This is a genomic window from Blastococcus sp. SYSU D00669, from assembly GCF_054050715.1.
The window spans coordinates 1-42,400 of record NZ_JBJGZV010000045.1; the positions used below are offsets into that span (position 1 = coordinate 1).

Annotated in this window: 44 protein-coding genes and 1 riboswitch; of the genes, 23 read left to right on the top strand and 21 right to left on the bottom strand. The window is 75.5% G+C overall.

The window, feature by feature from the left end; translation table 11 throughout:
• Positions 1-114 precede the first annotated feature (114 nt).
• The 3 genes from ACI8AF_RS23370 to ACI8AF_RS23380 are packed head-to-tail and all read right to left on the bottom strand — an operon-like array spanning position 115 to position 1,584.
• Positions 115-624 (bottom strand): DUF1269 domain-containing protein, encoded by a 510-nt coding sequence (locus ACI8AF_RS23370; RefSeq protein ID WP_456542160.1) that lies wholly within the window; start codon positions 622-624, stop codon positions 115-117.
• Positions 625-670: 46 nt separating this feature from the next.
• Positions 671-955: an SHOCT domain-containing protein gene (locus ACI8AF_RS23375; protein WP_456542161.1), complete on the bottom strand. Its 285-nt coding sequence runs from the start codon at positions 953-955 to the stop codon at positions 671-673.
• Between the two features lie 53 nt (positions 956-1,008).
• On the bottom strand, positions 1,009-1,584 hold the full coding sequence (locus tag ACI8AF_RS23380) for an HdeD family acid-resistance protein (protein WP_456542162.1): 576 nt from the start codon (positions 1,582-1,584) through the stop codon (positions 1,009-1,011).
• A 114-nt stretch (positions 1,585-1,698) separates the two neighbouring features.
• Here ACI8AF_RS23380 and ACI8AF_RS23385 point away from each other — a divergent pair, with 114 nt between their 5' ends.
• Genes ACI8AF_RS23385 through ACI8AF_RS23395 form a run of 3 tightly spaced genes read left to right on the top strand, consistent with a single transcriptional unit; the run spans position 1,699 to position 4,183 of the window.
• Positions 1,699-2,199, top strand: coding sequence for a hypothetical protein (locus ACI8AF_RS23385; RefSeq protein ID WP_456542163.1), 501 nt, complete (start codon positions 1,699-1,701; stop codon positions 2,197-2,199).
• A 2-nt stretch (positions 2,200-2,201) separates the two neighbouring features.
• The gene (locus ACI8AF_RS23390; RefSeq protein WP_456542202.1) at positions 2,202-3,626 is read left to right on the top strand and encodes a DUF2252 domain-containing protein; all 1,425 of its coding nucleotides are present in this window, start codon (positions 2,202-2,204) and stop codon (positions 3,624-3,626) included.
• A 20-nt stretch (positions 3,627-3,646) separates the two neighbouring features.
• On the top strand, positions 3,647-4,183 hold the full coding sequence (locus ACI8AF_RS23395; protein WP_456542164.1) for a potassium channel family protein: 537 nt from the start codon (positions 3,647-3,649) through the stop codon (positions 4,181-4,183).
• A 4-nt stretch (positions 4,184-4,187) separates the two neighbouring features.
• Here the strand turns inward: ACI8AF_RS23395 and ACI8AF_RS23400 are convergent, their stop codons facing one another.
• Positions 4,188-5,696, bottom strand: a complete 1,509-nt coding sequence (locus tag ACI8AF_RS23400) for an SHOCT domain-containing protein (protein WP_456542165.1) — start codon at positions 5,694-5,696, stop codon at positions 4,188-4,190.
• An 86-nt stretch (positions 5,697-5,782) separates the two neighbouring features.
• Between ACI8AF_RS23400 and ACI8AF_RS23405 the strand changes: the two genes are divergently transcribed.
• The 3 genes from ACI8AF_RS23405 to ACI8AF_RS23415 all read left to right on the top strand — a co-directional run bounded on the left by ACI8AF_RS23405 (position 5,783) and on the right by ACI8AF_RS23415 (position 9,532).
• Positions 5,783-7,630 (top strand): glycoside hydrolase family 15 protein, encoded by a 1,848-nt coding sequence (locus ACI8AF_RS23405; protein WP_456542166.1) that lies wholly within the window; start codon positions 5,783-5,785, stop codon positions 7,628-7,630.
• Positions 7,631-7,719: 89 nt separating this feature from the next.
• Positions 7,720-8,082: a carboxymuconolactone decarboxylase family protein gene (locus ACI8AF_RS23410; protein WP_456542167.1), complete on the top strand. Its 363-nt coding sequence runs from the start codon at positions 7,720-7,722 to the stop codon at positions 8,080-8,082.
• 43 nt (positions 8,083-8,125) lie between these two features.
• Positions 8,126-9,532 (top strand): MFS transporter, encoded by a 1,407-nt coding sequence (locus tag ACI8AF_RS23415; protein ID WP_456542168.1) that lies wholly within the window; start codon positions 8,126-8,128, stop codon positions 9,530-9,532.
• A gap of 224 nt (positions 9,533-9,756) precedes the next feature.
• On the opposite strand, the gene ACI8AF_RS23420 is transcribed toward ACI8AF_RS23415, so the two are convergent.
• Positions 9,757-9,987 carry a hypothetical protein gene (locus tag ACI8AF_RS23420; protein ID WP_456542169.1) on the bottom strand — a complete coding sequence of 77 codons (231 nt, stop codon included), beginning with the start codon at positions 9,985-9,987 and terminating at the stop codon, positions 9,757-9,759.
• A 136-nt stretch (positions 9,988-10,123) separates the two neighbouring features.
• Here ACI8AF_RS23420 and ACI8AF_RS23425 point away from each other — a divergent pair, with 136 nt between their 5' ends.
• Positions 10,124-10,498 (top strand): hypothetical protein, encoded by a 375-nt coding sequence (locus ACI8AF_RS23425; protein WP_456542170.1) that lies wholly within the window; start codon positions 10,124-10,126, stop codon positions 10,496-10,498.
• A 5-nt stretch (positions 10,499-10,503) separates the two neighbouring features.
• Positions 10,504-11,118 (top strand): Rv1733c family protein, encoded by a 615-nt coding sequence (locus ACI8AF_RS23430; RefSeq protein WP_456542171.1) that lies wholly within the window; start codon positions 10,504-10,506, stop codon positions 11,116-11,118.
• Between the two features lie 4 nt (positions 11,119-11,122).
• Here the strand turns inward: ACI8AF_RS23430 and ACI8AF_RS23435 are convergent, their stop codons facing one another.
• The 4 genes from ACI8AF_RS23435 to ACI8AF_RS23450 form a co-directional block, all read right to left on the bottom strand.
• Positions 11,123-11,617, bottom strand: coding sequence for a DUF6325 family protein (locus ACI8AF_RS23435; protein WP_456542172.1), 495 nt, complete (start codon positions 11,615-11,617; stop codon positions 11,123-11,125).
• A 149-nt stretch (positions 11,618-11,766) separates the two neighbouring features.
• The gene (locus ACI8AF_RS23440; RefSeq protein WP_456542173.1) at positions 11,767-12,213 is read right to left on the bottom strand and encodes a DUF7144 family membrane protein; all 447 of its coding nucleotides are present in this window, start codon (positions 12,211-12,213) and stop codon (positions 11,767-11,769) included.
• On the bottom strand, positions 12,213-12,599 hold the full coding sequence (locus ACI8AF_RS23445) for a hypothetical protein (RefSeq protein ID WP_456542174.1): 387 nt from the start codon (positions 12,597-12,599) through the stop codon (positions 12,213-12,215). Before ACI8AF_RS23445 ends, ACI8AF_RS23440 begins: the two co-directional genes overlap by 1 nt.
• 100 nt (positions 12,600-12,699) lie before the next feature.
• Complete coding sequence (locus tag ACI8AF_RS23450; protein WP_456542175.1) at positions 12,700-15,366, bottom strand: LuxR C-terminal-related transcriptional regulator; 2,667 nt, start codon at positions 15,364-15,366, stop codon at positions 12,700-12,702.
• A 281-nt stretch (positions 15,367-15,647) separates the two neighbouring features.
• Here ACI8AF_RS23450 and ACI8AF_RS23455 point away from each other — a divergent pair, with 281 nt between their 5' ends.
• From ACI8AF_RS23455 to ACI8AF_RS23495, 9 genes are all read left to right on the top strand, one after another.
• A complete protein-coding gene (locus tag ACI8AF_RS23455; RefSeq protein WP_456542176.1) occupies positions 15,648-16,562 on the top strand; it encodes a hypothetical protein in 915 nt (304 codons plus the stop codon).
• On the top strand, positions 16,549-17,058 hold the full coding sequence (locus tag ACI8AF_RS23460; protein WP_456542177.1) for an RDD family protein: 510 nt from the start codon (positions 16,549-16,551) through the stop codon (positions 17,056-17,058). The genes ACI8AF_RS23455 and ACI8AF_RS23460 overlap by 14 nt, the downstream gene beginning before the upstream one ends.
• An 83-nt stretch (positions 17,059-17,141) precedes the next feature.
• Positions 17,142-17,336 carry a hypothetical protein gene (locus ACI8AF_RS23465; protein WP_456542178.1) on the top strand — a complete coding sequence of 65 codons (195 nt, stop codon included), beginning with the start codon at positions 17,142-17,144 and terminating at the stop codon, positions 17,334-17,336.
• A 15-nt stretch (positions 17,337-17,351) separates the two neighbouring features.
• Positions 17,352-17,987, top strand: a complete 636-nt coding sequence (locus ACI8AF_RS23470) for a hypothetical protein (protein ID WP_456542179.1) — start codon at positions 17,352-17,354, stop codon at positions 17,985-17,987.
• A gap of 26 nt (positions 17,988-18,013) precedes the next feature.
• A riboswitch (guanidine-I (ykkC/yxkD leader) is annotated at positions 18,014-18,128 on the top strand.
• Positions 18,129-18,185: 57 nt separating this feature from the next.
• Positions 18,186-18,893 carry a DUF1989 domain-containing protein gene (locus tag ACI8AF_RS23475; protein WP_456542180.1) on the top strand — a complete coding sequence of 236 codons (708 nt, stop codon included), beginning with the start codon at positions 18,186-18,188 and terminating at the stop codon, positions 18,891-18,893.
• Positions 18,890-19,537, top strand: a complete 648-nt coding sequence (locus tag ACI8AF_RS23480; protein WP_456542181.1) for an urea amidolyase associated protein UAAP2 — start codon at positions 18,890-18,892, stop codon at positions 19,535-19,537. Before ACI8AF_RS23475 ends, ACI8AF_RS23480 begins: the two co-directional genes overlap by 4 nt.
• The gene (locus ACI8AF_RS23485; protein WP_456542182.1) at positions 19,534-21,537 is read left to right on the top strand and encodes a 5-oxoprolinase/urea amidolyase family protein; all 2,004 of its coding nucleotides are present in this window, start codon (positions 19,534-19,536) and stop codon (positions 21,535-21,537) included. The genes ACI8AF_RS23480 and ACI8AF_RS23485 overlap by 4 nt, the downstream gene beginning before the upstream one ends.
• Complete coding sequence (gene atzF / locus ACI8AF_RS23490; RefSeq protein WP_456542183.1) at positions 21,534-23,195, top strand: allophanate hydrolase; 1,662 nt, start codon at positions 21,534-21,536, stop codon at positions 23,193-23,195. The genes ACI8AF_RS23485 and atzF overlap by 4 nt, the downstream gene beginning before the upstream one ends.
• A gap of 71 nt (positions 23,196-23,266) precedes the next feature.
• Positions 23,267-23,497 (top strand): hypothetical protein, encoded by a 231-nt coding sequence (locus ACI8AF_RS23495; protein ID WP_456542184.1) that lies wholly within the window; start codon positions 23,267-23,269, stop codon positions 23,495-23,497.
• Between the two features lie 110 nt (positions 23,498-23,607).
• Here the strand turns inward: ACI8AF_RS23495 and ACI8AF_RS23500 are convergent, their stop codons facing one another.
• The 8 genes from ACI8AF_RS23500 to ACI8AF_RS23535 form a co-directional block, all read right to left on the bottom strand.
• Positions 23,608-24,627 carry a LacI family DNA-binding transcriptional regulator gene (locus ACI8AF_RS23500; RefSeq protein WP_456542185.1) on the bottom strand — a complete coding sequence of 340 codons (1,020 nt, stop codon included), beginning with the start codon at positions 24,625-24,627 and terminating at the stop codon, positions 23,608-23,610.
• A gap of 16 nt (positions 24,628-24,643) precedes the next feature.
• Positions 24,644-26,002: a GH1 family beta-glucosidase gene (locus ACI8AF_RS23505; protein ID WP_456542186.1), complete on the bottom strand. Its 1,359-nt coding sequence runs from the start codon at positions 26,000-26,002 to the stop codon at positions 24,644-24,646.
• Between the two features lie 73 nt (positions 26,003-26,075).
• Positions 26,076-26,339 carry a twin-arginine translocase TatA/TatE family subunit gene (locus ACI8AF_RS23510; protein ID WP_456542187.1) on the bottom strand — a complete coding sequence of 88 codons (264 nt, stop codon included), beginning with the start codon at positions 26,337-26,339 and terminating at the stop codon, positions 26,076-26,078.
• Positions 26,340-26,351: 12 nt separating this feature from the next.
• Positions 26,352-27,251 (bottom strand): twin-arginine translocase subunit TatC, encoded by a 900-nt coding sequence (gene tatC / locus ACI8AF_RS23515; protein WP_456542188.1) that lies wholly within the window; start codon positions 27,249-27,251, stop codon positions 26,352-26,354.
• Between the two features lie 22 nt (positions 27,252-27,273).
• Positions 27,274-27,483: a twin-arginine translocase TatA/TatE family subunit gene (locus ACI8AF_RS23520; RefSeq protein WP_456542189.1), complete on the bottom strand. Its 210-nt coding sequence runs from the start codon at positions 27,481-27,483 to the stop codon at positions 27,274-27,276.
• Between the two features lie 9 nt (positions 27,484-27,492).
• The gene (locus ACI8AF_RS23525) at positions 27,493-28,398 is read right to left on the bottom strand and encodes a carbohydrate ABC transporter permease (protein ID WP_456542190.1); all 906 of its coding nucleotides are present in this window, start codon (positions 28,396-28,398) and stop codon (positions 27,493-27,495) included.
• A 2-nt stretch (positions 28,399-28,400) separates the two neighbouring features.
• Entirely contained in the window at positions 28,401-29,342 is a 942-nt protein-coding gene (locus tag ACI8AF_RS23530; RefSeq protein ID WP_456542191.1) for a carbohydrate ABC transporter permease, read from the bottom strand.
• Positions 29,339-30,667, bottom strand: coding sequence for an extracellular solute-binding protein (locus ACI8AF_RS23535; protein WP_456542192.1), 1,329 nt, complete (start codon positions 30,665-30,667; stop codon positions 29,339-29,341). The genes ACI8AF_RS23530 and ACI8AF_RS23535 overlap by 4 nt, the downstream gene beginning before the upstream one ends.
• 323 nt (positions 30,668-30,990) lie before the next feature.
• Between ACI8AF_RS23535 and ACI8AF_RS23540 the strand changes: the two genes are divergently transcribed.
• From ACI8AF_RS23540 to ACI8AF_RS23550, 3 genes are read left to right on the top strand one after another with little or no spacing between them, the layout of a single operon-like run.
• Positions 30,991-33,393: a glycoside hydrolase family 3 N-terminal domain-containing protein gene (locus ACI8AF_RS23540; protein WP_456542193.1), complete on the top strand. Its 2,403-nt coding sequence runs from the start codon at positions 30,991-30,993 to the stop codon at positions 33,391-33,393.
• A complete protein-coding gene (locus ACI8AF_RS23545) occupies positions 33,384-34,463 on the top strand; it encodes a substrate-binding domain-containing protein (RefSeq protein WP_456542194.1) in 1,080 nt (359 codons plus the stop codon). The genes ACI8AF_RS23540 and ACI8AF_RS23545 overlap by 10 nt, the downstream gene beginning before the upstream one ends.
• Entirely contained in the window at positions 34,460-34,801 is a 342-nt protein-coding gene (locus ACI8AF_RS23550) for a hypothetical protein (RefSeq protein WP_456542195.1), read from the top strand. Before ACI8AF_RS23545 ends, ACI8AF_RS23550 begins: the two co-directional genes overlap by 4 nt.
• A gap of 73 nt (positions 34,802-34,874) precedes the next feature.
• On the opposite strand, the gene ACI8AF_RS23555 is transcribed toward ACI8AF_RS23550, so the two are convergent.
• Positions 34,875-36,023: an MFS transporter gene (locus ACI8AF_RS23555; RefSeq protein WP_456542196.1), complete on the bottom strand. Its 1,149-nt coding sequence runs from the start codon at positions 36,021-36,023 to the stop codon at positions 34,875-34,877.
• A gap of 22 nt (positions 36,024-36,045) precedes the next feature.
• Here ACI8AF_RS23555 and ACI8AF_RS23560 point away from each other — a divergent pair, with 22 nt between their 5' ends.
• Positions 36,046-36,567: a DUF488 domain-containing protein gene (locus ACI8AF_RS23560; RefSeq protein WP_456542197.1), complete on the top strand. Its 522-nt coding sequence runs from the start codon at positions 36,046-36,048 to the stop codon at positions 36,565-36,567.
• Positions 36,568-36,652: 85 nt separating this feature from the next.
• Here the strand turns inward: ACI8AF_RS23560 and pruA are convergent, their stop codons facing one another.
• Positions 36,653-38,278 carry an L-glutamate gamma-semialdehyde dehydrogenase gene (gene pruA, locus ACI8AF_RS23565; RefSeq protein WP_456542198.1) on the bottom strand — a complete coding sequence of 542 codons (1,626 nt, stop codon included), beginning with the start codon at positions 38,276-38,278 and terminating at the stop codon, positions 36,653-36,655.
• A gap of 7 nt (positions 38,279-38,285) precedes the next feature.
• Positions 38,286-39,209, bottom strand: coding sequence for a proline dehydrogenase family protein (locus ACI8AF_RS23570; protein WP_456542199.1), 924 nt, complete (start codon positions 39,207-39,209; stop codon positions 38,286-38,288).
• 110 nt (positions 39,210-39,319) lie between these two features.
• Between ACI8AF_RS23570 and ACI8AF_RS23575 the strand changes: the two genes are divergently transcribed.
• Positions 39,320-39,916, top strand: coding sequence for a biliverdin-producing heme oxygenase (locus ACI8AF_RS23575; RefSeq protein ID WP_456542200.1), 597 nt, complete (start codon positions 39,320-39,322; stop codon positions 39,914-39,916).
• Positions 39,913-42,267 (top strand): SpoIIE family protein phosphatase, encoded by a 2,355-nt coding sequence (locus ACI8AF_RS23580; protein WP_456542201.1) that lies wholly within the window; start codon positions 39,913-39,915, stop codon positions 42,265-42,267. Before ACI8AF_RS23575 ends, ACI8AF_RS23580 begins: the two co-directional genes overlap by 4 nt.
• Position 42,268: 1 nt before the next feature.
• Here the strand turns inward: ACI8AF_RS23580 and ACI8AF_RS23585 are convergent.
• Positions 42,269-42,400 (bottom strand): integrase core domain-containing protein (locus ACI8AF_RS23585; RefSeq protein WP_456542203.1); only part of this gene is annotated, 132 nt, incomplete at its 5' end.

Sequence of the window (42,400 nt, forward strand, 5' to 3'; positions counted from 1 at the left end):
CCCCCCCCCCCCCCCCCCCCCCCCCCCCCCCCCCCCCCCCCCCCCCCCCCCCCCCCCCCCCCCCCCCCCCCCCCCCCCCCCCCCCCCCCCCCCCCCCCCCCCGCGGGTGTGCGGTCAGCCCGCGGAAGCGGTGGCCGGCTCCTCGGAGAACGCCTCGCGCAGCTTGTCCTCCTGCTCCCGGCTGAGGTTGCTCTCGACCAGCACCATGTGCTGGCCCTCGAAGGCCTCCTTGACCCGGTCGACGACCGCGCCGGAGGACAGCAGGAAAAGCGCCGACGTGCCCGGCTGGATCTCGTCGCGGACCCGCTTGATGAACGAGTCGTCGATGCCGACGTCGGTCAGGCTGCCGGTCAGCGCCCCGATGCCGGCGCCGATCGCCATGCCCAGCAGCGGGATGAAGAAGATCAACCCGAACAGGAACCCCCAGAACGCGCCGCCGAGCGCACCGGCGCCGGCCAGGCCCGTCAGCTGCTTGGTCTTGGGCTTGCGCGCACCCTCCGGGTAGGTGACCAGCGCCGCGTCGTGGATCTGGATCAGCTCCTGCCGCTGCAGTTCCTTCAGCGTCATCTCGGCGATCTCGGCGCCGTTGGCGGTCGGGAACTTCCAGACGGTCATGGTGGCCATGGACTTCTCCTCGGGTGTGCTCGGCCGGGCCGGGTGGCCCGGGGTCTCAGGAGTTGAGGATCTGGCTCTTCTGCAGCTCGAACTCCGCGTCGTCGAGGACCCCCGAGTCGTGGAGCTGCCCCAGCTCGCGCAGCTGGGCGAGCTTGGTGTCGGTGTCGGTGCGCGCCGGCGCCGGCGCCGGCTCGGCGTAGGCCGGCTCGGGCTGGGCGTACCGGCGGGCGTCCTGCTCGGCCCACCGGTTGGCCTGCCGGCGGCGGACGCGGCCGGAGACGGCGCTGGCCGTCCCGGCGACGACGGCCGTGCGGGCCATCCCGCGGAGCAGTCCGGGCATGTGCGGTCCCTGGGGTTCGGGCCGGTCCCGGCGGACCGGCGGAGGACGTGCGGTCAGCCCGCCGTCGACGCGCCCTGGCGGGGCCCGGGGTGCGCGAAGGCGGCGACGAGGAGCAGCAGGCCGAAGACGGCGATCTGGGCGCCGAGGACCAGCGAGAGCACCAGGACGGTCGCCTCCGGCCAGGCGACGGCGACGACGCCGAGGAGGAGGTTGACCGCCCCGGCGAGGGCGAGCCAGACCCAGCTGCGCGTCTCGTGCCGGACGGCCAGGGCCGTGCCGATCCGCACCGCCCCGTGCAGGATCAGCGAGACACCGGTGATCACGGCCAGCGCGAAGAGCGTGATGCCGGGCCAGAACGCGGCCACCAGGCCGCCGACGACCAGCACCGCTCCCAGGACCAGCGAGGAGACGCGCCGGCCGTCGTCCCAGCCGACCGCGATCTCCAGCAGCCCGCCGACGACGAAGGACAGCCCGACCAGCAGGGCGAGCGTGCGCGCCGCGGCCGTCGGGGAGAAGAGCAGGACGACGCCGAAGACCAGCGCCGCCAGGCCCAGCAGCCCGACCACGACGCGCACGCCCGTGTGCCGGGTCGGCGCGCCCGCGGCGGGGTCGGAGACGTTCGCAGTCATGGGGGTCCTCTCGCGGGAGGGGCTTCCGCGACCGAGACTCGCCGCCCGGCCGACCGGCGACCTCATCCCCTGCGGATGACGCGTCGGGCGGGCCGTGCCGACACGGTCAGTGGCATGAGCCGGCCGCGTCCGCTGCGCATCGCCACCACCCCCACCGCGCTCGCCCTCGTGCTCCTCGGCCCGGCCGCCTGCTCGTCGGGTTCCGACGACGGCGGCTCGGCGGGGGGCACGACGACGTCGTCCTCGGCCGCGTCGTCCTCGGGCTCGGCCTCCGCGTCGTCCTCGTCGTCCGCCGACGTCTGCGCCGCCGCCGACTCGCTGCGGTCCTCCCTCGCGGCCCTCGGCGACGTGCAGGTCGTGCAGAACGGGCTCAGCTCGGTGCAGTCGGCGTGGACGACGGTCGAGGACAGCTGGACGGACCTGAAGGGCGCCCTCGGGGACGAGTTCACCTCCGACGTCGACGCCGTCCAGTCCGATGCCGACGCCGTGCAGTCGGCGATCTCCGCCGCCGGTTCGGACCCGTCGGCCGAGTCGCTCGGTGCCGTGGCCACCGCCATCAGCACCTTCCTCCAGGAGGCCGACGCTCTCGTGGACGAGGTGGGCTCGACGTGCTGACCATGACCCCGGGCATCCCCGCACCGCGCACCGCCCCCGGCGCCCGCCCGACCCCGGCGGAACGGCACGCCGCGGGCAAGGCCCTGCGCGGCGCCGTCCCGCTCGAGGCGCACAGCGCGACCGGGCGCACGGCGGGGCGCGACGCGCTCGCGCTGCTCGAGGAGCAGGCCGCCGACCGGCTGCCCGAACTCGGGCCGATCCGCTACGGCCGGATGCTGCAGACGCCCTTCGCCTACTACCGCGGTGCCGCCCGGGTGATGGCCGCCGACCTCGCCGGTGCGCCGCGGTCGGGGCTGACGGTGCAGATGTGCGGTGACGCGCACGTGTCGAACTTCGGCCTCTTCGGCTCCCCCGAGCGCCGGCTGGTCTTCGACGCCAACGACTTCGACGAGACGCTGCCCGGCCCGTTCGAGCACGACGTCAAGCGGCTGGTCGCCAGCCTGGTGGTCGCCGCCCGGCAGGAGGGCCTGGGGAAGAAGCAGCGGCGGGCGATCGCCACGGCGGCCGGCGCGCGCTACCGCACCGCGATGGCCGAGTTCGCCGCGGCGCGGGAGATCGACGTCTGGTACTCGCGGATCGACGCCGACGAGCTCTTCGGCCAGCTGTCCGCGGAGCTGGACCCCGGTCCCCGCAAGCGGCTGGCGCGGGCGCTGGCCAAGGCCCGCACCCGCGACACCCTGCAGGCGTTCGGCAAGCTCACCGAGGTCGTCGACGGCCGGACGCGGATCCGCCCCGACCCACCGCTGGTCGTGCCGCTGCGCGACCTGGTCGCCCCCGCCGAGTTCGAGCGCTTCGCCGAGTCGTTCCAGGACCTGGTCCGGCAGTACCGCGGGTCGCTGCAGGCCGACCGGCGCACCCTGCTCGAGCGGTACTCCTTCGTCGACATGGCCCGCAAGGTCGTCGGCGTGGGCAGCGTCGGGACCCGCTGCTGGATCATCCTGCTCGTCGGCCGGGACGCCGACGACCCGCTCCTGCTGCAGGTCAAGGAGGCCAACCGCTCGGTGCACGCGGAGTTCGTGGGCCGCAGCCGGTACGCCAACCAGGGGCAGCGCGTGGTGGCCGGCCAGCGCCTCATGCAGCAGGCCAGCGACATCTTCCTGGGCTGGCAGCGGTCGACCGGCATCGACGGGGTCGAGCGCGACTTCTACGTCCGGCAGCTGCGGGACTGGAAGGGGTCGATCGAGATCGAGGAGCTGCGCCCGGAGGGGCTCCAGACCTACGGGGAGCTGTGCGGCTGGTGCCTGGCGCGGGCGCACGCCCGCTCCGGTGACCGGATCGCGATCGCCGGGTACCTCGGCAGCTCGCCGGCGTTCGAGCGCGCGGTGGCGGAGTTCGGCGAGGCCTACGCCGACGTCAACGACGGCGACCACCGCCAGCTCGCCGACGCGGCCGCCGCGGGCCGGGTGCAGGCCCGGTCCGACCTCTGAGGCCGCCCGGGCGGCCGACCGTGGACGGACCGGCACGGCACCAGCTGCTCCTCGGCCTCGGCCGGGCGGGGCTCACCGTCGCCGTGCTCCTCGCGCTCTACGCCGTCCTGCCGCTCGACCGCCCGTTCACCGCCGGGACCCTCGCGGTGCTGGTCGGGGGCGTGGTCGTCCTCGGCCTCCTGGTCGGCTGGCAGGCGCGGGCGATCCTCCGGTCGCAGCACCCGGCGCTGCGCGCGGTGGAGGCGACGGCGCTGTCGCTGCCGCTGTTCCTCCTCCTGTTCGCCGCCGCGTACGTGGTGCTCGACGGCACCGACCCGGACGCCTTCACCGAGCCGCTGGACCGGGTCGACGCCCTCTACTTCGTGGTCACCGTCTTCGCGACGGTCGGCTTCGGGGACATCGCTCCGGTCAGCCAGGTGGCACGGGTGCTCACGACCCTGCAGATGGTCGGCGACCTGCTGCTCATCGGCCTGGTCCTCAAGGTGTTCGTCGCCGCCGTGGACCGCAGCCGCCGGCGGGCCGCCGAGCGCGCCGCCTCGCCCGACCCCTCGCGCTGAACCCTCACACCCCCAGCAGGCGGGCCTTCTCGCGCCCGAACTCCTCGTCGGTCAGGACGCCGGCGTCGCGGGCCGCGCCGAGCCGGACGAGCAGCTCCAGCCGGCCGTTGAGGGTCGAGATCGCCTCCGGGGTGAGCGCGGCCGGCACCAGGGGCTCCGGTTGCGGCGCCGGCTGCCGGGCGCCGACCGCCGCGCCGACCAGCACGCCGTTGGCGGCCGGGCGGGGCACCGGCACCACCGGCGGCGGCCCGGCCGGCTGCGCGGGCCCGGCCGGCGCCGGCTCGGCCGCGCGACCGACCAGCCACGCGAGTGCACCGAGGTAGAGGGCGAGCAGCGCCGCGATCCAGACGAGCACCGACAGGGTGGGAGCGGGCCAGAACAGCAGGACGACGGCGCCGACGACGATGCCGAGCCACCGCGCCTGCTCCTCGTGGTCGCGGGCGTAGCCGCCCAGGCGCTCGGTCCGCGCGGGGAGCTCCAGCCCGGCGGTGAAGGCCGTCGTCCACGCGGCGACACGGCGCGTCCACGGCTCGTCGGCGACCGAGGCCGCGGTGCCGGGCTCGGCGCCCTCGGCGGCCGCCTGCGCCAGCCGGCGCTCCTCCCGGCGGCGCTGCAGCTGCACGCGCGCCGCCGCGCTGCCGCGCCGGATGCCGGCGACGATCCCGAGCCGGCCCCACACCAGGGTCAGCACGAACACGAGCAGGACGGCGCCGAGCAGCCAGAGGGTCCACGACCGCAGGCTCCCGGCGAACACGTCGTAGACGGCCCCGACGGCGTCGCGGTTCTCCGGCCGCGCGGCGACGACCACCCGCCCGCGCGCCACGCGCAGGGTGACGAGCAGGAGCAGCAGCAGGACGGTCGTCGTGACCGCCCAGGCGCGCAGCGTGCCGCGCCGGTGCCGGGAGACCCACAGGGCGGCGGCGAGGGTGACCAGCGCGAGCAGCCCGAGCCACCACCAGACCGACTCCAGCAGGTCGATCGCGTCGTACACCTGCGGGGCGTCCTCGGGGGTCAGCAGCGTCACCCCGACGTCGTCGGGCAGCAGGTCGAGGATCTGGCCGGCGATGCCGTCGCGCAGGCCGTCGGGCACCCGGTCCTTGGCCTGGCCGAGGGTGAACCGGACCGGCTCGCCGTTCACCAGCTGCGTCTGCGCCGAGGTCAGCGCGGCCTCGGTGAGCGGGCGGAACGGGTCCTCGGCGAGCAGCCGCCGCACGCCGGCCGACACCAGCGAGCGGATGCCCTCCTCGACGGTGGGCTCGAACCGCTGCAGCCGCTCGGGCAGCGCCGCGACGGCGTCGTCGATGGCGTCCTGCACGTCCTGGTTGCCCATCACGGTCGTGGTCACCTGCTCGGTGATCCGGGCCTCGACGGCCGGCAGGTCGATCGTCGTCTCCACGTTCGCGACGAAGACCTGCGTGTCGACCACGTTCCGGCGCGTCCACAGGGACGTGCTCGCCAGCAGCACGGCGAGCGCGCTCACCAGGACGAGCACCCCGACTCCGAATCGGCGCATGCGGCCACGGTGGCCATCGGGTGGGAACGGCTCATCACCCCCCGGGGACGATGTGCCCGCGGACGGGCGCGGACAGCGTCGCCGGCATGACCCAGACCGTTCCGCTCGAGACCGCGATCGCCGACCACGGCCTGATCGGCGACCTCCAGACCGCCGCGCTCGTCACCACCGACGGGTCGATCGACTGGTTCTGCTGCCCCCGCTTCGACTCCCCCAGCGTGTTCGGCGCCCTGCTCGACGACGAGCGCGGCGGGCGGTTCCGGATCCGCCCGGCCGACACCTCGTACACGTCCAAGCAGATGTACCTCCCCGACACCGCCGTCGTCGTCACCCGGTACTTCACCCCGGAGGGCATGGGGCAGGTCGTCGACTTCATGCCGCCGGCCGGTGGCACCGCGACCCACCGCCACCGGATCGTGCGCCTCCTCGACTGCGTCCGCGGCCGGATCACCTTCGACGTCGAGCTCGCCCCCCGGTTCGACTACGGCCGACGCCGGCACGCGGTCGACGTCACCGACCACGGCGCGGTGTTCGAGGCCGACGGCCAGCGGCTGACGTTCCACGTCGTCCGCGAGCCCGACGACCCGCGGGTGGCGACGAGGCGGCTGACCGACGGTGACGCGCACCTGCGCGTGGAGCTCACCGCGGGCCAGTCCCGCGGCGTCGTGCTCGAGTCGGCCGCCGACGGCCCGCCGCACGAGATCCGCTTCGCCGAGGTGAAGGAGCTGTTCGACGGCACCGTCGCCTTCTGGCGGTCGTGGGTGGGCCGGTCCACCTACGCCGGACGCTGGCGGGAGGACGTCCAGCGCTCGGCGATCACGCTCAAGCTGATGACCTACGCGCCGACCGGCGGGATCGTCGCCGCGCCGACTGCCGCGCTGCCCGAGCAGGTCGGCGGCGAGCGCAACTGGGACTACCGCTACACCTGGGTGCGCGACGCGTCGTTCTCGGTGCACGCCCTGCTGCGGCTCGGCATGGTCGAGGAGGCGGCGCAGTTCGGGCGGTGGATGGGCGACCGGATCCGCGAGCGGCTGCACAGCGACAGCGGGCCGCTGAACATCATGTACCGGATCGACGGCTCCTCCGAGCTCAAGGAGGACGTGCTCGAGCACTGGCGCGGCTACCGGGGCTCGGCGCCGGTGCGCGTCGGCAACGGCGCCGCCGAGCAGCTGCAGCTCGACATCTACGGCGAGGCGCTGGACAGCATGTACGACGCCGTGCGGGCCGGGCTGCCGCTCCCCGCCCAGGGCTGGTCGGCGATCGGCCACGTCCTCGACTGGCTGGCCGACAACTGGGACCAGCCGGAGGAGGGCATCTGGGAGACCCGCGGGGGCCGGCAGCCGTTCACGTACGGGCGGGTGATGAGCTGGGTGGCCTTCGACCGGGGCGTCCGGCTGGCCACCGAGCACGGCCGGCCGGCGCGGCTGGAGCGGTGGATCGGCGAGCGGGACCAGATCTACCGGCAGGTCATGGAGAAGGGGTTCCACGACAGCCGCAGGGCCTTCGTCCAGCACTACGACACCGACGTGCTCGACGCCGCCCTGCTGCGGATGCCCACCGTCGGCTTCGTCGACGGCCGCGACCCGCTGTGGGAGTCGACGCTGCGGGCGATGGACGGCGAGCTGGTGACCGACAGCCTGGTCTACCGCTACGACCCCGAGGCCTCGCCGGACGGGCTGCGCGGCTCGGAGGGGACCTTCTCCCTGTGCACGTTCGCCTACGTCGACGCGCTGACCCGCGCCGGCCGGCTCGACGACGCCCGCACCGCCTTCGAGAAGATGCTCACCTACGGCAACCACGTGGGCCTGTACTCCGAGGAGATCGCCCTCACCGGCGAGCAGATCGGCAACTTCCCGCAGGCGTTCACCCACCTGGCCCTCATCGACGCCGCGGTCACCCTCGACGCCGCGCTCGACGGCCGCCCGCCGCGGTGACGGCGGCATCCCTCGTCCGCGGTGGGTGACGACGGACGGCGGCCCGCTCACGACGCTGGTCGCCGTCCGTCCCGCAGGCAGGAGGAGCCATGACCCAGACCGCCCCCGACAACGCGCTCGGCCCGCTCGCCCAGGGCGACGCCCCCGTGATCGAGACCGTGCTCGCGATGAACCTCGACGCGCTGGAGCGTTCCGGCCTGGACCCCGAGACGTACCTGCTCGTGCGCCTGGCCGTGCTGGTCGCGCTCGACGCCCCGCCCGCCTCCTACGCGGTCAGCCTCGGCGCCGCCGCCGAGGCCGGCATCACCGTCGAGCAGGCGCAGTCGGTGCTCGTCGCCATCGCCCCGCTGGTCGGCACCCCGCGCGTCACCGCGGCGGCCGGCAACATCCTGCGCGCCCTGCTGGGCGTGGAGGCGCTGGCCGAGGCCATCCCCGAGCAGCGCACGTCCTGACCCCGGTCGCCGTCGGCGCCGATCCGCGCAGGGAGGACCACCCATGACCAGGACCGGCGCCGGCAGCGGCGCGGCCGTGGCGACGGCGGGCGCGATCGTCCTGCCGCTCGCCCTCGCGCAGTTCATCGCCAGCTACGCGGCGTCGAACATGAACGTCGCGATCAGCACCATCGCCGACGACCTCGGCACCGACGTCGCCGGCATCCAGACCACGATCACGCTGTTCACCCTGACGATGGCCGCCCTGATGATCCCGGGCAGCAAGCTGACCGACATCTGGGGCCGCAAGTCCTGCTTCATCCTCGGCCTGGTCGTCTACGGCGCCGGTGCGCTGCTCGCCTCGCTGGCCCAGGGCCTGGGGATGCTGACGATCGGCTACTCGCTGCTCGAGGGCGTCGGGTCCGCGCTGCTCATCCCGCCCATCTACATCCTGATCACCGTCGTGTTCGACGACGTGAAGACCCGGGCCAAGTGGTTCGGCGTCGTCAGCGGCGCCGCGGGGCTCGGCTCGGCCGCCGGCCCGCTGATCGGTGGCCTGATCACCAGCTACGTCAGCTGGCGCGCGTCGTTCCTGCTGCAGGTCCTCGTCGTCGCCGCGATCGCGCTGCTGGCCCGGCGGATCGACGACCCGCCGCTGCCCGCGCAGCGTCCCCGCTTCGACCTCGTCGGCGCCGTGCTGTCGGCGGCCGGCCTCTTCCTGGTCGTCTACGGCATCCTGCAGACCGGCACCGAGGGGTGGTCCTCGGCCCGGGTGTGGATCCTGGTCGCCTCCGGCGGGCTGGTGCTCGGCCTGTTCTTCCTCCACGTGCAGACCCGCGAGCGGCGCGGCCGCACGCCGCTGGTGTCGCCCTCGCTCTTCCGCAACCGCACGTCGAACCTCGGGCTGGCCACCCAGACCGTCCAGTGGCTGGTGCTCCAGGGCGCGTTCTTCGTGATCTCGGTGTTCCTGCAGCAGGAGCGGGGCTACTCGGCCATCCAGACCGGCCTCATGCTCATCCCGGCCACGATCGGCATCCTGCTGTCGTCGGCCATGGCGCAGCGGATGGCCAGCCGGCACCCGCAGCGGCTGCTGATCCGGGCGGGGTTCACGCTGACCGTCGTCGGCCTCGGCCTGCTGCTGCTCCTCTCCCGCGAGGACTCGGCCATCTGGACGTTCTGGCCCGGCCTGTTCCTGATGGGCTTCGGCGTGGGCGCCATGCTCACCGCCTCGGTCAACGTGGTGCAGTCGGCCTGGCCCGAAGAGGTGCAGGGCGACATCTCCGGCGTCTCGCGCAGCGTGAGCAACCTCGGCTCCTCGCTGGGCGTCGCCGTCGCCGGCTCGGTGCTCGTCGTCGCCGCGGGAGGCACCCCGTACGCCGTCGCCCTCGTGGTGATCGGCGGCTTCACGCTCCTCGGGTGGCTCGCCGCCTTCCTGCTCCCCCACCCGGCCCGGGAGCACCGGGCCGCCTGACGGCTACGGGCGCGGGGACGGGACCAGCCGCCGGTGCTCCTCCTCGGTGAGGGGTCCTCGGTTTGCTCGTGCCCGGCCGCGGCGCCCTGGACCTCGCGGTGGCCGCCGCCGACGCCGAGCGGGTGGTGGGCCCACCGGCGCCGTCCGCCGCCTGACGTGGTCGGCCCTCTGCCTGCACCGCCCGCTCGTCGCGCGCAGGGGCGGAGACGGGCGCGGGCGAGGCGTCAGGTGGGGACGTCGTCGTAGGAGCTCGGCCCCGTCGTCCGTACCTCGAGCAGGTCGAGGCCCAGGCTGCGCAGCCGCTGCAGCATCCCGTGCAACCCCGTCTGGTCGGTCGGTCCGGTGCGGAGGATCGTGAGGGGCGGCTCCTCCCCGAGGTCCTCCGCACCGATCTCCTCGAGGAGCTCGGCGGGGACGGGTCCGCGCACGCGGAGCTCGTACACCTGTCGTCCCATCGCGGGTGCTCCTTCCGCCGGGACACCGTGTCGCGGGGGCGTCGCTTCGGTGCCGAGCCTGTCCTCCGGGCCGGTCCCGGTGCCTCCCCCACGGCGGATGATGTGACCTCCGGGCACTGCCGCGACGCTGACGACCGTGATCGCTGCCGACGACTACCCGCTGGTCGACGTGCTGTGCACCTCCATCCTGCTGTCCGCCCTGACCGTCTCGTCCTGGCTGCTGCTGACCGTGCTCGCCGACCTGTTCCGCCGGCACGACCTGTCCGGCTGGGCCGAGGCCGCCCGGGTCGTGCTCGTCCTCGTGCTGCCGGTCACCGGCGCCGTCGCCCACCTGCTCGGCCAGGGCCGCGCCGTGGTCGACCGCGAGAACCGGCGCGCCGAGCGCCTGCGCGCGGTCGCGACCCCGGGCCGCGACGCGGTCGTCGAGATCGCCCGGGCGGAGGAGCTGCTCGACCGCGGCGCGCCCACCGAGGAGGAGTTCGTCCAGCTCGAGCGGCGCGTGCCCGCCTGACGCCGATGACCGGGGCGGAGGACACCTGGCTGCGCCGGTCCGCGCGGCGGTTCACGCTGGGCAGCGGCCCGCTCAAGCGCGGCAGCGACCGGCTGCAGGAGGCCGGCCGGGTGCTCGTCGTCCTGGCCGTCCTCGCCGCACCGCTCGTCGCCGTGGCCGCAGCCGGCGCCGTCGCCGAGCGGCTCACCGCCGTCGCCGAGGAGCAGGCGGCCGAGCGCAGCCGCACCGACGCCGTCCTGGCCGAGGACGCCCCCGCGGCGTCCCGCGAGCCCGGGTACGACTCCTTCACGCCGCCGCGCACGGCGCCGGCGGCGGCCACCTGGCTCGCACCGGACGGCACGGTGCGGGAGGGCCGCGTGCCGGCGCCGCCGGGCTCCCCGGCCGGCAGCTCGGTGCCGGTGTGGGTCGACCTCGGCGGGGACCTCACCCCGCCGCCGCTCACCACCCACGACGTCTCCGGCGCGGCCGGCGCGATCGGCGCCGGGGTCCTCGTGGCGGTGCCGGCCGCGGCCGGCGCGCTCTACGGCCTGCTGTGCGCGGCCCTGGACGCCCACCGGCAGCGCCGGTGGGCGCAGGGCTGGGCGGCCGTCGGGCCCGGCTGGGCCGAGCGCCTGCTCTGACCGGTCAGCTGCCGGCCGGAGCGGTCTGCGCGGCCGCCGACTCCTCCGCCTCGAGCGCGTCCAGCGCGGCCACGAGCGCCTGCACGGGGATGTGCCCGGCGCCGACGAGCTGCCCGCCCGAGCGGCGCAGGGCGGCCGCGAGCGGCGTGGCCCACGCGTTCTCGTAGACCAGGACGGCGGCCGCGGTGCCGGGGTCCAGCGCGGCGGCGGCCTCGGCGATGTCGTCGGGGCCGACCAGCCCGGAGGCCGCCCCGTCGAAGAGCGCGGCCTCCAGGAGCTGCATGCGCTGGAGGTCGACGTGGCTGAGCGTGGTGACCGACCCGTCCTCGTCCTTGCGCAGGAAGGCCAGGTCGAGGATGCGGATGATGCCGCGGTCCACCAGGTCGAGGAGGAGCGGGAACGCCTCGCCGGTCATCCGGTCGGTGGGGAAGGCCAGGACGATGTAGTCGACCGGTCCCAGGTCGTCGAGGTCCGGGGCGTGCTCGAGGTCTGCGGTCATGTCTCCTCCAGGGGCGCGGCGGCGGTCCGGGGCCCACCGTTGCGCGCCGCCGTCCCGGCGCACGTCACCCGGTGCGGACGATCGCGGGGCGCCCCTCCGCGCGACGGTGCCCGCCCCCGTGGCCGGGGACGGGCACCGTGCGGGTGCGATCAGCGGTAGTAGCCCTTGAGCTCCCGCCCGTGGACGATGATCGCGTAGATCACCACGACGTCGATCGTGATCATGATGACCGACCAGACGGGGTACGCGGCGATGAACGCGATGTTCACCAGCGCGCTCAGGCAGGCCACGATGACGCCGACGACGCGGGCGACCATGTTGCCGGCCAGCAGGCCCAGCCCGGCGAGGACGCCGACGACGCCGATCACCACGTGGACCCACCCCCAGGTGTTGTAGTCCACGTTGACCACGAGGCCTTCGCGGCCGACCAGGTAGAAGCCCTCGTCGAACACGGCGACGAGCCCCTCGATGATCTGGAAGGCGCCGAGCATGATCAGCATGACGCCGGCGAAGACCACCCAGCCGGCCCAGGCCGTGGGGGCCGGACCGTAGGGGGCCTCGACGTCCGTGTCGCTGCGGCGCGAGGTGTCTGTCATCAGCTCTCCTCCTCGAACGGACCGGTGCCCGTGTGGTGGTCCGCACTGTGCTGCGGGGGTCGGCGGCCCGGCATCGTCCGCCGCGCATGATCGGCGCGGTGCAGCGGGACGACCCGCCCGGTGGTCGCCTCCGGTTCCGGGGGCTCGTCCCGCGGACGGCGGGGTGGGGACGCCTCGTCGCAGCGGCGGATCTCCAGCAGCTCGACGTCCCGCGCGGTCAAGCGGTCGACCACCTCGCTGAGGTCCCGGTCGGCGGGGACCCGCAGCCGGAACACGGTCCGGCGGGGCACCGCGGTGGGTTGGACCGGCACCCGGAACGTGGCGAGAGCGGCCGGGCTGACCACCGTCTCGATCCTCAGCTCGTACCGCACCCGGGCCCCGGCCATCGGCGCGTCCCCTCCGTCGTCCCAGCGGTGGATCCGGCCCACGGTCCCCGGCCGGCGGCGCCGCCCGCCTCACCCGGCGTGCATGAGGGAGGGGCCGGTGTCAGAGGACGCCGCGCTCCCGCGCCCGTCGCACGGCCTGGTTGCGCCGGGTCACCGCGAGCTTGCGCAGGATGCTGCGGATGTGCGTCCGGACGGTGTTCACGGAGATGAACATCGTCGCCGCGATCTCGGCGGTCGAGAGCATCTCCGCCAGGTAGCGCAGCACCTCGAGCTCGCGCTCGCTGAGGTCCTGGACGACGTCGGGGACCTCGCGGCGCGCCCGGACCACCTGCGCCCGCCGCGCCGCCCCGTCGGCCGTGGGGCTGAGCCACTCGCCGAGCCCGTGCAGGCGCGGGTGCGAGCGGAGCAGCACCCGCACCTGCGGCGGGGTGTCGAGGAAGGGCCACCGGAGCAGCTCCGGACGGGCGAGGTCGAGCGCGGTGGCGAGCTCCTCGGCCGCGGCCGGCGCCGAACCGGCCTCCATCAGCTGGCACGCCCGCACGACGAGCGAGTCGACCACCACCGCCAGCGGGCCGGAGAGGTCCTCCGCCGCCGGCGCTCCGGTCGTCGCCCCCGCGAGCAGCTGCGCGGTCGCCCGCACCCGACGTCCCCAGGGCTCGTCGCCGGCCGTGTCGGCGAGGATCCGCAGGCCCTCGTCGACGTGTCCCCGGGCGACGGCGAGCCGGACGACCTCGGCGACCACCTGCTCGGCCACCCACCGCGGCAGCCGCGGCCCCCGCAGGTGCGGGGACAGGCACTGCGCGGCCGGGTCGTACTCGTGCCGCAGCCGCAGGAGCTGGCACTGCAGGACGGCGAGCAACGGCTCGGTCCCCACCGGCTCCCGGTCGGCCGCCCGGGCCCGGGCCCGGGCGCGGGCCGACCACTCACGGGCCTCCACGAGCGCGTACCGGCGCAGGTGCACCCAGGCCAGCGCCGTCGCCGCGGTCGCCTCGCGGTGCGGCTCGTCCCGGCCCTCCTCGGCGGCGAGCGCGTCGGCCTCGGCGGCCACCCGGGCGGCGCGCTCCAGGTGTCCCTGCAGCGCCTCGAGCAGCGCGACGTGCGCGAGGGCCCGGCAGCGCAGCCGCCGGGCCGACGCGGTCGTCGCCGCGGCCGCCGCGGCGCGCAGCCCGGCGACGAGGTCCTCGACCGGTGCGTCGGTGCGCAGCGCCGCGAACGCGCGCTGGCTGCTGACCAGCGCCGTGCACTCCCGGCGCTCCCGGCGGTCGGCGTCGGGCATCCGGGCGACCAGCGCCGCCACCGCGTCGGCCTGCGCCACCACGGCCGCGGGGTCGGCGTCCCCGCCCCCGTCGGCGACCAGGCAGGTCAGCGCCGCCGACACCCGCAGCGCCGGCCGGTCGCCGCCGTCGCGCGCGGCGGCCGTGGCCCGCAGGTCATCCGGCACGGGCGCCCGCCCGGCCGCGAGCGCGCCGGCGGTCCGGATGACGGCGGCCTCCGGCCCGGGGACGTCGGCCGGCAGGGCCTGCAGGCCGCGCAGCGCCGGGTCGCTCCCGTGCACCAGCACGCGCGTCACCAGCAGGTCGTCGACCAGGAGGCGGACGACGAAGGTCCAGTCCCCCGCGGCGATCGCGTGCCCGATCGCCTCCGCGGGCCGGCCGGCCTCGGCGTACGCGGCCGCGCACACGCGGTGCAGGCCGGCGACGTCGCCCGGGCGCTCGTAGGCCAGCTGCGCCTGGAGCATCTCGCGGAACAGCGGGTGGATGCGGTAGACGCCGGGCGCGTCCGTCGACTGCTCGACGAAGGCGTTCGCGTGGGCGAGCCCCGCCAGGATGCGCCGGCCGTTGGGCCGCCCTCCGAGCCGGTCCACGAGCTCGGGGGTGAGTTCGGGGGTCACGCTGGTGCGCAGGAGGAAGCGTCGCACGCCGGCGGGCTGCCGCTCGAGCACCTCCGCGAACAGGTACTGGGCCACGCTGCCGTCGTCGCGGGCCAGCGACGTCACCAGACGCTCGGCGGGCAGCCCGTGCGTGAGCGGTGCGGCGGCGAGCCGCAGACCGACCGCCCAGCCCTGCGTCTCCGCGCACAGCGCCCGTGCCGCCCCGGTGTCCACCGGGACGCCCATGGCCTGCAGGAGCTCGCGGGTCTCCGCCGGGGTGAAGGCCAGCTGGTCGCCGCGGATCTCCGACAGCGTGCCGGCCAGCCGGTACAGGTGCAGCGGGAGCGGCGGGTCGGCCCGCGCGCAGAGCACCAGCCGCAGCCGGCCACCGGCGTGCTGGAGCAGCAGGTCGAGGCCGGTGGCGATGGACCGGTCGGTCAGGTGGTCGGCGTTGTCCAGGACGAGGACCACCGGCTGCCCGGCGGCGACGAGGTCGGCCGCCAGCTGCGGGACCAGCCAGCCCGGCGGCGGCTCGCCGGGGACGAGCTCGGGGGGCCGGGACGAGGGGACGCCGGCGCCGGCCAGGGCGCGCAGGACGTAGCCCCAGAAGGTGGCGGGGTCGTCGTCGTAGTCGTCGAGGGTGATCCAGCCCACCGCACCCCCGGCGCGGCCGGCCCGCAGCCACGACGCGGCGAGGGCGGTCTTGCCCGAGCCGGCCGGGCCGCTGAGCAGCGTCAGCGGGGTGTGCTGGACCGCGCGGGTGAGCACCGCGAGCAGGCGCTCGCGCGCCACCGTCGCGTGTGCCAGGTCGGCCGGTTCGAGCTTGGTCGCCAGGCCCTGCCAGGCCCGCGGGGTCTCGCGGGCGGTGAGCGGCCCCACCGCCGACAGCCTGGTCATGAGGTGCCCTCCAGGGTCGCTTCCCCCGCGCCTCTCCGGACCTCGCGAAACTCTCCGGTTTCCGTGGACACCCTCCCGAGCACCCCGCTCCGAGGTCAGAGGCGAAGGTCCCCGGCGCCGATGGCCTGCGGGACGGAGGGCCCCTCGGGGAGCATGGCGGTGCGCGACCCCGGCCGACTCACCCGCAGCGGATGAGGGGGCGCGGGGCGCCCACCCCGATCCTGACCGGTGGCGACCGATCGGGAGGCCCGGATGCACCTGCCAGCGCGATGGGGTCCGCCGTGGCCGTGATCCCGGAGGAGCCGCGGGTCCGGCCCCTGGGGCCCGCGCGCGGGGCGAGCGGCGACCGGGAGCCGACCGCCGTCGACGGCGCCCTGGCCGTCCTCGCCGTCGCCGCGGCGCTCGTGCGCTACGCCGCGGAGGTCGCCGAGCGGCGCCGGCGCGCGCTGTTCCCCCGGCTCCCGGCCGTGCGCCCGCCGGGACGTGGGCCGCTCGGTCGGGTGCTGGCCCACCCGGCGTCGGCGGCCGTCCGGGCGCTGTCCGCGGTCGCGGACGTCGCCGTGCCCGAGGTGACGCGGGCCGTCCTCTCCCGCCTGGACCTCACCTCGCTGGTCCGGGAGTTCGTCGACCTGGACCGGCTGGCCGCCGCCCTGGACGTGGGTGCCGTCGTCGACCGCGTCGACCTCGACGCCGTCGTGGCGCGGGTGGACGTCGACCGCGTGGCCGCCCGACTGGACCTCGACGCCGTCATCGCCCGGCTCGACCTGGACGCACTGGTGGACAAGGTCGACGTCTCCCGCGTCGTCGACCGCGTCGACCTCGACGCGGTCGTGGCCCGGGTCGACCTCGACTGTGCCGTGGAACGGGTCGACCTGGACCGGGCCGTGGAACGGGTCGACCTCGACGCGGCCGTCGGCCGGGTGGACGTCGACGCGGTCGTGGACCGGGTGGACGTCGACCGCGTGCTGGAGCGCACCGACCTCGCCGGCGTGGCCCGCTACGTGGTCCAGGAGATCGACCTGCCCGGACTGCTGCGCGCCTCGACCGGCACGGTGACCGCCGAGATGGTGCGCGGGGTGCGCGACCAGGGTGCCGACGCCGACCGTGCCGTGGAGCGGGTGGTCGACCGGCTGCTGCACCGGTCGGGCCGGCGCACCGCGACCGTCCGCCCGGAGGCCGACGGTGACCGCCGCTGACGAGCGGCGCCGGGAGGGCGCCCACCCCTGGCACGACGCGGCCCCGCCGGCGGTGCTCGCCGCGGGCCCGCGGGCGGCCATCCGCGGGACCCGCGCCGGACTGGTCACCCGCGCGCTGGCCAACGTCGCCGACCTCGTGGTCGTGGCGCTCGCCGTGGGCGTCGGGTACCTCGCGGTGGCCGCGGCCCGCTACCTGCTCGAGCCGACCGGGTTCGCGTTCCCGGCGGCGTCGCCCACGACCCTGCTCGTGATCGGATCGGGTGTGCAGGCGGCGTACTTCGCGGTCACCTGGGCCGTGGTCGGCGGGACCTACGGCGACCGGCTGCTCGGCCTGCGGGTCACCGACGACCGCGGGGACCGCCTCGGCTGGGCACGGTGCGCCGTCCGGGCGGTGGCCTGCGTGGTCTTCCCGGTCGGGCTGCTCTGGGTTCTGGTCAGCGCGGAGAACCGGTCGGTGCAGGACCTGGTGCTGCGCACCTCGGTGGTCTACGACTGACCCGGCGTCGTCTGCACGGGACGATGCCGGACCGCCGCCGCACCCGGCACGCTGGAGCCACCCCACTCCCGCGGGAGGTGACCATGACCGCACCCGCCCCGCCCCGGGGGGACCTCACGGTCCTCGACCGGCTCATCTCCGCGGCGCTCCAGACGCTGCGGGCCGCCCGGGTCGTCACCGCGGCCGCACCGACCCGCCGGAACCTGGAGCGCCAGGCGCGCGCGGAGGAGCACCTCGACGCGCTGCTGGACTACCGGCACGCCGTCCGCCACCGCTGACCGGAGGAGGCCACCATGCCCGAACTGCCGTCCGCCCTGCCGGTGCTGGGCCGGGGGCACCACCGCAGCCCCGACCGCGGCGCGTGCTTCATGGAGTACACCGCGCTGCTGGCCGGTGAGTCGTTCAGCGACCACCCGCGGTGCGTGGACCCGGAACTGGCCACCGTCCTGCGCGGCGCCAACGACCGGCTGTCCGACGCCGACCGCCCGAAGCTCGTCCCGATGCTGGGCCGGGCGATCGGCCTGGGGCTCGGGCCCCGCCCGCCCCGCCCGGGCTGGAGCCGGCCGGCCGCGGAGCGGCGGCGGCGCCGGGAGGAGCTGGCCCGCCACCGCGCGGAGACCGCGCGGCTGCACCGGGCCGTCACCGCGCGGTTCGCCGCCGCGGTCGGGCTCCCGGCCGCCGACACCACCGGGCTGTGGGCCGGCGGGCGCGAGGACGTCTCGTGGCTGTTCTGGGACGCCATGGACCACCCGACCACGCTCGGCCGCTCCGAGGACTACGTCCGCCGGCTGGTCGCGCGCCTCGACCTGCTCCACACCTGCTACGAGGAGGCCCTGGCCGAGCTCGGTCACCTCCCCGCAACACGGGTGCCGGTTCCGACACACGTTCTTGACGACGGCGACCCGCTCGCGACACCGCGGAACGGTTGAGTCCGGAGTCGACCCGCAGATCGGCTGCGGGGCGCATCTAGGGTTCCGCCGCCTGCGCGCAGGCGGGCCTGGTCCGAGAGGTGCAGGCGGGCCGCGCACCGGCGCCGGACCGCCCCACGGCGGGACAAAAGCCCGGGAGGCCAGCACTGGCCCGGGCCGTGGTGTGCCCGGGCCCGTTGTGGGGAGGCCGGCACGACCGTGCTCGCGACAGACCCGATCCTCGAACACGACATCCCCGCCGCGTCGGCGTGGTCGCTGGAGCTGCGCGCCGGCCGGGTGCTGCGGCTGACCGCCCTGGACGACGGCGCCGTCTGCTCGGTGCTCCTCTACGCCCACCGGCACCCGGTCGACCGGCTCAACGTCCCGGACACGCTCAAGGCGCAGATGAGCGCCCGCATCGCCCCGCCGATGGTGCTCATGAGCGACCGCGGCACCGCGCTCGCCTCGGTCACCGGCTCGTCCCTGGACTGGCACGACTGCCTGACCGGGCACTCCCTCGACCCCCACGTCGCCGCGTTCGGCCCGAGCTCCTACGGCACCGACCGCAACGGCTGGCGCCGCTCGGCCCGGGCCGGTCTGCTGGCCGAGCTGCGCAAGCACGGCCGCGGCCCGGCCGACCTGCACGCGACGGTCAACTTCTTCGCCAAGGTCGCCATCGGTGCCGACGGCGGCTTCACCCACGTGCCCGACCACGCCCGGGCCGGCGACTGGGTCACGCTGCGCGCCGAGCAGGACCTGCTGCTGGTCGCCTCGACCGCGCCGCACCCGCTGAGCACGACCTGGGCCCCCGGCGCCGTCCGGGCCGTCGTGGAGCCAGGTGCGCCCTACGGGGACGACGACCCCTCGGTGACCTTCCGCACCGAGAGCGCCCGCGCGCTGGCGAACGCCCGGGCGGTGCTGGCATGACCGCGACGCAGCCGGTCGCCAGCGACCTGCACGAGGACGACGCCGTCCTGGACGTGACCGTGGCCGCCGGGGACGGTTTCGCCGGCGTCCTCCGGGCCGGCGGGTCGTTCCGGATCGTCGACCTCGAGGGCAACCAGGCCGCCGACACCCTCTTCTACGACGCGCACGACCTGGCCAACCGGTACAGCGCGGTGGACACCGTCCGCGAGCAGGGCGGCGCCTACCTCACCACCGGCTCGCGGCTCCTCTCGGTGGACCTCGACCCGCTGGTGACGATCACCGCCGACACCGTCGGCCGGCACGACACCCTCGGCGGCGCCTGCGCGCAGGAGTCCAACGTCGTCCGCTACGGCATGCGCACCCGGCACCAGCACGCCTGCCGCGAGACGTTCCTGCGCTACGGCGCGACCGTCGGCATCGGCCCGCGCGAGCTCGGGCACAACGTCAACTTCTTCATGAACGTGCCGCTCACCGGCGACGGCGGCCTGACCTTCGCCGACGGCCTCTCGGCGCCCGGCCGGTACGTCGAGGTGCGCGCCGACCGCGACACCCTGGTGCTGATCAGCAACTGCCCCCAGCTCAACAACCCCTGCAACGGCTGGAACCCCACGCCGATCCGGCTGCTCGGCTGGGACCCCGCGTGACGCTCGTCCACCCGGACGTCCGCACCGCCACCGTCGAGGTCCTCTCCCCCGGGGTCCAGACCAGCGTGCAGGACCTCGCGGGCCGCCGCGGGCTGTGGGACGTCGGGGTGCCGCCCTCGGGCGCGTGGGACGACCTGTCGTTCGGCCTGGCGAACCGGGCGGTGGGCAACCCGCCGACCGCGGCCGGGCTCGAGGCGGTGCTGACCGGCCCCGTGCTGCGCTTCGCCGGGCGCACGCTGATCTGCCTGGCCGGGGCCGTCCCGCACGCCACCCTCGACGGCCGGCCGGTGCGGCCCGGCGTCGTCACCGTCGTGCGTCCCGGCGCCGTGCTCGACATGGGGCCCTGCGGGGCGCCCGGGATGCGCGGCTACCTGGCGGTCGCGGGGGGCATCGCGGTGCCGCAGGTGCTGGGCAGCCGCTCGACGTTCCTGCTCGGCGGCTTCGGCGGCCTCGACGGGCGCGCCCTGGCCGCCGGCGACGAGCTGCCGCTCGGCCGGCTGGAGAACTGCGGCGCCCCGCTGGACGTCGACGGCCTGCTGCCCGAGCTGACCGGCGACTGGACGCTGCGCGTGCTGCCCGGTCCGCACGGCGCGCCGGAGCACCTCACCGAGGACGGCGCCGCGGATCTGTTCGCCGCGACCTGGGCCGTCGACCACCGGGCCGACCGCACCGGCATCCGCCTGGTCGGGCCGGCGCCGGGGTGGGCCCGCACCGACGGCGGGGAGGCCGGCCTGCACCCGTCGAACATCCACGACAGCGCCTACCCGGTCGGCGGGATCATGCTCTCCGGCGACACCCCGGTGATCGTCGGACCGGACGGGCCCAGCCTGGGCGGCTTCATCGTCCCCTGCGTCGTCGTCGCCGCCGACCGGTGGAAGCTGGCCCAGCTGCGGCCCGGCGACGCGGTGCGGCTGCAGCCGGTCGCGGCCGCCGAGGCCGACCGGGCCAACGCGCTGCGCGCCGCGCTGCTCGCGCACCCGGCGGCCGCCGCCGAGCGCCCCGCGGCGGTGCAGCCGGCGGTCCCGGTGCCCGTACCCCGGCCGGTCGTGCTGGCCGCCCTGGCCGGGGCGGGCGCCCGCCCGGACGTCGTCGTGCGCGCCGCCGGCGACTCGCACCTGCTGCTGGAGGCCGGCCCGGCCGAGCTCGACCTGTCCGTGCGGGTCTGGGTCCACCTGCTGGCCGAGCGGCTGCGGGCGCTGCGGCTGGGCGGGGTCCGCGAGCTGGTCGAGGGCGTGCGCTCGGTGCTGGTGCAGGTCGACGAGCGCGCCCTGCCGCTGCCGGCCCTGGCCGGTCTGCTGGTCGACCTGGCCGCCGACGTGCCCGACCCGGAGACGGTGACCCTGGCCGTCCGGGAGGTCACGCTGCCGCTGGCGCTGGACCACCCCGCGGCGCACGAGGCGATGGCCCGCTACGCCCGCTCGGTGCGGCCGGACGCGCCCTGGTGCCCCGACAACGTGGAGTTCATCCGCCGGATCAACGACCTGGAGCACCGCGACGACGTCTTCGAGGTGGTCACCGCGGCCACCTACCTGGTGGTCGGGCTCGGCGACGTCTACCTGGGCGCGCCGGTCGCCGTCCCCGTCGACCCGAGGCACCGGCTGGTGACGACGAAGTACGACCCGGCCCGCACCTGGACGCCGCAGAACGCCGTCGGCATCGGCGGGGTCTACCTCTGCGTCTACGGGATGGAGGGCCCCGGCGGGTACCAGCTCGTCGGCCGCACCGTGCCGGTCTGGCGGCACGTGCCCGGCTCGGCCGAGCCGCCGTGGCTGCTGCGCCCGTTCGACCGGCTGCGGTTCCGCCCGGTGACCGCCGACGAGCTCGCCGGGCAGCGGGCCGCGATCGCGGCCGGCACCGCCGACCTCGAGACGCGCCCCGCCACCTTCTCCCTCGCCGAGGTGCGCGCCCTCGAGGCCGCGCATGACGGCGAGATCGCCGCCGTCCGTTCCCGGCGCCGTGCCGCCTTCGACGCCGAACGAGCCCGCTGGAGCACCTCGTGACCGCCACCCGCACGACCCCCGTGACCGCGGCGTCCGAGGCCGCCCGGGCCCTCGGCCGGCCCGCGTTCGTGCACGTCCTCGACCACGACGAGATCGGGGCCCTGGCGCCGGCCCCCGGTGGGCCGCTGGCCGGCGTCCCGGTCGCGGTCAAGGACAACATCGACGTCGCCGGCGTCCCGACGACCGCCGCCTGCCCGGCGCTGACCACCCCCGCCGCCACGTCGGCGACCGTGGTGCGGCGGCTGCTCGACGCCGGCGCCGTCCCGGTGGCCAAGACCAACCTCGACCAGTTCGCCACCGGCCTGGTCGGCACCCGCTCCCCCTACGGCGCCTGCGCGAGCGTCGCCTCCGCCGCGCACGTCAGCGGTGGCAGCAGCTCCGGCAGCGCGGTGGCCGTGGCGGCCGGCGTCGTCCCGCTGGCGCTGGGCACCGACACCGCCGGCAGCGGCCGGGTGCCGGCCGCCTTCAACGGGCTGGTCGGCGTCAAGCCCACCCGCGGCCTGGTGCCCACCCGCGGGGTGCTGCCCGCCTGCCCCTCGCTGGACTGCGTCACGACGCTCACGCGCGACGCCGCCCTGGCCCGGACGGCGCTCGGCGTGCTCGCCGGGCCCGACCCGGACGACCCGTGGTCGCGGCCGGCGCCGGCCGGGCTGCCGCCGGGCGTGGCGCGCACGATGCGCGTGGTCGCCGTCCCCGCCGGGCCGCTGGACCTCGCCCCCGCGCACGCCGCCGCCTGGGAGCGGGCGCTGGCGCACGCCGCGACGGTGGCCCGGCTGGTGCCGGTCGACGTCTCGGCGTTCCTCCAGGCCGCGCGGCTGCTCTACGGCGGGCCGTTCCTCGCCGAGCGGCTGGCCGCCTTCGGCGCCCTGCTCGAGCCCGACGGCCCGCACCTCGACCCGACCGTGCGGCGGATCGTCCTCGGCGCTGCGGGGATCACCGGTGCCGACGTCTTCCGCGGGCAGCAGCGGCTCGCCGAGCTGCGCGCCACCGCGATCCCGACCTTCGTCGGCGCCGACGCGCTGCTGCTGCCGGTCACCCCCGACCACCCGACCCTGGCCGAGGTGGCGGCCGACCCGGTCGGCGTGAACGCCCGGCTCGGCACCTACACGAACATGGTCAACCTGCTCGACCTCTGCGCCGTCGCCGTGCCGGCCGGGCGGCGGGACGACGGCCTGCCGTTCGGCGTGCAGCTGCTGGCCCCCGCCTTCGCCGACGGGCCGCTGCTCGACCTCGCCGCCCGGTGGCTCGGCGAGCCGGTGGACCCGCCGGCCACCCGGAGCCTGCTGGCCGTGGCCGGCGCGCACCTCACCGGGCAACCGCTCAACCCGCAGCTGGCCGGGCTCGGCGGCCGGCTGCACGCCCGCGCCCGCACCGCAGCCGGCTACCGGATGTACCGGGTGCCCGGCCCGCTCCCCCGCCCCGGCCTGGTCCGCGGCGCCGTCGGGCCCGCGGACGGCCTCGAGGTGGAGGTCTGGGACCTGCCGCCGGCCGGCGTCGGCGAGCTGCTGGCGTCGGTCGCCGCGCCGCTCGCGCTGGGGCCGGTCGAGCTGGACGACGGCACCGTCGTCCCCGGCTTCCTCACCGACCCGAGCGGCGTGGACCCGGCGGCCGAGATCACCGCGCACGGCGGCTGGCGGGGGTTCCTCGCCGCGCGCTGACGACGCGCCCGGGTGGCGCGGACACGCCGGGGGCCGTGTGCCCCCGGCCGTCCGCGGGAATCCGTCGTCCCATGACGGCGACGATCGACTGGCGCACCCAGCTCGACGGGCTTCCCCTCGCCGAGCGGCTGCGCGCCCTGCTGGCCTACGAGCTGGCGGCCGACCGGTCGGCCGGTGCCCCGATCGAGGTCACCGCGGCGACCCTGCGGGCGGTGGCCCAGGCCGAGGGTCTCGACGTCCGGCAGCCGTGGATCGACGCGGCCGCCGAGCGGATCAGCGCCGGCACGTGGGAGTCCCTCTAGGCGTGGGCAGCGATCGGTACCCGCGCTGATGCGCGCGAGCGCGGTGTCCCCGGCGCTCGTCACCGCACCCGGGCGCATGCGGGCGGCAGGCCGGTCGCCGGACCTCGCTCCTACGACGAGGCGCGGACCACCAGCTCGGTGGGCAGCACGGCGGTGCCCTGCCCGTCGGCCGAGTCGGGGTCGCTGATCAGGCGGACGAGCAGCTCGGCCATCTCGCGGCCCATCTGCTCCACCGGCTGGCGCACCGACGACAGCGGCGGATCGGTCACCCGCGACAGCGGCGAGTCGTCGAAGCCGACGACGGCGACCTCGTCGGGCACCCGCCGGCCGGCCTCGCGCAGCACCCGCAGCGCGCCGATCGCCATGAGGTCGTTGGCCGCGAAGACGGCGTCGAGGTCGGGCGCGCGCTCGAGCAGCGCGCGCATCGCCCGCACGCCGCTGGCCTCGCTGAAGTCCCCCTCCACCACCAGCGCCGGGTCCTCGGGCACCCCCGCGGCCGCCAGCGCCGCGCGGTAGCCGGCGAGCCGGTCCTGACCGGCCCCCATGTCGTGCGGCCCGGTGATCGTGGCCACCCGCCGGCGCCCGCGCTCGAGCAGGTGCGCCACCCCGGCGCGGGACCCGCCGACGTTGTCGACGTCGACGTAGGCGCCGTCGAACCCCGCCGGCGGCCGCCCGCCGAGCACCACCGGCAGGCCCCGCACCTGCAGCTGCTGCGGCAGCGGGTCGTCGCCGTGCAGCGACGCCATGAGCACGCCGTCGACGTGCTGCGGGGTCAGGTAGTGCTCCAGCGGCCGCTCGGGCCCGGCCGACAGGGCGAGCACGAGCTGCCGGCCGGCCGCGGAGACCCCGGCGCTGATCCCCCGGACGAGCCCGGCGAAGAAGGGCTCGGTGAAGACCCGGTCCTCGCTCTCGGAGATGACCAGCGCGACGGCGTCGGTGCGGCGGGTGACCAGGGCCCGGGCGGCCAGGTTGGGCACGTACCCGAGCTCGGCGACCGCCGCCTCGACCAGCTGGCGGGTGCGCTCGGAGACCTGCGGCGAGCCGTTGATGACCCGCGACACGGTGCCGCGCCCGACCCCCGCCCGCTCGGCGACCTGGTCGAGGGTCGGGCGCTCACCGGTCGCGGTCACCGCGCCAGTATCCCGGTCAGCCCGCGCGGTGCGCGCGGATGAGGTCGGCGTAGAAGCGGCCGCTGTCCTTCACCCGGCGCTGCTGGGTCTCGTAGTCGACGTGCACGATGCCGAACCGCCTGCTGTAGCCGTGCGCCCACTCGAAGTTGTCCATCAGCGACCAGACGAAGTAGCCCTTGAGCGGGACACCGTCGGCGATCGCGCCCGCCGCCGCCTCGAGGTGCCGGGCCAGGAACGCCGTCCGCTCCGGGTCGTGCACGGCGTCGTCGGGGCCGACGACGTCGTCGTAGGCCGAGCCGTTCTCGGTCACGTAGAGCGGGATGTCGCCGTACTCGCGGTGCAGCCGGCGCAGCAGGTCCCCGAGCCCCTCCGGGTCCACCCCCCAGCCCATCGCCGTCAGCGGGGTCTCGGTCGGGCCGAGCGCGGCGAGGTTGGTGCCCGGCATCGGGGACGTGCTCACCATCTGGGTCTGGTAGTAGTTCACGCCCAGCAGGTCCAGCGGCGCGGCGATCGTCGCGGCGTCGCCGTCCCGCTCGAAGGAGAAGTCGCTGACCCCCGCCAGGTCGGCGCGGACGTCGTCCGGGTAGCCCCCGCGCAGCAGCGGGTCGAGGAAGATCCGGTTCTGCCAGCCGTCGGCCCGCCGGACCGCGTCGAGCACCGCCGGGTGGTCGTCGACGGGGGTCATCGGGGCCAGGTTCAGCGTGATGCCGACCTGCTCGGCGCCGCGGGCGCGCAGGGCCTGCACGCCGAGACCGTGCCCCAGCAGCAGGTGGTGCACCGCGGCCACGGCCGCGTCGTGCTCGTGCCGGCCGGGCGCGTGGGCGCCGCTGGCGTAGCCGAGGAACGACGAGCACCAGGGCTCGTTGAGCGTGGTCCAGAAGCGCACGCGGTCGCCGAGGGCTCCGACGACCAGGTCGGCGTACTCGGCGAAGCGGTGCGCGGTGTCGCGCACCGGCCAGCCGCCGGCGTCCTCCAGCTCCTGCGGCAGGTCCCAGTGGTACAGCGTGATCCAGGGCTCGATGCCGCGCTCGAGCAGCTCGTCGACGAGGCCGGAGTAGAAGTCCAGCCCCTTCTGGTTGACCGGGCCGCGACCGCCCGGCTGCACCCGCGGCCAGGAGATCGAGAAGCGGTAGGACCCGAGGCCGAGGTCGGCCATCAGCGCGACGTCGTCCCGCCAGCGGTGGTAGTGGTCGGCGGCGACGTCGCCGGTGTCGCCGTCGCGCACCCGGCCGGGCGTGTGGCTGTAGGTGTCCCAGATCGAGCGGCCCCGGCCGTCCTCGTCCGCGGCGCCCTCGATCTGGTAGGCCGCGGTCGCCGCCCCCCAGAGGAAGTCGTCGGGGAAGCCGGCGGGGTCGGGGCGCGGGGAAGCGGGCACAGGGGTCTCCTCGGGCGGTTGGGAGCGCTCCCGCGCGTAGCGGAGGGAGCGCCGGTCGTCAACGGTCGGCGGATCAGCGCGGGACGTCGTCCCGCAGGAGGTGGTCGCGGATGAGGTTCTTCGGGGTGTAGCGGCGGACGTCGAGGGTCTTCAGGCCGGCGAACTCGTCGCCGAGGGTCTGGTCCACCTGGCCGCGGACGTCGGCCAGCGCCTCGCGCCCCTTGCGCAGCCCGGCGGCGGCCTCGCGGGCCAGCGTGGGCAGCCGCTCGGGGCCGAAGATGAACAGCGCGGCCAGCGCCAGGACGACGATCTCGCCCCAGCCGATCGAGTCGAACACGTCGGCGCCTCCTCAGCGGTGCCCGGCCGGCTCGTCGAGCCGCGAGGGGTTCGCGTCCAGCGACGAGGGGTGCGCGTCCAGCGGCGAGGCCTCGTCGTCGGACAGGTCGTGGAAGTGCTCGGCGGCGTCGCGGCGGGCGCGGCGCCTGTCGACGACGCGGGCGATCTGGATGGCCACCTCGAACAGCACGCACATCGGCAGCGCCATCAGCAGCATCGTGAACGGGTCCTGCGTGGGCGTGACGAACGCGGCGAACACGATGGTGAGGAAGAAGATCCAGCGCCGGCTCTTCTTCAGCACCGCGTAGGACAGGACGCCCACCAGGTTCAGCGCCACGGCGAGCAGCGGCACCTCGAAGCTGATCCCGAAGGCCACCAGCAGGGAGATGACGAACCCGATGTAGTCCTGCGCGGTCAGCGCGACCACCACGCCGTCCCCGGCCAGGCTCAGCAGCAGCTCGAGGCCGGCGGACAGCGAGATGTAGGCGAGCACCGCGCCGAGGGCGAACAGCAGGCTGGAGACGGCGACGAAGCCGATGCCGTAGCGCTTCTCGCTGCTCTTCAGGCCGGGGGTGACGAACGCCCACAGCTGGTAGAGCCAGAACGGCGCGGACAGCACGGCGCCGGCCAGCAGGCTCACCTTCAGCCGGATGAACACCCCGCCGAACACGTCGGTGATCAGCAGCCCGCACTCCCCGCCGGCGTCGCCGTACCGGAGCTCGTCGGGCAGCCCGCAGTACGGCGCCCGGATGAAGTCGCCGAGCCCGTGCGAGTACCACCAGAAGGCGACGGCGCTGGCCGCGAGCAGCGCCAGCAGCGCCTTGGCGATGCGGTTGCGCAGCTCCACGAGGTGCGCGATCAGCGTCATGGTCGCGGCCGGGTCGCGCTCGACCCGCCGCCGGCCCGTCCTCACCGCCGTCCGTCCCAGGGAGCGGTCAGCGGGCGCGGTCGGGCTCGACGACCTCGCCGACCACCACCGGACCGGGGGCGGGCGCGCGGGCGTCGTCCTTCATGCCCTTCAGCTCGCCCTTGAAGATCCGCAAGGAGCGGCCGAGGGCGCGGGAGGCGTCGGGCAGCTTCTTGTAACCGAACAGCAGGAGGACGGCCAGCACGATCAGGCCGATCTCGACGGGACCGAGGTTCACGGGGACTCCTTACTTGCCGAAACCGGCGGTGAGGCCGCTGAGCAGCTGCCGGCGGCCGAACGCGTAGAGGACGGCGATGGGCAGGGTGGTGAGGACGACGGAGGCCGCGACCGCCGGCACGTTGACGCCGTACTGCCCCTGGAAGTTGGCCAGCGCCAGCGGCAGCGGCCGCTGGGACGGGCTCTGGATCAGGATCAGCGGCAGCAGGAAGTTGTTCCAGACCGTGAGTCCCTGGTAGATGCCCACCGTCACCAGCGCCGGCTTGGTCAGCGGGAAGGCCAGGCGCCAGAGCATGGTCCACTCCCCCGCGCCGTCCATGCGCATGGACTCGAACAGCTCGCGCGGGACGTCGCGGATGAAGTTGCCCAGCACCAGCACCGACAGCGGGATGGCGAAGGCGATCGACGGCAGGATGATCGCCAGCAGGGTGTCGTACATCTGCAGCCGGATGATGATCAGGTAGATCGGGATGATCACCGCCTGCAGCGGGATGGCCAGCCCCATGAGGAACAGCGCGTTGCTCCACCGCAGGAACCGGCGGCCGGTGCCGCGGACGATCGCGTAGGCGGCCATGAACGAGATGGCCACCGCCGGGATGGTGGCGCCCAGCGTGACGATCGCGCTGTTGACGAAGTACCGGGCGAAGTCGGCCTCGATGACGAACCGGTAGTTCTCCAGCGTCGGCGAGGCCGGCAGGAACGGGTTGCTCGTGAAGTAGTTGGACCGGGTCTTGAAGCTCGTGACGACGATCCAGTAGATCGGCACGATCACGACGAGCAGCCACAGCCAGGCGAGCCCGCCGCCGAGCCAGTTCGGCCGCTCCCGGTTGCCGGCGCGCCGCAGGCCGCCGCGGGCCCGGGGGTGCTCGCCGAGGTCCGGGGCCGCGCCCGCCCGGGGTGCTGTCACGGTGGCCATCCTCAGGCTCCTTCCAGCTGGCTCTCGTCACCGCGCCCGCCGAGCCGCCGCAGCAGCAGGGCGATGAGCAGGCCGAGGAGGACGAGGACCACGGCGATGGCGCTGGCCGGGCCCATGAGGCTGGCCTGGAAGCCGGTCCGGTACATCTCGAGGGCCAGCGACCGCGTCGCGTCGCCGGGGCCGCCGCCGGTGAGCACCCAGATGAGGTCGAAGAAGGTCAGCGACCCGACGACCATGAGCGTCGACGACGTGATGATCGTGTACTTCAGCTGGGGCAGCGTGATGCTGAAGAACTGCCGCACGCGCCCGGCGCCGTCGAGCTGCGCCGCCTCGTACATCGACTGCGGGATCTGGCGCACGGCGCCCTGGTAGATCAGCGTGTGGAACGGGATGAACTGCCAGGACACGACGAAGACGACGACGCCGAGGGCCAGGCCGTCCTTGCCGAGCCAGTCCTGCTGCAGCAGCGGTGCGCCCAGGCCCGCGCCGAGGCCGAAGTTGGGGTCGAGCAGGGCCTTGTAGGTGATCGCGATCGCGGCCGCCGAGAGCAGCAGCGGGACGAAGAACAGCACCGCCAGGAACTCGCGGTAGCGCTGGCGACCGGCCAGGAAGACGCCGAGCAGGAGGGACAGCGGCGTCTGGAACAGCCAGGACAGCGCCATGATCTCGAAGGTCACCCACAGCGCGTGCGGCAGCCCGGGGTCGGTGAGCACCGCCGTCCAGCTGTCGAACCCGCTCGGGACGATCGCGCCGAGGCCGTCCCAGGTGGTGAAGCTGAGGCCGAGGACGCCCAGCAGCGGGACGACGCCGAACCCCACGAACATGAGCAGCGCCGGCAGCACCAGCCAACCCACCCGGCCGTGGCCGCCCGCCGGCGACGCGGACCGGCGGGTCCGCGTCGCCGGCCCGGCGGGTGGTGCTGCCGGTGGGGCGGTGACGGTCACTTGCCGATGACCGCGTTCATGTTGTCGGCGAACTGCTGCGGCGAGGTGCTGAGCTGGAACAGGCCGGAGATGTTGTCCAGCAGCGTCTCCGCGGCCGTCGGCGAGAGCGCCTGGTCCCAGGACTGCGCGAAGACGCTGGCGTTGCTGGCCGTGTCGTAGACGAAGCCGAGGAACTCGGCGTCCTCGCTGTCGCTGAGCTGGCTGTCGGCGCCGTTGACGATCGGCACGCCACCGGTGGCGATCCACTCGCCGACCTCTTCGTCCTGGAGCACGCCCTCGGTGAAGAACTTCTTGGCGAGCTCCTTCTGCTCCTCGCTGGCGGCCGCGTTGATCGACAGGTACTGCCCCGGGTTGCCCACGGTGTCGGTGGGGTCGCCGGTGCCGCCCTCGACGGGCGGGAAGTTCATCCAGCCGAGGTTGCCGCCGGTCACGAAGTCTCCGCCGTCGGTCTTCATGCTCGCGTAGGTCCACGAGCCGTGGAGCATCATCGCGGCCTTGTCGGTGTAGAGCAGCGCCTGGTCGGCGTTCTGGTCGGCGACGATGGAGGCGAAGCCCTCGATGAAGCCGTTGGCGCGGATCAGGTCCTGGACCATGGTCAGGCCCTGGATCGCCGCCGGGTTGGACCAGGCGTCGGGCTCCCCGTCGAACACGGCCTGGAAGACCTCGGAACCGCCGACGCGGTCGAAGGCGAACTCGAGCCACATCATGTTGGTCCACCGCGACTGGCCGGCCAGGGAGAACGGCGCGATGCCGGCGGCGTTGAACTTCGGGACCAGGTCCATGATGTCGCCCCAGGTCTGCGGCGGCTGCACGCCGACCTGGTCGAAGAGCCGCTTGTTCCAGAAGAGCACGATCGGCTGCACGGTCTCGGCCGGCATGGCGTAGATCTTGCCGTCGATGGTCGCCGGGCCGAAGGACGAGGGGAAGAGCCGGTCGCGGACGTCGGAGTTCTCGTCGAACCACGACGTGAGGTCCTCGACCTGGCCGGCGTCGACCCAGCTCTTGAGGCCACCACCGCCCCAGCCCCAGATGATGGTCGGGCCCTCGCCGGCGCCGAGCGCCGTGCGGATGCGGGTCTTGTACGCGTCGTTCTGGAACGTGGTCGAGGCGATCTGGGTGTCCGGGTTCGCCTCGTTGAAGCGGTCGACCGCCCCCTGGCGGATGTCCTCCTGCGGCTGGCCGCTGAGGAACCAGTAGCTCGCCCCGCCGTCGCTGGCCTGACCGGGGCCCGAGGAGCCGCAGGCGCCGAGCGCCAGCGCGCCGGCGGTGGCCGCCGACAGGCCGAGGAAGTTCCGCCGGGAGAGGGAGAATTGTCCGAGATCCACGCTGGTCTCCGTTGTCCAGAGGCCGCGACAGCCCTGCGCCGCGGCGATCGTCGCCTTCGTGTGCCGTTCGAGTCCCGAGATGGTGGAAGCGCTCCCACCGGCGTACTAGTGTGACCCCCACCACTCGGGGAGGACTGCGGCGCGGACGCTACTTTTCGGCGTGAGCGATGTCAACAAGGTGTTGTGCTATCGGTCACAGTAGGCCACAGTGAGCACAGTTCGTGGCTTGTGCCTGCGGTGATCCGCTCCGCGCTGCCGTCGAAAGGGCAGATCCGTGCCCGAAAAGTCGAACGTTACCGAACTGTGATTTGCGGAGGACCCACGTGACGGCCACGAACCACCCCGACACCGCTGCACCGGCCGCCCCGTGGCACGACCCGGCCCTGCCGGCCGCCGAGCGGGCCGAGCTGCTGCTCGCGCAGCTGACTCTCGAGGAGAAGGTGGCCCAGCTCGGCAGCCGGTGGGTCGGCAACGACATGCAGGACGAGCCGGCGCCCGAGGTCGAGGGCGAGGTGCTCAACGTCGCCCCCATGCAGGACGTCTTCGCCGCCTCGGGCACGACCCCGCTGGAGGAGGCGAGCCGGCACGGGCTCGGCCACCTGACCCGCGTGTACGGCAGCGTTCCGGTGACCGCCGCCGAGGGCGCGGCCGAGCTGGTCCGCCAGCAGCACGTCGTCCTCGGGAACTCCCGCCTGGGCATCCCCGCGCTGGTGCACGAGGAGTGCCTGACCGGGTTCACCGCCTTCCGGGCGACGGTCTACCCGGCCGCGATCGCCTGGGGCGCCACCTTCGACCCCGAGCTGGTGGAGCGGATGGCCGCCGCGATCGGCCGCGACATGGCCGCGCTCGGCGTGCACCAGGGCCTGTCCCCCGTCCTCGACGTCGTCCGCGACTACCGGTGGGGCCGGGTCGAGGAGACGATGGGCGAGGACCCGCACCTGGTGTCGGTGCTGGGCACCGCCTACGTCCGGGGCCTGCAGGGCGCCGGCGTGCTCGCCACGCTCAAGCACTTCGCCGGGTACTCGGCCTCGCGCGCCGGCCGCAACCACGGGCCGGTGTCGATGGGCCGGCGGGAGCTGCTCGACGTCGTCCTGCCCCCGTTCGAGGCCGCGGTGACCCTCGGCCGGGTCGGCTCGGTCATGAACTCCTACTCCGACGTCGACGGCGTCCCCGCCGGCGCCGACCCGTGGCTGCTCACCGACGTGCTGCGCGGCGCCTGGGGCTTCACCGGCACCGTCGTCTCCGACTACTGGTCGGTGCCCTTCCTGGCGACCATGCACCGGGTGGCCGCCGACGCCGCGGGCGCCGGTGCGCTCGCGCTCGCGGCCGGCATCGACGTCGAGCTGCCCGACACCCTCGGGTACGGCGCCGGGCTGGTCGACGCGGTGCGCCGGGGCGAGGTGCCCGAGGAGCTCGTCGACCGCGCCGCCCGCCGGGCACTGCTGCAGAAGGTCGAGCTGGGCCTGCTGGACCCGGGCTGGACGCCCGAGGGGTCGGTCGCCGGGGCCGACGCCGTCGACCTGGACAGCCCCGCCAACCGCGCGCTGGCCCGGGAGATGGCCGAGCGGTCGATCGTGCTGCTCGACGCCGGCGCAGCGCTGCCACTGCTCGGCGACGGGCGCCCGCCGCTGCGCCGGATCGCCGTCGTGGGGCCGTGCGCCGACGACGGCCGCACGATGATGGGCTGCTACGCCTTCCCCAACCACGTCCTCCCCCGCCACCCGGGCTCCGGCCTCGGCATCGAGGTGCCGACGGTCCTGCAGGCGCTGCGCGAGGAGCTGCCGGGGGTGGAGGTCGTCCACGAGGCCGGCTGCCCGGTGCAGGCCGACGACCGGTCGGGCTTCGCCGCGGCGGTCGAGGCGGCGCGCGGCGCCGACCTCTGCGTCGCCGTCGTCGGCGACCTCGCCGGGCTGTTCGGCCACGGCACGTCGGGCGAGGGCTGCGACGCCGACGACCTCCGCCTTCCGGGCGTGCAGGCCGAGCTGCTCGACGCGCTCCTCGACGCGGGCACCCCGGTGGTCGTGGTCGTCGTCTCCGGCCGGCCGTACGCGCTGGGCGGCGTGCACGGCCGGGCGGCCGGCCTCGTGCAGGCGTTCATGCCGGGCGAGGAGGGCGGCGGCGCGGTGGCCCGCGTCCTCTCCGGCCGGGTGCAGCCGGGCGGGAAGCTGCCCGTGCAGATCCCGCACCGCCCGGGCGGCCAGCCCGGCACCTACCTGCAGCCGCCGCTGGGCGGGGCGGAGAGCGCGGGCATCAGCAGCGTCGACTCCACGCCGCTGTTCCCCTTCGGCTTCGGCGCCTCCTACACCTCGTTCGAGGTGAGCGACCTTCGCCTGTCGGCCGAGGAGGTGCCCACCGACGGCGCCTTCACCGCGACCGTGCGGCTGCGCAACAGCGGCGACCGGCCGGGCGACGAGGTGGTGCAGCTGTACCTTTCCGACGTGGTCGCCTCGGTGGTCCGGCCGGTGAAGCAGCTGACCGGGTTCCGCCGCGTCTCCCTCGCCCCGGGCCAGGCGGTGGACGTGGCGTTCGAGGTGCACGCCGACCGGACCGCCTTCTCCGGCCGCGACCTGCGCCGGATCGTCGAGCCCGGCGACGTCGAGGTGCTCGTGGGCACCTCCTCGGCGGCGCTGCCCTGCCGCGGCACCGTGCGGCTCGCCGGCCCCGTCCGCGAGGTGGGGGCCGACCGGCGGCTGGTCACCCCGGTGACCGTGCGGGCGTGCCCGTGACCACCGCCCGCGAGGGGCGCGCCACGCTCGCCACGGTCGCGGCCGCGGCGGGGGTGTCGGTCGCGACGGTCTCCAAGGTCCTCAACGGCCGCAGCGACGTCGCCCCGGCCACCCGCGGGCTGGTGCAGAACCTGCTGGTCGAGTACGACTACGTCGGCCGCGGCGCCGACTCGGTGCGCCGCGCCGTCCCCACCGTGCGTCCGACGGTCGAGCTGGTCTACGCCGGCGACGGCCTCAACGCCTACTCCACCGAGGTGCTGCAGGGCGTCCTCGGCGCCGCGGGGGCGATGGGCGTCGCGGTGGTCGTCAGCATCCGCACGCCGGGGCAGCGCCGGTCGGAGTCCGGCCGGCCGGCCGCGTGGGCCGGCGAGCTGGCGGCGGCCGGGCGGCGGGCGGTCATCGCCGTCGTCGACGAGCTGACGACGGCGGACCTCACCGCGCTGTCCCGGGCCCGCCTCCCGCTGGTGGTCATCGACCCGGTGAACCTGCCGCACGCCGACGTCCCCAGCGTCGGCTCGACCAACTTCACCGGCGGGCTGTCGGCCACCCAGCACCTCCTCGACCTCGGGCACCGCCGGATCGCCTACGTCGGGGGACCGGTCACCTCGGCCTGCAACCGGGCCCGGCTGCACGGCTACCGGGCCGCGATGGACGCCGCCGGCGCCCCCGTGCCGCCGGAGTACGTGCGCTTCGGCGACTTCCGGCACGCCGACGGGCTGGCGCAGGGCGGCGCGCTGCTCGACCTGCCCGAGCCGCCGACCGCGGTGTTCGCCGGTTCCGACGAGACCGCGGTGGGCGTGCTGGAGGCGGCGCGGGCGCGGGGGCTGCGCATCCCCGAGGACCTCAGCGTGGTGGGCTTCGACGACACCGAGGTCGCCCGGCTGTCCTCGCCCGCGCTGACCACCGTGCGCCAGCCGCTGCAGGAGATGGGCACGGTCGCGCTGCGGACGGCGATGCAGCTCGCCGACGGCCAGCCGATCGCCTCGCACCACGTCGAGCTGGCCACCGAGCTGGTCGTCCGGCAGTCGGCCGCCCGCGCCCCGGCCCGAGGTGGCACGGTGGGGGCGTGAGCACCTCCCCCGCCGAGGTCGGCCGCGCCCGCGCCGACGAGTACCTGCGCCTGCTGTCCGCCGACGAGCCCGCCGCCGACGAGCTGCTGGCCGGCCTGACCGAGGTGCGCGAGCTGGTCTTCCTCGGCGCCGGGCTGACCGCCGTCGCCCGCGCCCTCGGCCGCGCGCTGCCCCCGGCGCAGCGCGCCCAGGCCAGCACCCGGCAGCTGAAGCTGGGCCAGGTGCGCGACGCCAACCGCGACGACCCCGACGGCCTGCGCGTCTGGCTGCGGCGGGCCGGCGAGGAGGTGCTGTTCCTCCGCTCGCTGCGCGCCGCCGCCGACCGCGCGGCGGGTTGACCGGACGACCGCCCCCTGAGCCGGGTCGCGGCGCGGCTCAGCGGACGGCCGCGCGGGTCGAGCCGCGCGCCGGTCAGGTGCCGCGGGCGGCGGAGCGGGCCAGCGGCAGGCCGGCCACCAGCAGCCCGCCGAGCAGCGCGTAGGTCCACGGCAGGCCGATGCCGGCCGCGACCACGCCCGGCAGCAGGGCCCCGAGCCCGGTGCCGCCGTCGAACGCCGCGTTCCAGAACGCGCTCGCCGTCGTCGCGCCGTCGTCCCCGGCCCGCCGGAAGGCGGCCAGCAGGGTCAGGTTCTGCGCGGCGCCGTAGCCGAGGCCGAACACGGTGGCGCCGGCCAGCACCGTCGCCGTCCCCTCCTCCACGCCGAGCGCGAGCACGACGATGCCGACCGCGGAGAGCAGCACCGACAGGGGCAGCAGCCCGCGCGTGCCGATCCGGTCGGCCAGCAGCCCCGCCCGCCAGCGGCTGATCGCGGCGGTGAGGTTCATCAGCAGCAGCGCGCCGGTGGCGATCAGCGCGTCCGGCCGCTCGATGGGCAGGAAGGTGACCACGGCGCCCCCCGCGGCGGTCACCGCGAACAGCAGCAGCGAGGGGACGAGCACCGCCCGGCGGGCGGCACCGGGCGAGCCGGTCGCGCGCGCCGGCGCCGGTGCGGCGCGCACCAGCCGCGGGACGAGGGGTAGCGCCAGCACCGGGGCGGCGGCCAGCCAGGCCAGCCAGCCGGCGTGCCCGCCGAGCACCAGCGCCACCCCGAGCGGGACGGCGATCAGCTGCGGGACGGCGATCGCCAGGCCGTACAGCCCGATCGACTCCCCCCGCCGCTCGGGCGGCACCAGCAGCCCGGCCAGCGTCGACCCGAGCACCGTCAGGACGGCGAAGCCCGCGCCGCGGACGGCCGAGATGCCGGCCAGCCACGCGAGCGAGTCGCCCGCCGCGTACAGGGGCGAGGGCGCCCCGAGGGCGATGAGCCCGGCGCAGAGCACCGGTCCGAGACCGAAGCGCGCGGTCAGCGGTGGCACCGCCAGCTGCAGCGCGATGGTGACCAGCAGGAACACCGTGGTCACCAGGCCCGCGGAGGTGGCCGACGCCCCGCCCGCGACGGCGTAGGCCGGCAGCGAGGCCAGCGTCAGGCAGAAGCTGAGGAAGCCCAGCGCCGTCGCCGCGATCAGCGCCCGCAGCGCCGGCGACCGCCACAGCGACGTCCGCGTCTCTCCCCCGACCACGGGCACACGGTATGCAGGGGCGGTGCCCCTGCTGACCATCGGCCACGGCCCGGACGACCGCACCCGGCTCAGCGAGCGGCTGACCTCGGCCGGCATCGGGCTCGTGGTCGACGTGCGGCGCTTCCCGGGCAGCCGGAGCAACCCCGACGTCCGCCGCGAGGCGCTGGCGGAGTGGCTGCCGCGGGCCGGCGTCGGCTACCGCTGGGAGGAGCGGCTCGGCGGGCGACGGCGGTTGCCCCGCGACGAGCCGGTCGCCGACGGCTGGTGGACCGACGCCGCGTTCGCCGCCTACGCCGCCCACACCCGCACGCCGGAGTTCACCGCGGCGCTGGAGGAGGTGCTCGGCGAGGCGTCGGCCGCCGCGGTCGCGGTGATGTGCAGCGAGAGCGTGTGGTGGCGGTGCCACCGCCGGCTGGTCGCCGACGTCGCCGTCCTCGCCCGGGGTGTGCCGGTGACCCACCTGATGCCCGACGGCCGGCACGCCGAGCACCGCCCGTCGGAGGGCGCGGTGCTCGGCGACGACGGCCTGGTCCGCTGGCCCTAGGGCAGACCCTCGAACGGGTTGCGCAGCGGCGGCGCTCCCGCCGGCCGCGGCGGCCGGGCGGGGGTGCGACCGCCGGGCACGCCGCTCATCCCATGTGCGGGTAGCGGTGGTCGGTGGGCGGCACGAACGTCTCCTTGATCGACCTCGTCGACGTCCACCGCAGCAGGTTCTGCGCGGCCCCGGCCTTGTCGTTGGTGCCCGAGGCCCGCCCGCCGCCGAAGGGCTGCTGCCCGACGACGGCGCCCGTCGGCTTGTCGTTGACGTAGAAGTTGCCGGCCGCGAACCGCAGGAACCGCTGGGCGTGCGCGATCGCCGCGCGGTCCTGGGCGATGACCGAGCCGGTGAGCGCGTACGGGGCCACCGACTCCATCTGCGCGAGCACCGTGTCGTAGTCGGCGTCGTCGTAGACGTGCACCGCCAGCACGGGCCCGAAGTACTCGGTGGTGAACACCTGGTGCCCGGGGTCGGTGCCCTCGACGATCGTCGGCCGCACGAAGAAGCCCTCGCTGTCGTCGACCGTGCCGCCGGCGGCGACGGTCAGGGCCGGGTCGTTCTTGGCCGCGTCGAGCACCCGCGCCAGCTTGTCGAAGGCGCGCCGGTCGATCACCGCACCCATGAAGTTCGAGAGGTCGGTGACGTCGCCCATGGGCAGCGCCTCGGTCTCGGCGACCAGGTCGTCGCGCAGCCGCGCCCAGACGCTGCGCGGCACGTAGGCCCGCGAGGCCGCCGAGCACTTCTGCCCCTGGTACTCGAAGGCGCCGCGGACCAGCGCGGTGCGCAGGACGTCGACGTCGGCCGACGGGTGGGCGACGACGAAGTCCTTGCCGCCGGTCTCCCCCACCACCCGCGGGTAGGTGCGGTAGCCGGCGATGTTCTCCCCCACGGTCCGCCACAGGTGCTGGAAGACGGCGGTGGACCCGGTGAAGTGGATGCCGGCCAGGTCGGGGTCGGCGAGGACGACGTCGGAGACGGCGATCCCGTCGCCGGGCAGCAGGTTGACCACACCGGGCGGCAGCCCGGCCGCCTCGAGCAGCCGCATCGTGAAGTGCGCCGCGAGCTGCTGGGTGGGCGAGGGCTTCCAGACGACGGTGTTGCCCATCAGCGCGGGCGCCGTCGGCAGGTTGCCGGCGATCGCGGTGAAGTTGAACGGGGTGATCGCGTAGACGAACCCCTCCAGCGGGCGGTGGTCGACGCGGTTCCAGACCCCGGCCGACGAGACCGGCTGCTCCTCGAGCACCTCCCGCGCGAAGTGCACGTTCCAGCGCCAGAAGTCGATGAGCTCGCAGGCGCTGTCGATCTCGGCCTGGTAGGCGGTCTTGCTCTGGCCGAGCATCGTCGCGGCGTTGAGCGTCTGCCGCCAGGGGCCGGCCAGCAGGTCGGCGGCCTTGAGGAAGACCGCGGCCCGGTCGTCGAAGGAGAGGTCCCGCCACGCCGGGGCGGCGTCCTTGGCCGCGCGCACCGCGGCCTCCGCGTCGGCGTGCGTCGCGTGCGCCGACCGGCCCAGGACGGCGCTGTGCCGGTGTGGTTGGACCACCTCGAACTCAGGCCCGCCGGGCATCCGCTCCTGCCCGCCGACGGTCATGGTCAGGTCGAACGGCGCGTCGGCCAGCTCGGCGAGCCGCAGCTCCAGCCCGGCTCGCTCGGGCGAGCCCGGGGCGTAGGAGAGCACCGGCTCGTTGCGCGGCGGCGGTACGCGGGTGACGGCGTCCATGGCGTGCTCAGCCTTTCGTCGCGAGGGACCGGAGGAAGAAGCGCAGGTTGGCGGGGCGCTCGGCCAGCCGCCGCATGAAGTAGCCGTACCAGTCGACGCCGTACGGCACGTAGGCGCGCACCCGGACGCCGGCTGCGGCCAGCCGGCGCTGCTCGTCGGGGCGGATGCCGTAGAGCATCTGCACCTCCCACGAGTCGGGCCGGCGCCCGTACGCGGCGGCCAGCCGCTGCGCGAGCTCGACCAGCCGGGGGTCGTGCGAACCGACCATCGGGTAGCCCGCACCGCGCATCAGGACGCCGAGGCTGCGGGCGTAGGCGGCGTCGACCTCCCGCCGCGTCCGGAACGCGACCTCCGGCGCCTCCCGGTAGGCGCCCTTGACCAGCCGCACCCGCGAGCCGGCGCCGGCCAGGGCGCGGGCGTCGTCCTCGGTGCGGCGCAGCATCGCCTGCAGGACCGCGCCGGTCCACGGGTGGTCGCGGCGCAGCTCGCCCAGGGCGGCGAGGGTCGCGTCGACGGTGCTCGAGTGCTCCATGTCGAGGGTGACCGTGGTGCCCGTCGCCGTCGCGGCCTCCACGACCGGGCGCACCAGCTCCAGCGACAGGTCCTCCCCGCCCGGCAGCGCCTGGCCGAACGCCGACAGCTTGACCGACACCTCGGCGGCCGGGCCCAGCCGCAGGGGGGCCAGCGCGTCGAGCGCGGCCAGGTAGGCGTCGCGGGAGCGCTTGGCCTCGGCCCGGTCGGTGACGTCCTCGCCCAGGTGGTCGAGGGTGATCGTGATCCCGTCGGCGGCCAGCGCCCGGACGGCGGCCAGCGCGTCCTCCAGCGTCTCCCCGGCCACGAACCGGTCGACGACCCGCCGGGTGGCCGGGGTCCGCAGCACCAGGCGGCGCAGCGCCGGGCGGCGCGAGGCCGCCAGCAACGCTCTCTGCATCAGCACCGGCCACCTCCGCGGGGACGACGTCCACCCCCGACGCTAGGCATCGCGGGGATCACCTGCCAGAGCGAGAGCGGGGAGATCGTTGCTCACCTAAACTTGGCCCAATGGCTGCAGGACGAGAGGCACCGCCTCGCGACGGCGCCGACGTCCTGCGGGCCCTGCGGACGGCGACCGCGCGCGAGCACGAGCAGGTCGAGAGCGCGCTCGACCTGATGAGCCCGGAGCTCGACCGCGAGCGGCTGGCCGACGTCCTCACCCGGCTGCACGCCTTCTGGCGGGCGGCCGAGGCCGGGCTCGACCGGTGGGCCGAGCACGCACCCGACGACGCCGCGGCTCTCGACTGGGGCCGTCGGCGGCGGTCGGCGCTGTTCGCCGCCGACCTCGCCGCCCTAGGGGCCGCCGCCTCCGCCGAGCTGCCCGAGCTGCCGGGGGTCGGGAGCACCGACGAGGCGCTGGGCCGGATGTACGTGCTCGAGGGCTCGACGCTCGGCGGCACGTTCATCGACCGCCACCTGGCCGCGCTGCCCGGGCTCGGGGTCCGGGTGGGCGCCTTCTCGCCCTACGGCGAGGACACCGGCGTCATGTGGCACGCCTTCCGCAGCTTCACACGCCGCCGCACCGAGGACGCCGACCGCGTGGTCGGCGCGGCGTCGGCGACGTTCCGCGCCCTCGCCGAGTGGTGCGCGCCGGTGGCGGCGTGACCGGGCAGGTGCCGGAGGTCGAGTTCCTCGCCCCCGGCACGCCGGTGGACCTGACCAACTGCGAGCGCGAGCCGATCCACGTCCCGGGCAGCATCCAGCCCCGCGGCGTCCTGCTGGCCGTCAGCGAGCCGCACCTCGTCGTCCAGCAGGTGTCGCAGAACCTCGCGACGCTGACCGGGGTGGCCCCGGCCGACGCGCTGGGCCGGCCGCTCGCCGACGTCCTCGGCGTGGCCTGCGCCGACCTGGTGGCGCGCTCGGCCAGCGCCTTCGGCGACCTGCGCGAGCGCAACCCGGTCGAGCTGACCCTCGACGTCGACGGCAGCCCGGTGCCGGTCGACGCGATCCTGCACCGCGCGGTGATCCGGCCGGGCGACCCGCCCCTGCCGGGACAGCCGGGTCCGCCGGTGAGCGGGGCCGGCGCCGAGGCCGTGTCCAGCCTGGTCGTCGAGCTCGAGCCGGCCCGCGGGCCGCGGCCGTTCTCCTTCCCGAACACCTACCAGGCGGTGCGCGGCACGGTCGGCGAGCTGAACCGGGCGAGCTCGCTGCAGGAGCTCTACGACATCACCGCCCAGGCGGTGCGCACCCTCACCGGCTTCGACCGGGTGATGGTCTACCGCTACGACGCCGACTACAACGGCGAGGTCGTCGCCGAGGCCAAGGCCGAGCACCTCAACTCCTTCCTCGGGCTGCACTACCCGGCCAGCGACATCCCGGCCCAGGCGCGGGCGCTGTACGAGAAGAACTGGATCCGGCTGATCTCCGACGTCGGCTACGTGCCCTCGCCGCTGACCCCGACCGACCACCCCGGCAACGGCCGGCCGCTGGACCTGACGTACTCCACGCTGCGCAGCGTCTCCCCCATCCACCTCGAGTACCTCGCGAACATGGGCGTGCGCGCCTCGATGTCGATCTCGCTGCTGCGCGACGACACGCTGTGGGGCCTCATCGCCTGCCACCACTACGAGGGCCCGCACGCCCCGCCGTACGCGACCCGGGCGGCGGCGGAGTTCCTCGGCTCGACGCTGTCGCTGCGGCTGGTCGACCGGGCGCTGGAGGAGGAGACGCAGCGGGCTCTGCAGGTCCGCTCGACGCTGGCCTGGCTCACCGCGGCCACCCTCGACGAGGACCGCCCGCTGGCCGACACCCTGCTCGGCGACCCCGACCTGCTCGACCTGCTGCCCGCCGACAGCGTCGCCGTCCGGCTGCAGGGCCACTCGGGCGTCCGGGGCGCGCCGCTGCCCGAGGGCCTGGCCGAGGTGGTCGCCGACTGGGCGACCACCCGCGGCGCCGACGTGGTCAGCACCGACGCGCTGCCGCGGCTGGCGCCGGAGCTGGCGGCGCCGCTGGACACCGCCTGCGGCGTGCTCGCCGTCCCGCTGCCCGAGGGCCAGTACATCGTCTGGTTCCGCGGCGAGCAGGTGCGGCACGTCGACTGGGGCGGCGACCCGCACAACAAGGCGATCGCCCGGCAGCAGGGTGACGAGGTCCGGCTCTCACCGCGCAAGTCCTTCGACCGGTGGCGGGAGACCGTGCGCGGCCGCTCCGAGCCGTGGACCGGCCAGGAGGTCGCCGAGGCCACCGAGCTGCGCACCCACCTGCTCGAGGCGCTCTACGCCCGCTCGCGCAGCATCGTGCGCGCCGCCGAGTCCTTGCAGCGCAGCCTGCTCACCGACCCAGCGCAGCCGGACCACCTGGAGGTGGCGGTGCGCTACGTGCCGGCCGCGCGCGAGGCGCAGGTGGGCGGCGACTGGTACGACGTCTTCTCCCAGCCCGACGGGTCGACGGTGCTGGTCATCGGCGACGTCGCCGGCCACGACACCCAGGCGGCGGCCACCATGGCCCAGCTGCGCGGCCTGCTGCGCGGCATCGCCTACGACAGCGCCGCCGGGCCGGCGGAGGTGCTCGACCGGCTCGACGCCGCGATCGCGGGCCTGCAGCTGGGCGCCATGGCCACCGTCCTGGTCGGCCGGATGTGCCCCGCCGAGGACGACGGCAGCACCCGGCTGCGCTGGTCCAGCGCCGGCCACCTGCCGCCGGTGGTCGTCGGACCCGACGGCGCGCAGGAGGTGCTCACCGGCACGGGGCTGATGCTCGGCGTCGACCCCACCGCGACCCGCACCGACCGCGAGCACGTGCTGGCCCCGGGCGCGACGGTGCTGCTCTACACCGACGGCCTGGTCGAGCGCCGCGACCAGGTCTTCGACGACGGCATCGCGCAGCTGCGCGACGCCCTCGCCGACCTCCGTGGGCGCCCCGTCGATCAGCTCAGCGACGCGCTGCTGGCCCGGCTGCTGCCCGAGGAGCGCGCCGAGGACGACGTCGCGCTGGTCGCCGTCCGGCTGCGGGGCTGACCTAGTTGTACTGCCCAGACAGGTTGGTCAGGCGGGCGATCGGTGGGCGTCGTCCGATAGCGGTGTGGGGCCGGTGATGGTTGTACTCGTGTAGCCATCCCGGCAGGGCCTGGCGGCGGGCGGTCTCGCTGAG

What these genes read in the sequence shown, in the direction of transcription:
- ACI8AF_RS23415 (WP_456542168.1), top strand. Translation starts at nt 8,126, where the DNA reads ATGACCAGGACCGGCGCCGGCAGCGGCGCGGCCGTGGCGACGGCGGGC.
- ACI8AF_RS23390 (WP_456542202.1), top strand. Translation starts at nt 2,202, where the DNA reads ATGACCCCGGGCATCCCCGCACCGCGCACCGCCCCCGGCGCCCGCCCG.
- ACI8AF_RS23465 (WP_456542178.1), top strand. Translation starts at nt 17,142, where the DNA reads ATGACCGCACCCGCCCCGCCCCGGGGGGACCTCACGGTCCTCGACCGG.
- ACI8AF_RS23445 (WP_456542174.1), bottom strand. Translation starts at nt 12,599, where the DNA reads ATGGCCGGGGCCCGGGTGCGGTACGAGCTGAGGATCGAGACGGTGGTC.
- ACI8AF_RS23525 (WP_456542190.1), bottom strand. Translation starts at nt 28,398, where the DNA reads ATGGCCACCGTGACAGCACCCCGGGCGGGCGCGGCCCCGGACCTCGGC.
- ACI8AF_RS23420 (WP_456542169.1), bottom strand. Translation starts at nt 9,987, where the DNA reads ATGGGACGACAGGTGTACGAGCTCCGCGTGCGCGGACCCGTCCCCGCC.
- ACI8AF_RS23370 (WP_456542160.1), bottom strand. Translation starts at nt 624, where the DNA reads ATGGCCACCATGACCGTCTGGAAGTTCCCGACCGCCAACGGCGCCGAG.
- ACI8AF_RS23380 (WP_456542162.1), bottom strand. Translation starts at nt 1,584, where the DNA reads ATGACTGCGAACGTCTCCGACCCCGCCGCGGGCGCGCCGACCCGGCAC.
- ACI8AF_RS23440 (WP_456542173.1), bottom strand. Translation starts at nt 12,213, where the DNA reads ATGACAGACACCTCGCGCCGCAGCGACACGGACGTCGAGGCCCCCTAC.
- ACI8AF_RS23470 (WP_456542179.1), top strand. Translation starts at nt 17,352, where the DNA reads ATGCCCGAACTGCCGTCCGCCCTGCCGGTGCTGGGCCGGGGGCACCAC.
- ACI8AF_RS23435 (WP_456542172.1), bottom strand. Translation starts at nt 11,617, where the DNA reads ATGACCGCAGACCTCGAGCACGCCCCGGACCTCGACGACCTGGGACCG.
- ACI8AF_RS23495 (WP_456542184.1), top strand. Translation starts at nt 23,267, where the DNA reads ATGACGGCGACGATCGACTGGCGCACCCAGCTCGACGGGCTTCCCCTC.
- ACI8AF_RS23375 (WP_456542161.1), bottom strand. Translation starts at nt 955, where the DNA reads ATGCCCGGACTGCTCCGCGGGATGGCCCGCACGGCCGTCGTCGCCGGG.
- ACI8AF_RS23570 (WP_456542199.1), bottom strand. Translation starts at nt 39,209, where the DNA reads ATGCAGAGAGCGTTGCTGGCGGCCTCGCGCCGCCCGGCGCTGCGCCGC.
- ACI8AF_RS23450 (WP_456542175.1), bottom strand. Translation starts at nt 15,366, where the DNA reads ATGACCAGGCTGTCGGCGGTGGGGCCGCTCACCGCCCGCGAGACCCCG.
- ACI8AF_RS23430 (WP_456542171.1), top strand. Translation starts at nt 10,504, where the DNA reads ATGACCGGGGCGGAGGACACCTGGCTGCGCCGGTCCGCGCGGCGGTTC.
- ACI8AF_RS23410 (WP_456542167.1), top strand. Translation starts at nt 7,720, where the DNA reads ATGACCCAGACCGCCCCCGACAACGCGCTCGGCCCGCTCGCCCAGGGC.
- ACI8AF_RS23480 (WP_456542181.1), top strand. Translation starts at nt 18,890, where the DNA reads ATGACCGCGACGCAGCCGGTCGCCAGCGACCTGCACGAGGACGACGCC.
- ACI8AF_RS23385 (WP_456542163.1), top strand. Translation starts at nt 1,699, where the DNA reads ATGAGCCGGCCGCGTCCGCTGCGCATCGCCACCACCCCCACCGCGCTC.
- ACI8AF_RS23575 (WP_456542200.1), top strand. Translation starts at nt 39,320, where the DNA reads ATGGCTGCAGGACGAGAGGCACCGCCTCGCGACGGCGCCGACGTCCTG.
- ACI8AF_RS23400 (WP_456542165.1), bottom strand. Translation starts at nt 5,696, where the DNA reads ATGCGCCGATTCGGAGTCGGGGTGCTCGTCCTGGTGAGCGCGCTCGCC.
- ACI8AF_RS23405 (WP_456542166.1), top strand. Translation starts at nt 5,783, where the DNA reads ATGACCCAGACCGTTCCGCTCGAGACCGCGATCGCCGACCACGGCCTG.
- pruA (WP_456542198.1), bottom strand. Translation starts at nt 38,278, where the DNA reads ATGGACGCCGTCACCCGCGTACCGCCGCCGCGCAACGAGCCGGTGCTC.